This window comes from Arthrobacter livingstonensis (assembly GCF_003219815.1).
GTDB lineage: Bacteria > Actinomycetota > Actinomycetes > Actinomycetales > Micrococcaceae > Specibacter > Specibacter livingstonensis.
In genome coordinates, this window is sequence record NZ_QJVD01000006.1 from 115,344 (window position 1) to 169,768 (window position 54,425).

Consider the following 54,425-nt stretch of genomic DNA (forward strand, 5'->3'; position numbering starts at 1 on the left):
ACATCCGGCCCGAAGGGTGTCCCTTCAGCCGGTACACCTCGGGCAAGGTGCGCAACGTTGTGTGGAAGGTTGCCACACGACCGACAGTGACGGCCGCTTCCTACGGTGAGGGCACCTGGTACCTGTCCACCGACAAGGCCGGGGCCGCAACGGTGAGCTTTGAGCGCGACAGCTCTTACGGCTTCGGCACGCCCAAGTGGGAAAAGGACTCTGAAAGCGACATCAGCATCCAGGTCAGCGGCAAGGTCGCCCTAGACGGCGAAACCCTGACCGTCTCATTCGCGAACTGACAGCACCTGACCCGGGCACGGCACCTCGGGGGGAGGGACGGCATCGGCAATCACCGGCGTCGTCCCTCCCTTGTTGGCTACTGGGCCAGGCTCACGACCAGGTTGATGGTGGTGGCCAGGATGCCGGTGCCAAACACAAATGCGAGGAGGCTGTGCCGGAGCGCGGCGGACCGCATGGCGCGCGTGGTGATGTTGGTGTCCGAGACCTGGTAGGTCATGCCAACGCTGAACGCCATGTACGCGATGTCCGTGTACTGCGGGGGTTCGTCCTGGTTGAAGCTGATTCCGCCGGGCTCGCCGCCATAGTAAATCTCCGCATAGCGCAGCGTGAACAGGGTGTGCACCAGCAGCCATGACATCGCCGTGCACGTCATGGCCAGCAGCGCCAGCAGGAACTTGCCGCTGCCCGCCACGTCCTTGCTGCCCACGATCACCAGCACGACGGCGGCCAGCGAGCCTACCGCGGCCAGCAGGATCAGCAGGTCCGAGGTGTTGCGCCCGGGGTCCTCCTCCTGGGCGTGCGCCGCCGTGCGGGCATTGTCCATGGGGGCAATGGTGAGCCACACCCAGAGGTTGTAGACCAGGGCCGCGACGGTCCAACCCACGGCGGGGGCGTAGACCCACGCGCCAAAGATGCCGGTGGCCGCCGCGGCGAGGGCGCCGCCGGCCACCATGCCGGCGAGGCGCAGCCGGCGGTGCCGCGTCCGTTGCGAAGTGCTGGAGTCCATGGGGTGATCATGCCACGGAGCGGGGCCGCTCCGCCGGAGCCGCGCCCCGCCCCTCAGGGAAGCGGGCCGGTGGCGCGGGCGAGGAGTTTTCCCAGCAGGCCGGGGTTCCCGGCGGCGGCGCCCATCCGTGCCTCCTTGACCCAGTCCGGGTCCAGGGCACCCCAGTTGATGGACCATCCGGCGCTGCGGGCCAGCTGCTCCAGGAACACAGCCTGGCTGCGGATGTTGCCGTCCCGAAATGGATCCAGCACGGCCATCGCACCCCAGTGGCGGGCCACCGCCACGGCAAAGGCGTCGCGGTCCAGCCCCGTCAGGAAGTCCTCAGTCTTCAAAGCGCCAAACACGTCGTCGGCCGCGGACTCAAGGAATTCCGGGCGGCAATGGACGACGCCGGTGCCCCTGGCCGCCCTGTCCGTCTGCCGGAACGTGCCGGCCCATTCATAGAGCTCGCCAAACAGCCGCCGGTGGATGGCCTGCAGGTGCCCGAACGTGAAGGTCGGATCCGCCGGTGCCGCGGCCAGCGAGGCCAGCCCGAGCTCCACCAGCCCGTTCTCGACCCGGCTCAGCCCAAACTGGTCAACGAGGCTGAACTTGTTCCGGAGCACCTCGGAATTGGGGTAGGTATATCGGTCAGGCATGGCAGTTACTGTACCTCCGGGAGGGTGGCGGCGAGGTAGCGGCGGACCGCCGAATCATGGGTGGAGGTGCCCCGCAGGATCCTTCGGGCGAGGCGCTGGGAACGGCCGTCCGGCCGCCCGCCGGCAAATTCCCGGATGGCGGCGGCGAATTCCATGCCCTTGGCGACTTCCTGCTCGTCCAAACCGCTGGGGTTCTGCGCTGCTGGCATCTGCGAATTCCTTCTGGGCCGGTCCTGTCTTCTAAGGCTCACTCTATGCGCGTCGGCAGGCTTCGGGTGGAAGAGAGGGACGGCTCATTGGCCGTGCCTTCAGTGGAGGGTGGTGATGGCCGGTGACAGGAGGTCCCGCAATAGTTCGGAGCCTCGGGAAATAGCGATGATGCGTGCCTCTATGGCGCCGTCCAGGCCCAGCTTGTCCCAGTGGATCTTCCAACCGGCCTGCGTGGTCATCTGGTCAAAGAATGCCGACTGGCTGCGTGTGTTGCCGTCCCGGACCGGGTGAAGGGCTGTCAGCTCGCCTCAATGATGGGCAAGGCGTGCGGTAAGGGTGTCATGGCCCAAATTGAGCAGGAAGTTGTCAGCAACGATGCCGGCAAACACATCCTTGCCAAAAGACTCAATGAACTCGGGGCGGCAATGCGCAACCCCTGTTCCCATGGCCTGCGTGTCCGTGGTTCGGATTTCACCAGTTCACGAATAGAGCCGTCCTACGAGGCGACGGTGGATGGCCCGCAGGTGTGGGAAGTCGAACGACCCGGGGATCGGGTGCTCCCGGAATCGGGCGAGCCCGATTCCGGCCAAGTCCTCTTCAGCTGGATCGAGAAGCCTCTGATCCCGGATTCCCGCGATATTGATGAGGATGTCGGTGCCCGGATAGGTGTACTTGTCCGGCATCAATGTCACTCTCCCGTGGCGAGAATTTCAGCGAGTCGAATCTCCACGGCCTCATCGGCATCGGACGAGGCGGGCATTACGCTTGACCGACCCGAGCCAAGGAGAACAAATTCGGATTGAAAGTGGTCGCATCGCCCCGGTCGCCCCTGTGGCGAGGGTTACGCACAGGGGCGACCGGCCGCCGTCGTGCGTCCTGTAAGATGGACAAGTCTGTGCTGGCACCGGACCGGGCCACAAGCCCTGGTCCGAGAGTGGCGCAGGCACCGCAAATGAACCTCCTGTTACGGAAAGACCGTAACCGCCCAGCCCAAAGGAGGTGGGTTCACATATGCGTCCTTACGAATTGATGGTAATCATCGACCCCGAGGTCGAAGAGCGTACCGTAGAGTCGTCGCTTCAGAAGTTCCTCAATGTCATCACCAACGATGGTGGAACCATCGAAAAGGTTGACATCTGGGGCCGTCGCCGTCTGGCGTACGAGATCCAGAAGAAGGCTGAAGGTATCTACGCCGTAGTGAATTTCACTGCTGCCCCGGCTACCGCCCAGGAACTTGACCGCCAGCTTGGCCTCAACGAGACCATCCTGCGCACCAAGATCACCCGTCCGGAAGAGCAGAAAGTGGTTGCCGAGTAATTTCGGTCCCCCACCTTTCGTTCTTTCACCGTAGGAAAACACCCAAGCAGGAAGCAGGAGCAGATGGCAGGCGAAACCACTATCACGGTCATTGGTAATCTCACCAGCGACCCAGAACTCCGGTTCACACCGAGCGGTTCGGCAGTAGCGAACTTCACCATTGCGTCGACTCCGCGGACCCTTGACCGGCAGAGCAACGAATGGAAGGACGGCGAAACGCTGTTCCTCCGCGCGTCAATCTGGCGTGAAGCGGCCGAGAACGTGGCCGAGTCCCTCACCAAGGGCACCCGCGTCATTGTCTCCGGCCGGCTGAAGTCGCGGACCTACGACACCAAAGAAGGCGAAAAGCGCACCGTCATGGAGCTTGAGGTCGACGAGATCGGCCCCTCGCTGCGCTACGCCAATGCCAAGGTCAACCGCACCCAGCGCTCCGGCGGTCAGGGTGGGAACAACTTTGGTGGCGGCAACGGCGGCCAGGGCGGCAACTTCGGCGGCGGAAACGCTGCCGGCGGCCAGGGTGGTTTTGGCGGCAATTCCGGCGGAGGCAACTTCGGCGGCAATGGCGGCCAGCAACAGCCCCAGGCTGCACCGGCGAACGACCCCTGGGCAACGCCCGGCGGCGGTTCCACCGGTTGGGGCGCGGGTCCGGACAACTCCGAGCCCCCCTTCTAGCACTATCAATAGTGCGGCAACCGCCGCACGCACACCATCCCGCGGATTAATATCCACGGGCTCCACGAATACTAAGGAGCTCCACGATGGCTAAGGCTGAACTCCGTAAGCCCAAACCAAAGTCCAATCCCTTGAAGGCCGCTGACATCACTGTCATCGACTACAAGGACGTAGCATTGCTGCGCAAATTCATCTCTGACCGTGGAAAGATCCGTGCGCGCCGCGTCACGGGTGTCACCGTTCAGGAGCAGCGCAAAATCGCCCAGGCAATCAAGAACGCCCGCGAAGTTGCACTGCTGCCCTACTCCGGCGCTGGCCGCGGTTAAGGGAGATAAATAAACATGGCAAAGCTCATTTTGACCCACGAAGTATCCGGTCTCGGTACCTCAGGTGACATTGTCGAGGTAAAGAACGGTTACGCACGTAACTTTCTTCTGCCCCGCGGTTTCGCCCTTCCCTGGTCCAAGGGTGGCGAGAAGCAGGTTGAGTCCATCAAGGCTGCCCGCGCCGCCCACGAGCACGCTTCCGTTGAAGCTGCCCAGGCCCAGGCTGCAGCACTCTCCGCCAAGCCGGTCACGCTGACCGTCAAGGCTGGCGAGTCCGGACGCCTGTTCGGCACCGTCAAGACTGACGATGTTGCAAAGGCTGTTGCTGCTGCCGGTCTCGGCAACATCGACAAGCGCAAGATTGAACTGCCCACCCACATCAAGTCGGTTGGCACGTTCAAGGCAAATGTCCGTCTTTACGAAGACGTCACAGCCGTAGTCACCCTGAACGTGGTTGCAGGCAAGTAGCCTAAGACAACGCTTCACAGGCAAGGCCCGGTTCCCGCGAGGGAGCCGGGCCTTGCCTGTCCTTGCGCGGCTATAGGTTTCTGTGCGCCTGAAGGGATTCGACGACCTGCGTCGTCATGTGCCGGTAAGTGGTCCCGATGAGCTCCCGCAGCACGCCCAGATCGACGTTGGCCAGCTTGTTGACGTATACGCAGGCTGAGCCGCTCTTGACGGTCCCCAGCCGTTCCAGGAGATGGTCGACGCCGGGCGGCTCGCCGGTTTCCTCGTGCATCATCGCCATGAGGGCCCGGGCGTCCGCGCGGTGGGTTGCGTCTTGTTGTGCCCTGACGGTGCCGCTGTCTTCGGTACCGCCACCGGTTGCCTCCTAATGTTGCCACCAGCCTAGTGGGGTCCGACCATGCACCGGCACGTCCGCCCGGGTGTCCTGCCGGAGCCATTGTCCTGCGGGAGCCTGGCTTCGGCAAGGGGCAGCGGGTGCCGGCGGGGCGGCCCAGCGGTTCGTGGTTACTCGTGAGTACATGCCTTCGCCCGCATAAGTGCAGGTCAGCGTCCCGCGCCGCGTGTCCATGATTCACAGGGTGGGCATATAACTGTGGATATCTCATTGGCTATCCCTGTTTTTCGGTGTTGTCAACATGCAAGTTGTGGATGAGAGTTGCATGATGAATTCTTTTCTTCCACAGGCCGCAGCTAGCGTTTGCGCAGGTCAGAACCATATGGGTGATGCAAATCATCGCTTATCCACACTGTTTTCCCCATCCTGTGCACAAGACATGGCACTTAATGCACAAGTTATCCACAGTGGTGGTGGATGACGGGGTTGGTAGTTGTCCACAGAGCGTCTACCGTTGCAGGGGATCCCCTCCGCCGAGCGACGATAATGTCGTTATGAGCTGGTAGGACGGGAGGAAGAAATCTCGCGGAAACCCAGCGGTTTCGAATTATGTCAGACCAGCAGGTACGAAAGTGGGCACAAGTCATGTCAGCTCCAGCAAGGGACACCGCGGAGTCGTCCAGGGAGCCGGACTTTGCCCGGACGCCTCCGCAGGACCTCGTAGCGGAACAAAGCGTCCTAGGCGGCATGATGCTTTCCAAGGATGCCATTGCCGACGTCGTTGAGGTCCTGCGCGGGAATGATTTCTACCGGCCCTCCCATGAGAGCATTTACGAGGCGATTCTTGATCTCTATGGCCGCGGCGAACCCGCCGACGCCGTCACCGTGGCCGATGAACTGACCAAGCGCACCGAAATCGGCAAGATTGGCGGGGCTGCCTACCTCCACCAGTTGATCCAGTCCGTCCCCACGGCCGCCAACGCCGGCTTCTATGCCGAGATCGTGGCCGAGCGCGCCGTGCTGCGACGCCTAGTCACCGCCGGCACCAAGATCGTCCAGATGGGCTATGCCCAGGACGGCGAAGTTGAGGATGTGGTGAACGCCGCCCAGGCGGAGATCTTTGCCGTGGCCGAGCGCCGCACCACCGAGGACTACGTGATCCTCAAGGACGTCATGGAATCCACGGTGGATGAGATCGAGGCGTCCGGCCACAAGGGCGAAGGCATGACCGGTGTCCCCACAGGCTTCTATGAATTTGATGAACTGACCAACGGCCTGCACCCCGGACAGATGATCGTCATCGCCGCCAGGCCGGCCGTGGGCAAAAGTACGTTCGCACTTGACTGGGCCCGCTCGGCTGCCATCACGCACAATATGGCCACCGTGGTGTTCTCCCTGGAAATGGGCCGCAATGAGCTGGCCATGCGCCTGCTCTCCGCCGAGGCCACCATCAGCCTGCAGGACCTCCGCAAGGGAACCGTCAAGGATGACCAGTGGTCCAAGATCGCCACGACCATGGGCAGGATGAACGACGCCCCGCTGTTCATTGACGATTCGCCTAACATGTCGTTGATGGAGATCCGCGCCAAGTGCCGCCGCTTGAAGCAGCAGCACGACCTCAAGCTGGTCATCCTCGACTACCTCCAGCTCATGTCCTCTGGCAAAAAGGTGGAATCGCGTCAGCAGGAAGTCTCCGAGTTCTCCCGCGCCCTGAAGCTCCTTGCCAAGGAACTGCAGGTACCCGTGGTGGCACTGTCACAGCTGAACCGTGGCTCCGAGCAGCGCACGGACAAGAAGCCCATGGTGTCCGACCTCCGCGAATCGGGCTCGATTGAGCAGGACGCGGACATGGTGATCCTGCTCCACCGCGAGGACATTTATGACAAGGAGTCCGCGAGGGCTGGTGAGGCCGACGTGATCGTGGCCAAGCACCGCAACGGTCCCACCAAGACGATCGTCGTGGGGTTCCAGGGCCACTATTCACGGTTCGCCAACATGGCCAGTGACAGCGGCGGCGGAGGGTACTAGCCCTGGGTCTGAGGATGATCCGTACGGAATTTCACGCTAAGGAACCTGCCGGATGGAACCAACCTAGCTTTGAATTCAATGAGTCCCGCCGGGGGAACGCCAACCGCTGCGCCTACGCCGTGGTTCCGTCCCCTCACAACGGTGGAGCAAGACCACTCCATAAGGTGGACTGGCAGGGAGCGGGCGAAGACAATTCTCGCCTTGGACCTCCCTGAAATGCGGCAGCTAATCCAAGCGGATCCCAAGTATCTGAGCAGGGTGGACACCCCTGTCCTCATTGATGAGTGGCAACATGTCCCGGAGGTATGGCACCGTGCCCGCCGCCTCGCCGACAGTGACTCGACCGGCGAACGATTCATCCTGGCTGGCAGCGCTGCACCTGTGGGCGCCCACCTCCACTCCGGTGCCGGGCGTATCATCAGTTTCCGTATGCGGCTTCTCTCCATCGCGGAACGCCACTTGGCAACGCCCACCGTTCGGTCCGCGATCTGCTCAATGGAAACATCCCTGACATCCACGGTTCCAGTGACGTCGAACTGCGCGACTATGTCCGCGAGATCGTCGCCTCTGGCTTCCCGCAGGTTCGGCAGATGAGTGATCGCGCCCGCGGAGTTTGGCTAGATGATTACATCGAGCGTGTCATCACTCACGACTTCACTGAACAGGGGCACCGCATCCGGCGGCCGGAACTTCTGCGGGGTCGGCTGCGAGGGTATGCCTCGGCCACCGCCTCCGCAACCACGTTTGCCAAGATCGGCGCCAGTCTCGACCCAGGCGAACCAGCAGGACCAACGAAAAAACCTCGATTGCCTACGGTGACGTTCTCAGCAACCTATATCTGCTCGACCAAGTCGACGCCTGGTCGCCCAGTCAGAAGCTCCTGGCACTAGCGGCCCTCGCGCCGAAGCACTTTCTTGCCGACCCGGCGCTTTCCGCGCGACTACTCAACCTCAACGAGGCCAAACTGATGGCTGCCGCTGAGCCTACAACCAACAATGGGGACCGAACTCGCCTCGGCGATTTCTTCGAAGCGCTCGTAGCTCTCAGCCGCCAAACCTATGCAGCGGCAAACGACGCGCAAGTGTCCCACTTCCGTGACCATGACGGGCGGCATGAGATTGACTTCATTATCCACCGAGGACACACAGAAGCCGTGGGTTTTGAAGTGAAGCTAAAGTCCTCGATCACCGACCGCGACGTCCGTCACCTTCTCTGGTTAAACGAGTCACTCCCCGACCAAATCGCGGACCTCGTCATCATCGACACCGGCGCCCACGCCTATCGTCGACAAGACGGCGTGGCGGTTATCCCGCTCACGTTACTCACCGCCTGAGGGGCAGCATACGGGCGTGGAAACATGTGAAGCTGTTGGCGCCGACGCTCGAGGTGCGGCACCCGCAAACCGAACCTCTTGTGGGACGGTCGGTTGAACACGCTGGGCCATTCCACTCAATGGTGCGTGTTGAGAGTTGGCCATCCGGCGCCCGCCGCTTCGTCAATGGAGGAGAGAACGATTATTTGTAGACCTCACGGCGGTGTGCCTCCCGGACCACGCTTACGACAAGAACCTCGTCGAGCACTTCATAAAGTACTCGATAGTCACCAACACGGATTCGCCAGGCATTGCTTTCACCAGCGAGTTTCTTACATCCAGCTGGCCGGGCATCCTGGGCGTGCGCGGCCCCCGACGGCGTCGACGATCTCGATGTCCAACTCGGTATGGTCGCACTGCCACTGCTCGTTCGCGCGGCCGGCGGTTCGCCGGAACACCAGCTCGAAACGGTCCCGGTAGGCCGCGTGGCCTTCAAGCGCGATCGTGCGCAGACCGGGATCGATGGCGGCAACGACCGCCCGGACCGTTGAGTAGCCGGGGGGCGGAAAGACCGCGGTCGAGCGCGACGGCACAGATCCGTCGGTGGATGAACGCGATGGTCGGTGCCGGGCGGCGGAGCGCGAGGCCTTCGATGGCGCCAATGATCTCGGGCGGGAGCGAACGGCTCCCGCGGTCCGAGCGTGGTTGGCGGCCCAGGGTCTTGACCGACCCGCCAGCGCGGAGTCCTGCCGTCAATCGTTGCAGTGTGCGGAGGGCGATGCCGGTCTGACCGGAGATCCTGGCGAGGGGAACACAGTCGTCGAAGTGCTGCCGGAGCAGCGCAACGCGTTCTTCGGCGGACAGCGGATGCTTCATGACCGGGCAGCCGCCTGCTGGTGGCGGTAGAGCGTCGCGCGGCTCCAGCCCACCAGACGGGCCGCGTCCACAGCTGTCCGCCCGTTGGCACGGGCGTCTCGTGCGATAGCCAACTTGTCGGCAATGACCAACGGGTCGGACGATGGCCGCCCGAACCGTGTTCCGTTCTGCCTCGCCGCAGCGATGCCGGCATTAACGCGCTCAACAATCAGTTCGCGTTCGTACTCGGCGAGGGTGGCAAGCATATTCAGCATCAGCCTTCCCGTCGACGTGGCCGGGTCAATCCCGTCAGAGATTGACCTGACATGGATGCCACGTTCCCGCAGCAGCTTCACCGTGTTCAAGACATCGATCAAGGATCGGCCGAGCCTGTCCACCCGCCAGACCACGACGGTGTCGCCTTCGTCTGCGTATTCGAGGAGTCTCTTCATGCCGGGCCGCTCGACCGCGGCCCTCCTTCCGGAAGTGAAATCAGCGAAGACATCACGTTTCTGAACCCCCGCAGCAACCAGCGCATCAAGCTGCAACTTCGCGTCCTGGCTCGAGGTACTCACGCGCGTGTATCCGAGATGTCTCACCCGGCTATTGTGCCTCAGAAACCTCCGGCCAGCACCCGGCTGAGACGATTTACGGTGAGACATCTTTCCGAGACACGCGGCCGCCCGGCACGACGTCGATTACTTCGATCCTCAAAAACATGACATCCGTGTCTCGAAAAACTGTAGATTTCCAAGACGCGCCCCAGATTGGACTGAAGCAATCATGAAAGATGAACCTGTCGCCCCGTCCTCGAGAGCGACCTTCGAGTGTGGTGAGTTGGAGCGGGCCTAGCGAGCGAGGTCAATTGCCAAAATGGGATACCCGTCCGCTTGAAAATGGCTGCTCCTACTTCTCGCGCTTGCTTAACGGAGCACTGCACCGTATATTCGGACTACTGCTCCGATTAGAGCAGTTCAGCTTCCTGTCCTGGGATGAGCGCACATGTGTCGCCCGATCGCCGCTTCGCGGTTGATCACAGAAAGCTAGGTCCAGATCAGCGAAAGCGAGTACACATCGTGACCAGCATCAGCATCAGCATCAGCATCATCGGCCTCGGGACTTACGCCCGCGCCGTCGGCACCCGCGCGGTCGAGGGTGGCAACGCCGTCGAGGTCATCGGCCGCGACGCGGCCAAGGCCAAGGACCTGGCCGCCGCGCTCGGCGGCGGCGCCACGGCCGGGACATTCGGCACAGCCCCGGCCGGCGACATCGTAATCCTCGCCGTCCCATACGCCAGCGCCGTGGACGTCGTCCGCCAATACGGGGACGCGCTGGCCGGCAAGATCATCATCGACATCTCCAACACCTTCACCGCACCCGACGACACTGAGCTGGTCACGTCTGACGGCTCTTCCGGTGCGCAGGAGATCGCCAAGGCCGTCCCGGCTAGCTCGCACGTCGTGAAGGCGTTCAACACCGTCTTCGGCCACATCCTGGCCCTGGGCCGCCCGCTGGACGTGCTCTTCGCCGGCGACGACGCTCGGGCCAAGGCAAGCGTGTCGGCGTTCATCGAGAGCCTCGGGCTGCGCCCGCTCGACGTCGGCGGCCTGGCGATGGCGCACTGGCTGGAAGGGACGGGACTGCTGATGATGGGGCTGGCCGGCCACGGCGCGGGGTTCAACATCGCCCTCGGCGTCGACGTTGTGAGCAACGTAAACGACGTGCCGGAACTGAGCACAGAGAAGATCACCCAGGTTGTCCGGTCGTATATCGAGTTGGCGGGACACGGGAGTGCTGCGGGACACAGGAGTGCTGACGAAGTGGCGGCCCTCTTTGCCGACAACGCAATCTTCGAGAGTCCAACCGGCGGCGACGTCCATCGCGGAATTGAAGCGATTCGCAGTGCCTATCACTCAATATGGGACGGCCGAGAGCAGCGAGTCGACCTAGTCTCGCTGAACGTGGCCGGCGGAGAAGCAGCCGTTCACGTGCAGGTCGTCTCTGCCGGCCAGCGTGTCGACGTTATCGACGTGATGACCTTCGACGAAGACGCCAAGATTTCGTCCTTGCGGACTTACTTCGGCCCGTCCAACGTAGTCACGCTGTAGTGAAACCCCTTTGTCGTCCGCGTGGCCTCCAGCATGGTTCTTGCGGCTTTGTGGCCGCGTCGTCTCGCGCGCTATCGACGCTCGTTCCTACCCCCCTCTGCGTCGACATTCTCGGCTGAGCGCACTCGCGCCCGGCTGCCTCGCGCCTTCCGCTGGCGGAGGTCCCCACACCACCATTTCTTCCGCCCCATCACTCACAAGGATGAAGTACATGCGCGTTTTGTTACTGGCGGGACCGGCCATTCCGGTTCACACATCATCCCCGAACTCATCGCCGCCGGGCACGAGGTGACAGGCCTTGCCCGATCGGATGCTTCCGCGGCGGCGCTGTCAGCGCTCGGCGCGACCGTCCGCCGTGGCGACCTTCAGGACCTTGACGGGCTCAAAGAGGCAGCGGCTGACTCCGACGGAGTCATCCATGTCGCGCACCGGCAAGACCTGCTTCCGTTTGGCGGGATGGACGCCGTGGCTGCGGCAGAAATCCCGGTCATGCTCGCCTACGGTGAGGCACTCGCGGGAACGGGAAAGCCGCTGGTCGTGGCGGGGAGCGTCGGCTCGTCCGGGCAGCTGGGCCGTCGGGCCACCGAGGAGGACCCGGCTCTGTTCGTCGATGATGAGCACAGGGGCACCCTGCGGGTGCGCAATGTCGTCGAAACCACCGTTATCGGCTTGGCCGAGCAGGGGGTGCGGTCTTCGGTCGTGAGGATCGCCAATATCGCGCATGGCACGAGCGACCGTGCCGGTTTCCTGCCCATGCTGATCGCGCTGGCAAATGAGCGTGGCTTCGCCGGCTACCCCGGAGACGGCGCGAACGTCTGGAACGCCGTGCACATCCGCGATATCGCTTTATTGTTCCGACTGGCGCTGGAAAAAGGTGAGGCTGGCCGATACTGGCACGCGGTCGAAGACGAAGGAATTCCCTTCCGCGAGATCGCCGAGGCCATCGGCAGCCGCCTGAGTTTGCCCGCCGTGAGCATTCCCCTGGACGAACTGATGCTGCCGGGGTACTTCGGATTCATGGCGAACATCGTTACGCAGAGTTACCCGACGTCCAACGTCATCACCCGGGAGGCCCTCGGCTGGGAACCCACACACCCCGGCCTGATCGCCGACTTGGACAACGGCCACTACCTCCCCGAGGGGCGCTCATGACAACCGTGGGAATCATCGGCAGCGGACAGATCGGCACCACTCTCGCGCGGCTCGCGATCGGCGCTGGGCATCGGGTGGTGCTCAGCAACTCGCGCGGTCCCGAAACGCTCGCGGCTACGGTCGCCGAACTCGGGCTACGGGCGTCCGCGGCGACGAGCGCGGAGGCCGCTGCGGCCGGCGACATCGTGGTGGTCACGGTGCCGGTCAGCGCGTTCCCGGATCTGCCCGTCGCGCCGCTGGCAGGGAAGATGGTCATCGACACCTGCAACTACGGCCCCGAGCGCGACGGGCACATCCCCGAGCTCGACGGTACGTCGCTCACCTCGAGCGAGCTGCTGCAGCGGTACATCCCGGACGCCCTGCTCGTGAAGGCGTTCAACAACGTCTTCTACAAGCACCTGCTGTCCCTCGCCCGCCCGGCGGGGGCGGCCGACCGCACGTACCTGCCGATCGCCGGCGACTCCGCGCCGGCGAAGGCGGCGGTGACCGAATTCATCGACTCCATCGGGTACAGCGTGATAAACGCTGGATCGCTGGCCGACAGCTGGCGGCAGGCGACGGGCACGCCGGTGTGGGGAACCCCGTACGGGCCGTACTCGGTCGAGTCGGGCCGGCCCGCCGGTGGGGACGCCATCCGCGCGGCGCTGGCCATCGCAACTCGATAGCCGCGGGCCGGTCTCTCTCCGCTTGCGCCGTAGGCGGGTTAGTCTAAGTGGGGCGGTGCACCGATTATGCAAAGCACCGCCCCACTTGCTAACCAGGGAGACATATGCGAGCCGATGCCAGAAAGAACTACGATCGCCTGCTCGTGGTCGCGCGCGAAGTCGTGACCGAGCACGGAGCCGATGCATCACTGCGTGACGTCGCCCGCAAAGCGGACGTCGGGCTCGGCACCCTCTACCGTCACTTTCCTACGCGAGAGGCGCTGATTGAGGCGTTGCTTCGTACAGACGTCGACGAACTGACGGCTCAGGCGGCCGACCTCGAGTTGTCGGGCACGCCGGAGGATGCGCTACTGACATGGTTCCGCGGCAGCGTTGCGATCACACACGAATACCGGGGTCTCTCGGGACTGCTGGTGGCCGCGCTCGAGGACACCGAATCCGCACTCAATGCCTCGTGCGTTGCGTTGCACGATGCGGGCACCCGGCTTCTCTATCGCGCTCAGGGCGCGGGCGTGGCGCGGGCCGACGTCGACGGCACTGACTTGTTCGCGCTGGTCGCAGCGGCTGCGTGGGTCTACGACCAGCCCTCGCTAGCGCCACGCGCGGACCATCTCTTCAGCGTGATATCGAGCGCAGTCCTGCCCAACGAAGCAAGCCATGTCGTCACTCAGGAACGCCCCGGGCCGCCACGCTGACTGCCTTCGGCGGCGAGTTCCGCCACGCCCAATGTTCCGCCTCGAGGCGTCATCAGCGTGTTGCAGGTGGGGAGGCTGTCCCTGTGTGCAGACGCTCCACTTCCTGTGCCCGCTGACGGAGGCGGAAGGACTCACCGGACCAGGCTACGCCGGCCGCTTCGATCACGAGCGGATCAACCAGGGGCGGATGGATGGGAGCGCGTCCTCGCTGACTCTGTTCAGCGAGGTCTCGCTGAACTCTTCAGGCCGTCGATACCCGGGCTGCGATGGGCGGTGCCGGCGGCCTGGCTCCGCCCATCCTGGGTGGAGAGAACGGTGGACCGGCCGACATTGCGCAGCCGCCCGTCGACCGGCAAGCCCGTGACGAACGCCTGCGGCCGTATCGACGGGCCTATAACAGCCGCGCACGGCGCGCTGTCCGCCGGCTGCTCGGCCCCCGGGCCCGGGGGCTCAGCCGGTGAATTCGTTGGCACCGAGGGCGAAGTCCCAGTGGCCAACCCCGTTGCCGGCGAGGCCTACCGTGACCACACCCACTCCTTCCAGCCAGTGCGCCATTTTCAGGCCGCCGACGTCCAGCGGGCGCAGCCCGAGGCTGCCGATGAATGCCGCCACATCCGCCTTGGCGTGCGCATTGTCGCCCGCGATGAAGACGTCGGGCCGGCCCTTCTCCAGGACATTACGGAAGACGGTGTTGAATGCCTTCACCACGCTGGCGCCGGCCGGGGCCACCTTGGCGACTTCCTGCGCGATCGAGGTCTCCTCGCTGTGGGCCAGTCCGTCAAACGTGGCGTTGAAGGGGTTGCTGATGTCTACGATGACCTTGCCCTCGAGGGCATCTCCGTACGCGGCGACGACCGGAACGACTCCGTCATACAACAGGGCCGTGATGACAATGTCCCCGGCGGGGATGGCGCCCCACTTGCCTGTCGTCGCACCGCCGCCCAGAGCATTGGCCAGGCCATCGGCCTTGGACTGATCGCGTCCCATGACCTCGACGGTATTGCCGCCCGCCACCGCGAGCGTGCCGATGGTACGGGCCATGTTCCCCGTACCGATTAGTGTGATGCTGCTCATAAGGGTGTGCTCTTTTCTTTGTTCTTCGAGGTGTCGCCCTGTCTCATTCGTGCGCGTTCGAGATCAGTTCGTTGTGGCGACGGGCTTTTTGGGGTGTGCCCGCGGCATTCCTGGTGCTTGATTCAGATCACTGTGGTGCCGCCGTCGGCGACCAGCTCCTGGCCATTGACGTAGCTCGAGTCGTCCGAGGCGAGGAACAACGCGACCGACGCGATCTCTTCAGGGCGGCCCATCTCTCGCCGCGGGATCACAGACGCGAACATCTCTTTCAACTCCGGGCTCAACACATCGCCCATCATCGGCGTGGCGACCGAGCCGGGGGTCAGAACGTTCACCCGAATCTTCCTGTCCCTCAGCTCGGCAACCCACACCCGTGCGAAGGCGGGAAGCACGGCCTTGCTCGCTGCATACACGCTCCAATCCGGGTAGCCCCGAAGCGACGCGTTGGACCCGGTCATAAAGATCGAGCCTCCATCGCTCAACAACGGCAGCGCCTTCTGGACAGTGAACAGAGTGCCGCGTGCGTTCAGCGTGAAGGCCTCGTCGAACTGCTCCTCGGTGATGTCGCCGAGCTTGCTCTGCGCCCCGCCCCCAGCACTTGCCCACAGCACGTCGATCGTGCCTTTTTCCTGCTTAACCGTCTCGAACAAACGGTCCAGATCAGCGAGATTGGCCGAATCGGCCTGCACACCGGTCACGTTCTGGCCGATCAGCTTGACCGCGTCGTCCACCGCGTCCTGCCGCCGGCCCGAAATGAAGACGTAAGCGCCTTCATCAACGAACAACTTCGCACCGGCCAGTGCCATCCCGCTTGTCGCGCCTGTGATTACCGCAACCTTGCCATCGAGCTTTCCCATGATTACTCCATTCAATCGCCGTGCCGATGTTATGTACACCGATCTGCGTACTTAACTTATAGGGCGGCCGTGCCGGGCGTCAAGCTATGCACACCGATCGGTACCACCTGGGGTATGCTGGGGCGTATGACGGAGTTGGAGAAGGGGCCGCGAGGCCTGCGCCGCGGCAGGGGCGCACGAGAACGCATCCTCGGCGCGTCACAGCAGCTGTTCGGTGACCAAGGCATCAACTGCACCGGCATGGACCAGCTATGCGCGGTGGCCGGAGTGTCCAAGCGGACGCTCTACCAGCACTTCGCCGGCAAGGACGAGCTGATCGCCGAGTACCTGCGCCGATTCGATCCCGACATCCTGCCCGAAGTCTTCGACCGCACCGACCTCCCACCCCGCGAACGACTCCTCGCCGTCTTCGATATCCACTCACCCCTGTGTCCGTTCATCGCGGCGGCCGTCGAGATCCAGGACCCGGACCACCCGGCACGAGTACTCGCCAGTGACTACAAGAAGGCATTTGCGGCGCGGCTCACCGAAACGGCCCGCGAGGCCTGCGCCGACGACCCCGAACAGCTCGGCGAGCAACTGGCGCTACTCCTGGACGGCGCCTCGGCCCGCAGCCGGGTCCTCAACACCGACGCCTTCGCCGCCGCCGCCGCCATCGCCGCCGTCCTCGTCGACAACGCCATCCCCGCAGCATCGGCACCGGCCACCGCTTCGCTTAGGAACTGACCGGCCTGCAAAGCCGCCCAGAACCGCTGCGCCAACTCAGGCCGATACGCCGACGACAACTGCGCCACAACACTCTTCACCCGCTAAGTGTTGCGACCACCGCAAGAACCCAAGGATCGGCTTACGCGCATTGGGGTGACATGTAACGCTGCGAAAAGGCCGCCATTTATCGCTGCGAACCACAGTCGACTCCACCGTGGGTTTTTCGGTGAACTGTTCGATGACGGAGCCCTATGTGACGCACTCATCTACATGTCTAAATTTTTGGTCGGCTATGCCCGTGTGTCCACGGAAGAGCAAGACGTCACCGCCCAACGTGATGCCCTGGCTGCCCTTGGCGTTGAGCCGGAACGCGTCTATGGTGATCACGGCTTCACCGGCAGGAACAAGAATCGCGCCGGATTTCGCGAAGCCCTCGCTGCGTGCCGGGCCGGAGATACGTTCGTCGTGACCAATCTCGACCGCCTGGCCCGTTCTGTTCGGGACGCTCACGAAATTGCAGACGACCTCGCCAGCCGCGAAATCAAACTCATCATCAGTGGCTCCGTCCATGGCCCCACCGACCCAATGGGCAAACTGCTGTTCAGCGTCCTGGTGATGATCTCCGAGTTCGAAGCCGACCTCATCAGCATGCGCAGCCACGGAGGAATGAAGGTCGCCAAGGCCAACGGACGGCTTCGGGGAAAACAGCCAAAGCTCACCGTGAAACAGGAAGCCCACCTTCTGGGACTGCACGATGTGGGGAAATACACCATGGCCTAACTGGCCGAGCCATTCTCCATCAGCCGATCCACCATCTACCGGGCCATTGAATGCGGACAACGCAGGGCAGCCGAGCCAGTACGCTCCTGAGAATTGCATGTGACTTCTGATTGGCTCACTCAATGTGAAGTTAGGCCAAGGCTCGAAGGCTCCGTCCGCGATCCCACGGACTCCGTCGGTGCCGATTCCGCCATTCAATGCCGGAATCGGCACCGACACACCCTAAACGTGAATTTCCGTACCGATCCTCTTCAGACCCCCATCCGCCCCGAGTTCCGGGGCAGGCGGGGCCTGCCGGAACCGTGACTCGATCCGCTGGCCGGCGTAGCAGCCGCCAACGATCAGTGCTGCGCCGAGGGCGCCGAGCCAGCCGAGCGTTTCCCCGGCGAGCAGCACGCCGGCGAGCACCGCCCAGACCGGCTCGGTGCCCATCAGCAGGCTGGCCCGTGAGGCAGAGGTGCGCCGCACCGCCCACAGCTGCACCACGAACGCGAACACGCTGGCGGCCAGTCCCAGGAACAGCACGCCCAGCCAGCCTGACGGGCCAAAGGCAAAGGCGGCTGCCACCATCCCCGTTGGGTCCAGGGCAATCCCGGCCACAGCGCAAACGACGGATTGGATAAGCGTCACGGTGACGGAGCTGTAGGGCTTGTTTCGGGTCAGTGCACCCAGCAGCGTCACGTGGAAGGCCCGCACGGCAGCCGCCGCCAGCATCAGCAGGTCTCCTGGATTGGGCGTCCGGAAGCCGTCACCGGAAACCAACAGTGCCACGCCCACCACACCCACTACGGCCGCCACAAAGAATCCCGGCGGCAGCCACCTCCGCGTGGCCACGGAATCCAGCAGCGGCGTGAACACCACGGTCAGGCTGATGATCAGCCCGGCATTGGCGGCTCGGGTCTGGGCAACGCCATAAGTCTCGAGGAACAGCACCGCGGCCTGCGTCAGCCCCAGCAGTGCCCCGGTTCCCAACTCCGCCCGTCCGGGCCTGCGCCGCACCCGCCAGGCCCACAAGGCGCCCAGTGCCAGCGATGCCACCAAAAACCGCCAGCCCAGCACGGCCGGCACTGACGCGGCGAGCGTGAGGTCCTTGGCCACCAGATAGCTTGCCCCCCACACCACGGCAACCGCCAGCAGTGCCACGTCAATGCCAAACACGCGGCCAAAACGGCTCCATAAATTGTTCACCCTCCCATCCTGAATCGAAAAACACATTAGTACCAGATGCAAATGCAGTGCCTAATACATTAGTTTGGACTTATGGAAATAGGTCAATTGCGGGCACTGCGCGAGGTGCAGGCAAGGGGAAGCATCGCCGCGGCCGCGACGGCACTGCACGTCACGGCGTCGTCCGTTTCCCAGCAGCTTTCGGCATTGCAGCGCAAGGCGGGGACGGCGCTGACCTACAAACAGGGCCGCCGCACCGCGCTGACACCGGCGGGCCTGGCGCTCTGCCATGCCGCAGCGGACGTGGAGGTGGCGCTCGCGCGGGCAGACACGGCCGTGGAGCGGTTCGCCGCCGACGCCGAAGCCCCGGTTAGCGTGGCTGCTTTCCACAGCGCGGGGCTGGCCCTGTTCCGCCGGCTTGAGGAAGCGGTGGCAGGCAGCGGCGGCCCACGGCTGGCCCTCTCCGACGAGGACGTGGCCCAACAGGACTTTGCGGCGTTGGCGGCCGACTATGACCTGGTGATCGCCCACCGGCTGGCCAACAGTCCCCCCTGGCCTGCCACGGTGCACGCCACTGCGCTGGCCCTTGAACCGCTGGACGTGGCTGTCGGCGCCGGCCACCGGCTGGCCCGGCGCAGGAGCCTGGTCCCGGCGGACCTGCGCGGTGAGCAATGGATTTCGGTGCACCGCGGCTTCCCGCTGGAAGGGGCCATCGAGATGATCGGCACGCTGGCGGGGGAGGAGGCCGCCATCGCGCACCGGATCAACGAGTTCATAGTCGCCGCGTCGGTGGTGGAGCGCGGCTCCTGTGTCTCGCTCATGCCGCGGTACACGGTGAACCGACAATATTTCCCGCAGCTGGTGCTTGTCCCGCTTCGCATGCCGAAACTGGGCCGGCACATCGACATCCTGGCGAGGCCGGAAGCCCTGGAGCGCACCGGTGTGCAGCTGGTCATCCGGGCCCTGCAGGGAGTCATGGCGGAACTCATGGACGCCGGGGCACTGGCCGCGCCGATACGCTAGAACCATGCCCAAACCCCTGCCGCCCCAGACCACGTCCGGGCCAGCGCCCGGGCCATCGACCTCGCGGCAGATCCTGCACCTGGCGGTCCCGGCCTTTGGAGCGCTCATCGCCGAACCGCTGTTCCTGCTCGCCGACTCCGCCATCGTGGGCCACCTGGGCGTTGCACAACTGGCCGGCGCCGGCCTGGCCGCAACGGTGCTGCAGACCGCCGTCGGACTCATGGTGTTCCTGGCATATTCCACGACACCCGCCGTTGCGCGGCTGCTCGGTGCCGGACGCCGGGCAGAGGCCCTGGCGGTGGGCCGCGACGGCCTTTGGCTGGCACTGGGACTCGGGCTGGTCCTGGCCGCCGCAGGATGGTTCACGGCAGGCCCCCTCCTGTCGGCCATGGGCGCGGGCGGCGAGGTCCTGGGTTTTGCCCATGAGTACCTCGTTGTGAGCATGGCGGGCATCCCGGCCATGCTGCTGGTCCTGGCAGCCATGGGAGTACTGCGCGGACTGCAGGACACCCGGACGCCGCTGCTGGTGGCCGGGGTCGGCTTCGCCGTGAACATCGCCTTGAACTTCACCTTCGTCTACGGACTTCACCTGTCGGTGGGCGGCGCCGCGCTCGGCACGGTCCTGGCGCAGTGGGGGATGGCCGCGGTGTACCTGGTCATTGTGGTGCGGGCCGCCCGCGGGGAAAGCGTGGGCCTGCGCCCCGACTGGGCCGGCGTGCGCGCTGTTTCCCGTGTGGGCGGCTGGCTCATGGTGCGCACGCTCTCGCTGCGGCTGGCCATCCTCGCCACCGTCCTGGTGGCCACCTCGCAGGGCCCCGTGAACCTCGCCGCGCACCAGCTGGCCATGACGCTGTTCACGCTCCTGGCCTTCGCCCTTGACGCCCTCGCCATCGCCGCCCAGGCCCTCATCGGAAGGGAGCTCGGCGCGAACAACGTCCCCGCCGTGCGCGCACTCACCCGCACCATGACCTGGTGGGGCGTGGGCTTTGGGGTGGTCACGGGGCTGGCCCTGTGGGCGGCGGCCCGGGGCGTGGGCTGGCTGTTCACCAACGACGCCGGTGTCCACCAGGCGCTCGCGGCCGCCTTGGTCGTCATGGCCGTTGGGCAGCCGCTGGCGGGCTACGTCTTTGTGCTGGACGGCGTGTTGATCGGCGCCGGCGACGCCCGCTATCTGGCCCTGGCGGGGCTGGCCAACCTCGTGGTGTACCTGCCGCTGCTCTGGTGGGTCAGTTCGGCGTCCCTGGGCGACAGCCCCGTGGCCCTGACCTGGCTGTGGGCGGCGTTCAGCCTGGGCTACATGGCGGCCCGCGGCCTGACCCTGGGCCTGCGCGCCCGGACGGGCCGGTGGATGCAGGTGGGAGTGCCCGCCGGCCGCGGCTAGACTTGTCGGGTGAGTGATACTGCCGTGCCGCAAGGCGCAAATTCAACCGTGACCAGCACCCCCATGGCCCAATTGTGGCAGCCGGTGCTGTTCCGCTCCATGGTCACCCTGCTCTTTGGCATCATCACCGTATTTTTCGGGGCCCCGGACACGCTGGGCCTGTGCCTGAACTTTGGTTGGTACTTCCTGGTCCTGGCGGGCTCGCATTACTGGTTTGTGCGCCGCCTGGCGCTGCCCCGTGGCGACACCAAGCACCTGGCCCTTTTGGGTGCCGCAGCGCTTCAGGCCGTGGCCGGCGTCGTGATCTTTATTTCCGTCAACACGGTTCTGGCGGCCTGGCTGGGAGGCGCGGCGCTGCTGCTCATGGGTGCCGCGGAGCTGTTCGCGGCGCTCACCTCGGCGCGGTCGCAGCTGCGCAGCGACTGGCTGATCTCCGGCGTGCTGGGCCTGGGCACCGGCCTGCTGCTGCCCTTTTTCATCAACGCGGGGCCGCACGCGCTCCTGGGCGTCAGCGGGGGCGGTGCGCTCATGACCGGGGCGCTCTGGCTATTGTCGGCCCTCACCCTGCGCCATGACGTCCGGACGCCAAAACGAAAGTAAACTAATCACTAAGTGTTCTACTTTGCGTAGAATTCACCGAGGTGAACCGGTGCCAACCAATAAAGAAGGATCCATCGTGGGCAATGCAGAGCCACAGAACCCGAAGTCGGGCAATTCCATCAAGTTCCCCCTGAGCTTTTCCTTTGCTCTCGGCGCCGTGGCCGGCATTGTGGTGCTGGTGGCTTCCGCCGGCGGCACCGAGCACGGGCTGCGCTGGGACCTTGGCGGCATCGCGTTTGGCATCGCCTTCATCGCCTCGCTGCTGATCTCCTCACTGCTGGTCATGGGCCACAAGGAAAACCCCGACTACCTCAGTGAGGGCTCGGGCGTGAACCGCAAGTCATCCGACCGCATGCCCGGCGCCAAGCCGGCTGCCACGCAGACCCCGGAACGGAAGAATGACGGCGGCACCCCCGCCACCTGATCCCCGCCACGGGCGCGGGCTGCGGTAACCGTCCGTTCAATCCCGCAGGGCCGCCAAACTGGACGTGATGCGCCCGAACACGGCCGCGTCCACCACGACTCCATGGCGCTTGAGCGCTAAAACGGCCGCGCCCACCACGCCGTCACGGACCAACACCGGAACTGCACCCGTGCTGCCGGCAGGCGCGTGCAGGGCCAACTCCGCCATGACGGCGGCCGCCACCGTGCCGCCCTTGGTCAGCACGCTGCCGCCGAACACGAGCGGCCCGTCCTCCCTCCCGGTGGTGACCGCCAGCAGCGTCCGGGCAAGTGCGGCAGCCGCACGGTCAATGATGTCCCGGGCAACGGCGTCGTCCACTGCTTCAAAGACCAGCGGCGCAAATCGTGAGAGTTCAATCGGCGCCAGCCCATACGTCTTGGCGATCAGTTGCTGCTGGGCACCCACGCGGCCCTGGGTCCGCAAGGAGCGGTCCGCCGTGATGGCCAGCTCCGCCAGCAACAGCTCCGTCAGTGCCGTGGCCTGCTCGCGTCCGTCCAGGGCGGCAGCGACCGCGCGCACCACCTCCCGGCCCAGCCAAAAGCCGGCACCATTGTCGCCCAGCAGCCATCCTGTCCCGTCTGCCACCGCGGCGAGTTGGCTGCCCGCCACGCGCGCCGCCACGGCACCGGTTCCGGCGATCAGCGCATAACCATCGTCTTGATGACTTCCGGAATAAAAAGTCCCTAAAAGATCAGATTCGATCACCACGTCTTGGAGGAGGCCCAGCGCGGCGAACCGTTCGCGGAACAAGCCCACCGGAAGTTCAAGGGACGCGCCGGCCATGGCGACGGTGACCGAGTGGAGCGGTGCGTCGGAGCCTCCGAGTGCTGTGGCGGAGGCCCTCAGCTGGGCGTCGACGGCACCGTCAAATCCGCGGGAAACCGGGTTTCCACCACCCGAAACGCCATAGCCCAGGCAGTCCCCGGAAGCCATCACCAGGACGGCCCTGGTGGACGTTCCACCAGCGTCAATTGCAAGGTAATTCTGCATCGTTACCATTCTGTGCCTTAGTTGTGACTTGACTTACATCCACGATGATAATAGTTTTCAGTTAGTTGCCACCAAAAAGAAACGGATTTTCATATGTCGACATTCACGCCCTCCAAGGCAGTGGTGAATGCTGCCGGCGTGGTGAACCGCATTCAGGCCAAGCTACCCGATATGCCGGCGGCAATGGCCAAGATTGGCACGTTTCTTTTGGAGCATCCACAGGCACCCCTGGAGCTTTCCATCATGGAGCTGGCCGGGCAGACCAAGACCTCCCCGGCCACCGTGACCCGCTTCTGCCGCCTGCTGGGTTACACCGGCTACGTGCCGTTCCGCGTAAGCATCGCCTCCGACGTCGGACGCAGCGACGCCCGCGAATCCTGGAAGGCGGACATCGGCCGCGCATTCGGTCCCGACGACTCGGCCCGCGACGTCCTGAGCTCGCTGGTGAACGCCCATACGCGTTCGCTGGAGGAAACGGCCGCCGTCATGGACCTGGCCCTGATGAACAAGATTGCCCGGCGCATCGCCATGAGTACGCACGTGGACATTTACGGAATTGGCGGCAGCGCCGTCATGGCCAAGGAGCTGCAGTCGCGCCTGTACCGCATCGGCGTCAACGCCCACCACTGGTCAGAAGTCCATGCCGGGCTCACCAGCGCCGCCATTCAGGACACCAACTCGGTGGCCATCGGCATTTCCAACACGGGCCGCACCGAAGAGACCATCCAGATGCTCCGTGAGGCCGGTGAGGCCGGCGCCTTGACCATCGCGTTGAGCAACAATCCCGGATCCCCCTTGGCTGAAAGTGCCGATGAGGCCATCATCACCTCCGTCCACGAACAGTTCCTGCAGCCGGACGATCTCTCCGCCAAGCATGTGCAGCTGCTGGTCCTTGACATGATCTACCTGCTGGTGGCCCAGGTGAATTTCACCCAAACCACCTCCACGCTGGCCGCCTCCGCCGCCGCCGTGGCCCCGCACCGCCGCCCCACCCGGGCCGCGCGCCTGGAACTGGGCAGCCACCGGGGGCCGCGCAATAACGGAAGGAACAGCAGCCATGTCTGAGTCCATCACGGCATTTAGCCGCCAAGTCTGCTCCCGTCTGGAGAAGATCACCAGTTGGGCGGCGGGCGGCGGCCTGGACGCAGCGGCAACCGCGTTGGCGGAAACCTTGGCCGGCGGCGGTGTCATCCAGGCGTTTGGCACCGGCCATTCCGAGGCCTTTGCCATGGAAATTGCAGGCCGTGCCGGCGGGTTGATTCCCACCAGCAAGATCGCGTTGCGGGACCTGGTCCTGCACGGCACGCGTGAGGTTGCTGCCCTGGGCACCTTGGAAGGGTCCGTCCTGGAGCGGGACAGCAGTGTGGCGGAGGAGCTTTTTGACCTCTCGCCGGTGGATCCCCGGGACATCTTCATCATTGCCTCCAACTCCGGCGTCAACGCCTCGATAGTAGGTTTGGCGCTGGTTGCCAAGGCGCGCGGTCACAAGGTGATCGCCGTCACCAGCCTGGCACACACCAATGCCGTTGAAACAAAACACCCCAGTGGGATGCGTCTCAGCGAAATTGCGGATATTGTTATCGATAACAAGGCACCTTTTGGTGATACAACCCTTGAAGTTTCCGACGGAGGAGGTGTGGGTGCAGTGTCATCGATAACAGGAGCGTACATCGCGCAGCTGTTGACGATTGAGACCGTCCAATGCCTGATCCGTGCGGGGAGAAAACCGCCCATCTATATTTCAGCAAACATCCCGGGCGGAGATGACCACAACAACGCTCTGGTGGGCCAATATGCCGGCCGGCTCAGGCGTGAGGCGTGAAACTCAACGGCAGGACAGTTGACGAAAAGCGTTGACCGCGTGAAGTCAGCAGCATGAGCAGCAGGACCCGTACAAAAAGTACAAAGCAGTACCTTTTTTTAGCGTTCGTACCATCAACGGAAGGCAGTACACAAAATGAGTATTTTGAACAAGCCGCTGCAGCGACGCGGATTCCTCCGCGGCGCCCTGGCCACCGCCGTGATTGTTCCCCTTGGCGGGGCCCTGGCTTCCTGTGCCGGCGGCGGCAGCTCAAGTCCCAGCTCGGCAGCAACGGGCGAGATGTCGGCAACGAACCCTTTCGGGGTGGCCAAGAACGCCACCCTTGACGCTGTCATCTTCAAGGGCGGCTACGGGATTGACTACGTCGACTTCGCCGGCAAGATCTTCTCCAAGAACTACCCCGATTCCAAGGTCCAGATCAACCCGTCCACCGACATCGCCCAGCAACTCCAGCCCCGCTTCGTGGGTGGCAACCCGCCGGACCTGATCGACAACTCCGGCGCCAAGTCCATCGGCTTCAGCACCATCCTGGACCAGCTCGAGGACCTGACTTCCATTACCGAGGCCAACAACCTCGAGGGCACTAAGATCTCCGACACCCTGTACGACGGGGTCCTGGCACCGGGCACCTTCAGCGGCAAGCTGGCAGCCATCAACTACGTGCTGACCGTCTATGCCATCTGGTACTCCAAGTCGCTCTTCGACGCCAACGGCTGGAAGGTCCCCACCACGTGGGACGAGGCCATGGCGCTTGGCGCCCAGGCCAAAGCCAAGGGCAAGTACCTCTTCGTCTGGGGCAAAGAAGCTGCAACCTACTATCAGGAAATGGCCATCGCCTCCGCCATCAAGGACGGCGGGGACCAGGTGCGGCTGGATCTGGAAAACCTGACGGCGAACTCATGGTCCGCTCCGGCGCTGCAGGCCGTGTTCAGCGCATTGGAAAAGATCGTCAAGGCCGGCTATGTCAAGCCCGGTGGCTCCGGCACCCAATTCACCGCCGCGCAGGCCCAGTGGAGCAACAACCAGGACGCCCTGCTGTACCCGTCCGGCTCCTGGATTGAGAACGAGATGAAGGACCAGACCAAGGCGGACTTCAAGATGACCGGCGCACCCGTGCCGGTGGGGACCGCCAGCCCGAAGATGGCACAGACGGGCCTGCACTCCGCTGCCGGCGAGCCCTACATTGTTCCCACCAAGGGTGCGGACGTGGCGGCGGGCAAGGAACTGCTGCGCATCATGCTCTCCAAGGACGCAGCAACAAACTTCGCCAAGACCAAGCTTGCCCCCACCGTGGTCAAGGGCACCGTCCCCGCCGACGGCTTTGGCTCCACGGCGCTGGTGTCCCAGACGGCAATGCTCGATGCGGCAAAGAAGGACATTTTCACCTGGAACTTCATCGACCTTTACGGCATGAACGGCGACATGCTGGTGGTCTGGAACTCCTTCCTTGATGGCAAGCTGGACACTGCCGGCTTGACCAAGGGCCTGCAGCAGATCTCTGACAAGGTTCGCAACGACAGCTCGGTGACTAAGATTGAAGTGAAGTGACACAAGTCAGCCATAGCGTCAAACCGGACAGCGGCGTTCCCGCCGCTGTCCGGCGGCGCCGGAAAAAATTGACGTTTGACAAGATCAGCTTCATGGCCGTCTTCCTGGGCGTGCCGTTGGTGATCTATCTGGTGTTTGTCATCTCGCCGTTTGCCCAGGCGGTGTATTACTCGCTCACCAGCTGGAGCGGCTTCAACAACAAGATGCCGTTCATTGGCTTGGAAAACTACGTCAAGCTGTTCCAGGACAACATCTTCATGATTGCCGTGCGGAACAGCATCATCCTGGCCGTCTTCCTGCCCGTGATCACAGTCATCCTCAGCCTGATCCTGGCCACCCTGGTCACCATTGGCGGCAGCAGCCGCGGCCAGATCAAGGGCCTGCGGGGGGCAGGGTTCTACCGCATCATCTCCTTTTTCCCCTATGTGATCCCCGCCGTCGTCATCGGCATCATCTGGGGACGGATCTACGATCCCAGCGCGGGGCTGCTCAACGGCATCCTGACCGGCGTCGGCCTGGACGGCTTCGACTCCTACCCGTGGCTGGGCGATTCCCGCACCGCCATGGTGGCGTCCATGGTGGTGATTGTGTGGGGCTTCGTGGGTTTCTACATGATCTTGTTCATCGCCGCCATCAAGGGCATCCCGGCGGAAACGTATGAGGCGGCACGCATTGACGGCGCGGGCCGTTTCCGCACCGCCATCAGCATCACCATCCCGCTGATCCGCGACAACATCCAGACCGCTTACATCTACATGGGCATACTGGCACTGGACGCGTTTGTCTACATGTCTGTCCTGAACTCCGGCGGCGGCCCGGAGAACTCCACCCTGGTGATTTCCCAAAAGCTGTTCACCACGGCGTTCAACAAGGGACAGTTCGGCCTGGCCTGTGCCATGGGCGTTGTCCTGGCGGGTCTCACCTTGATTTTCTCGGCGCTTGTTTTCCTCGTGAACCGGCTCACCGGCGGCAGCAAGGACGTGTCTGAATAATGTCACTTAAACTTTCCAAGCGAACGTCCGGCACGGACGGGCTCGTTGCGCACAAGGCCAAGGACACTCCGGGCGATAAGGCGGTGGCTGGCGTTTCCCACGTCATGCTGGCCCTGTGGTCGTTGATGGTGTTGGTCCCCCTGGCGTGGACCGTGATGTCCTCCTTCAAGACGTCCACCGAGATCTTCGCCTCGCCGTTTTCCCTGCCGGAACACTGGAGCTTCACCAACTACGTCAGCGCGTGGAGCACCGCTGGAATAGGCAGCTACTTCCTCAACACGGTGATCGTGGTCGGCTGTGCCCTGGTCATCGTCATGGTCCTCGGTGCCATGTGCGCCTACGTCCTGGCCCGGTACGTGTTCCCGGGCTCGCGGGCCATCTACTACCTGATGCTCGCCGGCCTGACGTTTCCCATCTTTCTGGCCGTGGTCCCGCTGTTCTTTATCCTGAAGAACATTGGTCTGCTGAACACCTTGCCCGGTCTGATCATCGTTTATGTGGCATTCGCCCTTCCGTTCACGGTGTTCTTCCTATTTTCCTTCTTCAAAGCCTTGCCGAACGAAATTGCCGAGGCGGCGCAGATCGACGGGGCCGGGGAATGGCGCACGTTCTTCCAAGTCATGCTGCCCATGGCCAAGCCGGGCATGGCCTCGGTGGCGATCTTCAACTTCCTGGGCCTGTGGAACCAGTACCTGATCCCCGTGGCCATCAACACAACCGAAAAAAATTGGGTCCTGTCTCAGGGCATTGTGGCCTTTGCCAACAACATGGGCTACGCCGTGAACTTTGGCTCGCTGTTCGCGGCCGCCGTGATCGTGGTGCTCCCCGTGTTGGTTGCCTACGTGTTCTTCCAGCGCCAGCTCCAGGGCTCGGTGTCCGCGGGAACCTTGAAGTAGCGGGCATTCCCCCACTCGTGCGGGCAGTTGATGACAATGTCTGGATTGGACATTGTCATCAATTGCCCGCTCGAGTCATTTGTTGGCGGACTGGCGACGCCGGTAGGCGGCCACGTGTGCACGGTTGCCGCAGTTTCCCGTGTCGCAATAGCGGCGGGATCGGTTCTTGGAAAGGTCGATCAGCACCGCCTGGCAGTCATCGGCCGCGCACACCCTCAGCCGGTGCAGTTCCTTGCCGCGGATGACGTCCACCAGCGCCATGGCGGCCTCCACCCCCATGCGTTGCGCGAGCGGGGCGGCCGGGGCCGTGGCGTGCAGGTGCCAGTCCCATTGGTCGTGCCGGACCAGCTGCGGCAGTGCCCGCGCCCGGGCCAACAACTCGTTGACCATGCCCACCGCCGCTGACTCCTCCGCTGTCCACATGCTGCGCAGCTCCCGGCGCATGGCGCGGACGGCCTCGAGCTCGGCGGCGGAGTGCTCGCGTGAACCGGAGAACTGCTCCTGCGCGGTGAATGCGTCCAGCTCGGCCTGCGTTGTGAGCGTGTCCGTGCCGGCCACGGTGCCGTCCGGGAGCACGTCGAAGGGGGCGGTGTTGATCAAATTGGCGGCGGACACCAGCGCCACTTCCGTGTCATTAGTAAAGACCACGTTGACTCCTGACATTTGACGGGGGTACTGTCATGAGTCTAACTCCTTTCACTCATGACATACGGACACTTCCATGACAGCTTCAAAGAGCTCCACCCCTGCGCCACGGCTGGCCGAACCCACCAAGGTTGCCTCCCCGGCACTGTTGTTTGCCTTTGCCTCAGCGGCCACCTTTGCCCTGTCCGGACCCTTCGCAAAATCGCTGTTTGAGGCCGGCTGGTCACCTGGCGCGGCCGTGGCGGTCCGCATCGGGGGCGCCGCCGTCGTGCTCTTGATCCCGGTGCTCATCACCTTGGTGCGGCAGTGGGCGGCCGTCAGGGGTTCGCTGCTGCGCATTGCCATCTACGGCATTGTGCCCATTGCGCTGTGCCAGCTGTTTTACTTCAATGCCGTTTCACACCTGTCGGTGGGAGTGGCGCTGCTGCTGGAGTATCTCTCGCCCGTGCTGCTGGTGGGCTGGGCCTGGCTGTCCACCCGCACCAGCCCGCGGCTGCTGACCATCGCCGGTGCCGTCTTTGCCGTGTCCGGGCTGCTGCTGGTTCTGGACCTGGCCGGCAGCACCAAGGTAAGCGTCGAGGGGATCTTGTGGGGGCTGGCGGCCGCCGTGTGCTTGTCGGTCTTCTTCGTCATGTCCGCCCGCGCCAATGACAACGTCCCGCCCATCCTGATGGCCGGTGGCGGCATGGCGGTGGGCGCGGCCTTGATTTTTGCCTTGGGCCTGGCCGGCATCATGCCGCTGGCCTTCAGCACCGCCAGCCCGGTCTTCGCCGGGCACCTGGTGCCGTGGTTTGTGCCGGTGCTGGGGCTGGTGCTCATCACCACCGTGTTTGCCTACGTCTCCGGCATTGTTGCCACGCGGGGGCTCGGGTCCAAGGTGGCGTCCTTCGTGGCGCTCTTTGAGGTGCTGTTCGCGGTGCTGTGGGCCTGGATCCTGCTGGGCGAGATGCCGCGCCTCATCCAGTTGTTGGGCGGTTTGTGCATTATGGCCGGCGTGGTGATGGTCCGGCTGGACGAGCTGCGGGGCAGCCGGCTGCGTGGCCCGTCCTACGTAGTGGAGCTGGACACCGTGCCCGCCGTGTTGCCCACAGAGGCGCCGCAGCAGGGCTGAGGGGAGCAGCCGGGGGACAGCCCTGGCGCCAAGCCGCCTTGGGCTTGGCCCGGGACAGCCCTACCGGGCAAAGCGGCGCAGCCGCAGCGAGTTCGCCACCACCAGCACTGAGCTGGCGGCCATGGCAGCACCCGCGATCATCGGGTTCAACAGGCCGAGTGCTGCCACCGGGATGCCGATCGCGTTGTAGAAGAATGCCCAGAACAAGTTCACCTTGATGGTGCCGAGCGTTTTCCGTGAAAGCGCAATGGCGGTGGCCACCTGGCCGAGGTCGTTGCCCATGACCGTCAGGTCCGCCGCCGCAATGGCGACATCGGTGCCCGAGCCCATGGCGATGCCGAGGTCGGCCTGGGCCAGGGCGGCTGCGTCGTTGACGCCGTCGCCGGCCATGGCCACCGTGGCCCCGGCGGCCTGCAGCTTCCTGACCGCTTCGACCTTGCCCTCGGGCAGGACATCGGCAAACACGTCCTCCGCCGTAATTCCGACGGCGGCTGCGACCTGTGCGGCCACGGCTGCGTTGTCACCGGTGAGCAGGATGGGCCTCAGGCCCAGTTCCCTGAGCGTGGCGATGGCCTCCGCGGAACCGGCCTTGACCGTATCCTTGAGCGCAATCAGCCCCGCAGCTTCGCCGTCCACCGCAACCCAGATCGCCGTGGTGCCGCGCTGCTGCTGTTCCAGCAGTGCTGTCTTGGCTGCTTGTGAAAGCGCGACGCCGTTTTCCTCCAGCCACCCTGCCCTGCCGGCCAGCACGGTGCGGCCCTCGATGACAGCACGCACTCCGCCGCCCGGTGCCGACATGAAGTCAGACAGTTCGGGCAGGGTGCCTGCCGCGCCGGCCTGTTCGAAGGCGTGGGCCGTGATGGCACGGGCAATGGGGTGTTCGCTGTGGGACTCCACGGCTCCCGCCAGGCGCAGGATGTCCGATTCCGGCAGGCCGGCGAGGGTAATGACATCGACCACGCCCAACCTGCCCTCCGTGACGGTGCCCGTCTTGTCCAGCAGGATGGTGTCCACGGTGCGGGTGTCCTCCAGAACCTGGGGTCCCTTGATTAAGATGCCCAGCTGGGCGGCCCGTCCGGTGCCTGTCAGCAGGCCGACGGGGGTGGCCAGGCCCAGTGCGCAGGGGCAGGCGATGATCAGCACCGCGACGGCGGCCGTGAACGCGGCCTGAATGTCGCCGCTGAAGACCAGCCACAGGGCGAAGGTGAGCACGGCGATGACCAAAACGATCGGCACGAAGACGGCGCTGATCCGGTCCGCGAGCCGGGCGATGGGTGCCTTGCCGGCCTGGGCGGCACTGACCAGCCTGCCCATCTGTGCCAGCGTGGTTTTGCTGCCCACGCGGGTGGCCCGGACAAGCAGGCGGCCGGAGGTGTTGATGGTGGCGCCGGTGACGGCGTCATCGACGGTGACGTCGACGGGCAGGGATTCACCGGTGAGGAGTGAGGTGTCGACGGCGGAGGTGCCGTCGATGACCACGCCGTCGGTGGCGATTTTCTCGCCGGGGCGGACCACAAAGACCTCATCCACGGCCAGCTCGGCGGCAGGGACCTTCACCTCGACGCCGTCGCGGAGCACGGTGGCGTCCTTGGCGCCCAGGCTGAGCAGGGCCTTCAGGGCATCGCCGGCCTTCGTCTTGGCCCGTGCCTCCAGGTAGCGGCCCAACAGCAGGAAGGTGACAACCACTGCTGACACCTCAAAGTACAGCGGCGCATGCCCGTCCATCGCCATGCCGTGCGCCGTCATTTGCGGGTCCATGGCCAGTTCGACGGCGGAGAAGAGGAAAGCCGCGATGACGCCGATGGACACCAGGGTGTCCATCGTGGAGGCCAAGTGGCGGGCGTTGATGGCCGCGGCACGGTGGAACGGCCACGCCGACCATGTCACCACCGGCAGGGCCAGGACGCCGACCACGAAACCCCATTGTGGGAACTGCAGGGCCGGGAACATGGACACCAGGAACACCGGGACAGTGAGGATGGCGGCCAGGATCAGGCGCGGCCGCAACGAGGCGGCGGTCCCGCCGTGGGCCATGTGGTCGTGTCCGGCCCCGGACTGGTCGCCGGAGGCGTGGTCCATGCCCGCGTGATCTGCAGTGGCGGTTCCGGCGCCGTGCTGTGCAGTACCCGGGCGGGCGTCGTGCGCGAGGTGCGCTCCGGCGTCGTGCCCGGAAACGGGCGGGTTCTTCAAGGTGGCCTTGTAGCCGGTCGCGTTGACGGTGTCGATGATTTGCTGGTTGGAAATGCCGGCGGGGACCGTGACCGCGGCTGTTTCCAGCGGGAGGTTCACGGAAGCGCTGACGCCTTCGAGTTTGCCCAACTTGCGCTCAACCCGGCTGACGCAGGACGCGCAGCTCATGCCTTCGATGTCGAGCTCGACCATTCGGGGGCCGGGTGCGGCGGGTTGGGACAAAATGTCTGAGGCGCTCATGGCGCTCCTTACTATTTCACTAATGGGCTAGGCGTTGTTGGCGACGACGAGGTACCCGGCTTCCGCGACGGCCTCGGAAATTTCTGCCGGGTCGAGCGTCAGGGTGGAGGTGATGGCAACCTCGGAAATGCCGCCGGCGTTGAGTTCGACAGCGACGTTTTCCACGCCCTTGAGCCCGGTCAGTTCCTCGGTCACGGAGCTGACGCAGTGTCCGCACGTCATGCCGGAAACGTTGATCGTGGTGGTGTGGCTCATGGTGCTAGCTCCTGAGTAGGCGGGAAATGGCGGCGGTGGCCTCGGCCACCTTTTCGGAGACGAGCTCCGCATTGCCGGTTGCCTGGGATTCGTTGGCGGCATTGACGACGCAGTGCGCTATGTGGTCCTCGAGCAGGCCGATGCTCACGGCATGCAGGGCCTTGTTGACGGCGGCCATTTGGGTGAGGATGTCGATGCAGTACTTGTCTTCCTCGACCATCCGGGCAATGCCGCGGACCTGCCCCTCGGCCCGCTTGAGCCGGCGCAGGTAGGCCTGTTTTTCTTCAGTGTAGCCGTGCGGGCCGGGGTGTTCTTCTTCCATGGTGGTCATGCTTCGAATCTATACCCCCATAGGGTATATGTCAAGTACCCCATGGGGGTATTCGAGCTGACGTCACAACCTGCCTGAAGCAAGTTACCGGCAGGAAAGTATTGCCGGGCGGGCCGCCGGTGGGAAGACTTGACCCCATGGCTAATATCGGAGAACAATCAGGAACCACTTATCTGCTGGCCGTGGGCACCAAGAAGGGCCTGTGGCTGGGCACCAGCGCCGACCGGGCCAACTACGTGTTCACGGGCCCGCACTTTCTGATGAACGAGATCCCCAGCATCGGCATCGACACGCGCAATCGCAAAACCCGCATCCTGGTGGGCGTCCGGAGCGAGCACTGGGGTCCCACTGTGTCGCACTCGGACGACCTCGGGGAAACGTGGACGGAACCTGAAAACGGCGCCATCACCTTTCCGCAGGACACTGGTGCCGCATTGGAGCGGGTGTGGCAGATCCAGCCCGACAGCGAAGGCAGCCCCGGCGTGGTGTGGGCGGGCTGCGAGCCCATCTCGGTCTGGAAATCCACCGACGGCGGCGAGCACTTCGAGCTGAACCGCGGGCTGTGGGACCACCCGCACCGGCCCGAGTGGGGTGCCGGATTTGGTGGTGCGGCGGCGCACACCGTGCTGCCCAGTCCCACGGACCCCAACACCATCCACATTGCCATGAGCACCGGCGGCGTCTACCGCAGCACCGACGCCGGAGCCACTTGGGAAGCCCGGAACAAGGGCATCAGCGCCGGCTTCATGCCGGACGCCGAGCCGGAGTTCGGCCAGTGCGTGCACAAGATCGCCCGGGACCCCAACAACCCGGAGACGCTCTACGCGCAAAACCACCACGGCGTCTACCGCAGCGATGACAACGCCGACACCTGGAATTCGATCGCGGACGGCCTGCCCACCGACTTCGGCTTCACCATGCTGACGCATCCGCGCCGCTCCGGGACGGCCTGGGTTGTCCCGATCATGGCCGACAGCGAGCGGATCCCGCCCGGCGGCCAGCTGGCCGTCCACCGAACGGACGACGCCGGTGCCTCCTGGACGCGGTTGTCCGACGGTTTGCTGGAGCCGGACTTCAATGTGGTCCTGCGGGATGCCGCCGCAGTGGATACGGAAGAGCCCGCTGGCGTCTACTTTGGTACGCGCGGGGGCACCGTGTACGCCAGCGCCGACGAGGGCATTAGCTTCACCGCCGTCCTTACGCAGCTGCCGGACGTCCTGTGCGTCCGGGCCGCCGTAGTGGAGCTTTAGACGGCATGGGTCTGGAGGGTCCGGGCGGCAGGGAGCCGGATGTGGCGGAAGTCAATGTGCTGATACCGAGCCTCCTGCGGCCCACGGCCGGCGGGCAGGAGGGACTGCGTCTGGGCGTGGACCCGGGCGGCTCCACGGTGGCCGAGCTGCTGGACGCCATTGGCGCGCAATACCCGCTGTTCAACCGGAGGGTCCGGGATGAGACCGGGGCGCTGCGCCGGTTTGTGAACATTTACCTGGACGGTGACGATGTCCGGCGGCTGGACGGGCTGAAAACCCGCGTTGCCGCCGGCCAGGAAGTGATGGTCATCCAGTCCGTGGCCGGCGGCTGAGGCGGCTGAGTCGGCTGAGGCGGCAAAACGAGCGAATCCGCCTAAACGGCGTCGAGGTCCGTTTCGAGCATTTTGGCCAGCGAGTCGAGGGCGGCGTCCGCACCGTCGCCCTCGGCCCGCAGGACCACGGTGCTGCCGTGTTCGGCGCCCAAGGTCATCAGGGACAGGATGCTGCTGGCATCCATGGCGTCCTCGGCAGGGGCGCCGTCCATGGCGATGGTGACTTCGACGCCCACTTCGCCGGCCGCGGCGGCAAACAGTGAAGCGGGGCGGGCGTGCAATCCGGAGCTGCTGGCAACGGTTGCTTTACGTTCGGACATGGTTCCTCCTGTTGGGGCTGTTGCTGAACATCAAGTGGGACTAAAGGCCAAGCTCGGCGAGGACGGGCAATTTCTCCCGTGCCCGGTCACGCGCTTGCGCGGGAGAAGTCGCCGACAGTGCAAGCCTAGCGATTTCCTGGGCCTCTTCCAGCGTCACGGTGGCCAAAACGGCGCCGACCGCCGCCAGCGACCGGGCCGTCATGGACAGCGTTGAGACGCCCAGGCCCACCAGCACGACGGCGAGGGCCGGGTCCGCGGCCGCCTCACCGCACACGCCGACGGGCTTTCCGCTGCCTTCGGCGACAGCGCCAGCCACCGTCAGGCGTACCAGTTGGAGCACTGCCGGCTGCCACGGGTTGTTCAAGGCGGCCAGGGGCCCCAGCTGCCGGTCCGCTGCCATGGTGTACTGCGTGAGGTCGTTGGTGCCCAAGCTGGCAAAATCAACTTCCCGCAGGATGGATTCGGCCGTCACGGCCGCCGAGGGCACCTCCACCATGACGCCCGGCGTGTTGAGGCCGGCGTTGGAGCACATGGCGGCAAAGTCGCCGGCTTCCTCGGGCGTGGAAATCATGGGGGCCATGACCCAGACGTCCGCCGTGGACCCCTTGGCCGCTTCCGCAACGGCCGCTAGCTGGCGTTCCAGCACGCCGGGGGAGGTGGTGTCCGTGCGGTAGCCGCGCACGCCCAATGCGGGGTTTGGTTCCGTCGCGTCCGTCAGGAACGGCAGGGGCTTGTCCGCGCCGGCGTCGAGGGTGCGGACCACAACCTTCTTTCCGGGGAAGGCGTCAAAGACTCCGCGGTAGGCCTCGACCTGTTCGGCAATGGAGGGTTCGGTTTCCCGTTCCAGGAAGCAAAACTCGGTGCGCAGCAGCCCCACGCCCTGGGCACCCGCCGCAGCGGCCTTGACCGCATCTTTGGCCCCGCCAACATTGGCGAGGAGCGGGACGAGGTGGCCGTCCGCCGTCGTGCCGTTTCCGTCAAAGACGGAGAGCGTGGACGCGTTGGCCGCCCAGGCCGCCGCCGCTGCGCGCTCGGTGTCGCCGGGGCCGGTTGAGATGGTCCCGGCGGCCCCGTCGACATAGACTTCCGTGCCGTCCGCCAGCTGGTCAACGCCGGCGGCGGCGACCACGGCCGGCAGGCCCAGTGACCTGGCGATGATGGCCGTGTGGGACTGCGGTCCGCCGCCGGCAGTGAGCAGGGCAATGACCGTGGCGGGGTCGAGGGTGGCGGTGTCCGCGGGGGCCAGGTCCTCGGCGACGAGAATGAAGGGGACCTCCGACGCCGGGATGCCGGGGGCCGGAACGCCGCGCAGGGCGGCGACGACCCGCGCACGGACGTCAAGGACGTCGGTGGCCCGCTCGGCCATGTAGCCGCCCAGGTTCACCAGCATGGCCGCCACGGCCTCGGCCGCTTCCCAAACTGCCCGCTCCGCCGAGGTGCCGGCGTTGATCAGCTTGACGGATGCCTTGATGAGCATGGGATCCGTCGCCATGAGCGAGGTGGCTTCAAGGACGGCCTTTGCGTCGCCCGCGGCCGCAGCGGCACGGGCACGAAGTTCCACCTGGACGGCCTTGGCTGCGGCCGTCAGTGCGGCCGCTGCGTCTTCGGCGCTGGTCCCCGGAGCCAATTTCTCCCCTGCGGGCGGTTCGGCCAGGGGGCGGGGCATTTGTCGTACGGGTCCGACGATTCGTCCGGGGCTGACGCCAACTCCTGGGAAATTCTGCATTGAAAGTCCTCAATTCCTTCTTATCTGGCGGCGCCCGCCGGCGGACGCCCCGCGGCTGCCGGGTGGCCAAAAATTGTCCTGTGATTCACTTCATATAGCATTGCTATAGGTGCTAGGGTAGCAGTCATGAACTTCGACGGCCAGCTTCCACCCAAAGCCAGGCTGCTCAAATCCGCCGCTGAATTGCTGGCCAATTCAGCGGGCGCGCCAGTCTCGACCCGGCAAATCACCGAGCTGGCGGGCGTGACGGCACCCACCCTTTACCACCACTTTGGCGACAAGGAAGGACTGTTCAACGCGGTCATCGATGCCGGCTTTGAGGAGTACGTCGCCGGCGAACACAACTTTGCCCCCACCGGACAGCCGCTGGCGGATGTGCGCCAAATCTGGGACAACCACCTGAAGTTCGGCTTGGACAATCCGCAGTTGTATTCGGTGATGTTTGGCAACATCCGCCCGGAAAGCCGCCCGGTGCGGGTGGCCGAGGCGGAGGGCTTCATGGAGGAAATGCTGGACAAGGCCGCAGCCGCGGGCCAGCTTTGCGTTTCGCCCAAGGAGGCCGCCCGCAGCATCCTGGCCGCCAATGTCGGCGTCACCTTGATGCTGATTGCTGAACCGGCAGCGGACCGTAATTTTGATTTGTCCGACATGACCCGCGAGGCCGTGATCTCGGCCGTCTCCTCGGAGATGGAACTGCGCACGGCGGCGGCACCGTTAGGTGCGTCGTCGGTGGTGGTGGCGGCCATCGCACTCAACGCCGCACTTGAATCATCCCACCCGGAACAACTCTCAACCACAGAGTTGAAGCTGTTCCTGGAGTGGCTGCACCGCATCTCCAAAACTTCATAGCAACACCACCATCCATCACCCACCTTTCTGCACAGACGCAGGACCCATGGTTAGGAATCTTTCATGGCAACACCATCAGTGGCCGCCCCCAAGGGCGGTGTGCGGGTTGGGGTGCAGAAATTCGGCACCTTCCTCTCGGGCATGATCATGCCCAACATTGGAGCTTTCATCGCCTGGGGCATCATCACCGCCCTGTTCATTCCGGCGGGGTTCTTCCCCAACGGGACGCTCGGCGCCTTGGTGGGACCGATGATCACCTATCTCCTTCCCCTGTTGATCGGCTACACGGGCGGAAAGATGATCCATGGCGTCCGTGGCGGCGTGGTGGGCGCAGCCGCAACCATGGGTGTGATTGTCGGCACCGACATCCCCATGTTCATCGGCGCCATGATCATGGGTCCGTTGACGGCCTGGGTGATGAAGAAGCTCGACAAGGTCTGGGAAGGGCGGATCAAGCCAGGCTTTGAAATGCTGATTGACAATTTTTCCGCCGGGATACTGGCCTCCATCATGGCGGTCCTGGGCATGCTGGTGGTGGGTCCGGTCGTCCTGGCGTTCAGCAATGGCGCCGGTCACGTGGTTGAATTCCTCGTCAACCACGGCCTGCTGCCGCTGACCAGCATCTTCATTGAACCGGCCAAGGTCCTGTTTCTGAACAACGCCGTCAACCACGGCATCCTGACCCCCCTGGGCACCGAACAGGCACTGGCGCAGGGTAAGTCCATCCTGTTCCTGCTCGAAGCAAACCCCGGTCCCGGATTCGGCCTGCTGCTTGCCTACGCCATCTTTGGCAGGGGCCTGGCCAAAGCCTCGGCTCCCGGCGCGGCGCTGATCCAGTTCGTTGGCGGCATCCACGAAATCTACTTCCCCTACGTGCTGATGAAGCCAATCATGATCCTTGCCACCATCGGCGGCGGCATGACCGGCATTTTCATGCTCGTGCTGACGGGGGCCGGCCTGCGTTCGCCCGCCGCCCCTGGCAGCATCATCGCCGTCTATGCGGCAACCGCCAGCGACAGCTACCTGGGTGTGACGTTGTCGGTGGTGGGCGCCACTGTCGTGTCGTTCCTGATCGCCTCCTTCATCCTAAAGACCAGCAAGGCCGGCGAAGACGACAGCCTGGGCGACGCCACCGCCAAGATGGAGGAACTCAAGGGCAAGAAGAGCTCGGTCTCATTCGCCCTGGCGGGTGCCGCCGCCAAGGGCCCGATCTCCTCAGTTGTTTTCGCGTGCGACGCCGGCATGGGCTCGAGCGCCATGGGCGCCTCGGTGCTGCGCAACATGATCAAGAAGGCCGGCTTTCCGCAGGTCAAGGTCACCAACTCGGCCATCGCCAACCTGACTGACACATACGACGTCGTCGTGACCCACCAGGATCTGGCGGCGAGGGCGGCCCCGTACACCGCCAGTGCCACGCACTTCGCTGTGGACAACTTCATGAACAGCCCCCGCTACGAGGAAATCGTTGAGCTCGTTGCGGCCAGCAATTCCCCTGACGCGGCGGCCGCCACCGCCGCCGCGGATGTTCCCGGGGACACCGATGAAGCGGCCGGCGGCAACATCCTGGCCCGTGAAAGCGTCATCCTGAACGGCTCGGCCTCCTCCCGGGATGCGGCCATCGACGAAGCCGGAACGCTGTTGCTGGCGCGCGGGGCGGTCAACGCCGCCTACGTCGCGTCGATGCACGAGCGCGAAGAGTCCGTGTCCACCTACATGGGCAACTTCCTGGCCATCCCGCACGGCACCAATGAGGCCAAGGGGAACATTGCCAGCTCGGCCGTGTCCATCATCCGCTATCCGGAGGGCATCGACTGGAACGGCAAGCCCGTGAAGTTCGTGGTCGGCGTGGCCGGGGTCAACAACGAACACCTGGCCATCCTGTCCTCGATCGCCCGCGTCTTCACCGACAAGGACCAGGTGGCACGGTTGGAAAGCGCCACCAGCGTTGATGAGGTTTTGGACATCTTCGGAAAGGTCAACGCCTAGTGAAAACAGTACATTTCGGTGCCGGCAACATCGGACGCGGCTTTGTGGGGCTGCTGCTCCACAACGCCGGCTATGAGATCGTTTTTGCCGACGTTGCCGGGGCTCTCATCGATGAGCTGGCAGCGGCGGACAGCTACGACGTCCACGAGGTCGGCGACAATCCGGCGGTGCACACCGTGGACAACTTCCGCGCGCTGAACTCCGCCTCCGCGCCGGACTCAGTCGTCGCGGAAATCGCGACGGCGGACATGGTCACCACGGCGGTGGGCCCGAACATCCTGAAGTTCGTGGCCCCGCTGATCGCCCGCGGCATCGCGGCCCGCGACGCGGCTCTGGCCCCGCTGCAGGTCATGGCGTGTGAGAACGCCATCAATGCCACGGACATCCTGGAGGAGGCCGTTCGCGCTGACGGCGCTGCGGGTCCGGCCGCCTTGGACGCGGCCGCCGTTGATGCACGTGCCGTGTTTGCCAACACGGCCGTGGACCGGATTGTGCCCAACCAGGCTCCCGGCCAGGGCCTGGACGTCACGGTGGAGACGTTCTTTGAATGGGTCATCGACAAAACCCCGTTCCATGGCGGTGAACCCGCCATCGGCGGCGTCACCTTTGTGGAAGAGCTGGCCCCCTACATTGAACGCAAGCTGTTCACGGTGAACACCGGGCACGCCGCCACCGCCTACTTCGGCTACGCGGCGGGGATCGAGAAAATCTCGGACGCGATGGAGGATCCCGGCGTTGCCGTCAAGGTGCGTGCCGTGCTGGCCGAAACCAAGCAGCTGCTCGTCGCCAAGCATGATTTCAGCGACGCCGAACAGGAAGCGTATGTGGAGAAGATCCTGCGGCGCTTCTCCAACCCGTACCTGCCGGACACCGTGGTGCGCGTGGGCCGTGCACCGCTGCGGAAACTGGGCCGGCACGAGCGGTTCATCGGCCCGGCCGCCGAGCTGGCGGAAAACGGTGTGACCCCGGTTGCCCTGCTCGAGGCCGTTGGCGCCGCACTGCGGTTCCACGACGCCGGCGACGCCGAGGCAGCCGAGCTGGCCTCCATCATTGCAGACAACCCTGCCGCTGCCGCCACGGAGCGCATCACCGGGCTAGCTCCTGCGCACCCGCTGTTTCCCGCCGTCCGTGATTTGATCGCGGCGGCAAAGACTGGGTAATTTTTCGGCGCGATGCGAAGGGCCGGACGGTTGACCGTCCGGCCCTTCACATTCCCTCGGTCCGCGGCGACGCCAGAACGGTCAACCGGCAGCCAATCCGTGAAGCCGGGGCCAACTCGCGAGACATCCCCACAAGAAGATAGGCCGTGCTCGCGAGGTGACACCGGTCTCGCGTACGACCGCGCAGAAATGCTCCGGCGCCATGGCTGATGGACCGGCGCCATGGCGCTCCGCAACGGCGGCTACGGATGCACCACTGCCTTTAGTGCGCCAGGATTGGCGCCCGCGCTCAGGGCTGATTCAACATCGAAAAGGCCGTGGGCCGAGGTGACCAGCCCGTCCAGGTCCACTTGTCCCGACGCGGCCAGTGCAATGGCGGTGGGCCACGTATTCGCATAGCGGAATGTGCCGGTGATCAGCAGCTCCCGCCCCTGCACCAGCGGAACCGGCAGGGCAATGGTGTCCGATCCCATGCCCACCAACACGCAGCGCCCGCGGGGCGCCAGCCGGGCCAGGCCCCCCAAAATGGCCGGTTCGGCGCCCGTGGCGTCAATGAAAACGTCAAAGGAGGGTTCCACGTGAGGCTGTTCCCCTGCCATGAAGGTATGCGTCGCGCCGTATATACGGGCCACCGCCAGGCGTTCGGCACGCACGTCCGTCAGTGTCACCACGGCGCCGGCGAGCTGGGCCACCTTGGAAATGAGCAGCCCGATGGGTCCGGCACCAGCCACCAACACTGCATCACCAAGCTGGATCCTGCCCGCCTGCCGCGCGGCCAGCGCCACGCTGAGCGGTTCCAGCAGGGCGGCGGCGTCGTCGGAGACGGAATCCGGGACCGGGTGGCAAAACGCTGCCGGGTGCACTGCGTATTCGGAAAACACCCCGTCGATGGGAGGCGTGGCAAAGAAGCGCACGCCCGGGTCCAGGTTGTAGCAGCCCGCCAGCGACTGGGCTGACAGCGGGTCCGGGATTCCGGGCTCCAGCGAGACACGCTGGCCCACCGCACGGTTCGCAACCCCGGCCCCCAGGGAGACGATGACACCGGCCGGTTCGTGGCCCAGCACCAGGGGGGACTCCACCACGCAGGGCCCAATCCGGCCTTCGGTGAAGTAGTGGGTGTCCGATCCGCACACCCCGACGGAGGTGATGCGCACCAGCACCTCGCCGGGTCCCGGGGTGGGGACCGGGCGCTGCTCGGTGCGCAGTTCCCCCTGGCGGACCAGGACTGCGGCGGTCATGGTTTCCGGCACGGGTTCGACGCCGGCCGGGGCCCCGGGTGCCGGGGCATTGGTTGGGAGGGTGGCCATCTCTATTTCACCGCGCCCATCGATAGTCCGCGGACCAGCTGCTTCTGTGCGACCCAGCCGGCGATGACCACCGGGAGCGAGGCCAGCACGGAGGCGGCGGACAGCTTGGCCAGGAACAAGCCCTCGCTGGTCATTTGCGAGACCAGGAACACCGGCACCGTGGCGGCGTTGGCGGCCGTCAGGTTCAGTGCAAAGAAGAACTCGTTCCAGGCAAAGATCACGCAGATCAGCGCCGTGGCCGCCAGGCCCGGAGTGACCATGGGCATCAAGATGGTGCGCAGGGTCTTGATGAGCCCGGCCCCGTCCATCGCGGCGGCCTCGAGCACCTCGGACGGCACCTCTTGAAAGAAGGAGCGCATCATCCACACCGCAATGGGCAGGTTCATGGCGGTGTACAGCACCACCAGGGTCCAAATGTTGTCAAGGGCCTTGATTTGGCCGGCGATGACATAGATCGGCATGATCACGGCCACCACGGGCAGCATCTTGGTGGAGATGAAGAAGAACAGCACGTCCTGGGTCTTCTTCACGGGCCGGATGCTCACGGCGTAGGCTGCCGGCACGGCCAGCAGGACCACAAACACCGTGGAAACACCGGTGGCAATGAGTGAGTTCAGGAAGTACGCCCCCGCGCCGTTGCCCAACACGGCGGCAAACTGGTCAAGGGTGGGCACAAAGAAGAACACGGGCGGGTTGGAGGCCGCAACGGACTCCTGCTTGAAGGCCGTCATCACCAGCCAGATGACGGGGGCAAAGAAGACAAACGCGAGCAGCCACGTAAGGGTGGTGGCGGCGGAACCGGAGAACCGGCGTCGTGCTTCACGGGACTTGCGCTCGGCAGACTTGGGAACGGCGGGGCGAGTGAGGGTGGTGGTCACGGCTTAGTCCTTTGTGTCAAAGCTGCGGAAGATCAGGCGAAGGGCGAAGGTGGCGATGATGATGGTGGCGATGACCACCACCACCCCCATTGCAGCCGCCTGGCCAATGTCGAAGCCCAGGAAGGCCCGCTGGTAGATGTAAAACGGCAGGTTGGCGCTGGCGGTGCCCGGCCCGCCGGCGGTCATGAGGTAGATCTGGTCGAAGGTGTTGACCACGTAGATGGTGCCCAGCAGCACACCCAGCTCGATGTAGCGGCGCAGCGCCGGCAGCGTGACCCAGAGGAAAGTCTTGGTCCAGCCGGCGCCGTCGATCTGCGCGGCCTCCAGCACGTCCTTGGGCTGGGACTGCAGCCCGGCCAATACGAGCAGCATGGTGAACGGGGTCCACTGCCACACCAGCGCCATGAGGATCGAGACGATGGGATGTTGCGCCGTCCAGTCCACCGGCGGGATGCCCACCAGGGATATCACCCAGTTCACCAGGCCGAAGCTGGGGTTCAGCATGGAGACGCTCCACAGCGTGGCCCCGGCCACGGGCATGATGAGGAACGGGGTGATGAGCATGGTGCGCACCACGCCCTGGCCGCGGAACTTGCGGTCCAGCAGGAGGGCGAAGATGATGCCCAGGACCATGGCCAGAAACACGCAGCCCAGCGTAATGACAATGCTGTTCACCGCGGAGCTGCGGAAGGTCGAATCCAGGAAGATGTCCGCGTAGTTCTGCAGGCCGGTGAATTTGTTGCCGTCCGGGCGCAGCAGGTTCCAATTGCGCAGCGAGTACCAAATGGTGACAAGGAATGGCAGCTGGGTGACGATGATGGTGAACACGAGGGCCGGCAGCAGCGGCCCGCGGCGCCGCCAGCCTTCGGCCTTGGAGATGCCTTTGGGAGTGTCCTTGAGCTGGTGGTGCTTGAGATTGTGGCGATCAACCAGGGTGGTGGCCATCACTTCCCTCCTTCTTGGTAGGACTGGGCCACTGGCTCTGCGTAAAGCTGTGCCTGTTTCAGTGCCTCATCAACAGTCTTTTGACCGGCTATTGCGGCCGAGATTTGCTGGCTGACCCGGGTGCCGAGGTCCTGGAACTCGGGAATGCCCACAAATTGCAGCCCGGGGTAGGGGACGGGATTGACCATGCTGGTGGACTGCTTCGCGCTGTACATGGCGTCCAGCGTGGGCTTGGCGTAGGCCTTGGCCACCTTGGCGTACTCGGGGATTTCGTACGTTGACTGGCGGCTGCCGGGCGGCACGCGTTCCCAACCAATCTTGTTGCCCACCAGTTTGATGTAGTCCTTGTTGGTCATCCAGGAGATGAAGTCCCAGGCGGCGTCCTTGTGCTTGCTCGTGGTGGGGATGGCCAGCGACCAGCTGTACAGCCAGCCCGCTGACTTGGTGTCCTGGACGGGTGCCGGGGCATAGCCGGACTTGCCCGCCACCAGCGACGACGCGGGGTCTTCGATGCTGGAGACCATGGCCGTGGCGTCATACCATATGGCCGCCCTGCCTTGGCTGTAACGGGTGATGCAGTCGCCGTAGCCGCTGGTTGCGGCCCCGGGCTGGCCGGCGTCGTGGAGCAGGTTCACGTAGTTGGTGACGGCCGCCTTGACTTGGGGGGAGTCCAGTTTTGCGTTCCACTTTTGGTCAAACCACTGACCGCCGTAGGTGTTGATGACGGTGTCCAGCGGCGCCATGACCTCGCCCCAGCCGGCCAGGCCGCGCAGGCAGATGCCGGCAAAGTCCTTGGACGGGTCGTTGAGCTTGCGGGCAATCTCGCCGATCTGCGCCCAGGTGGGGTGCGCCGGCATGGTGATTCCGGCCTGCTTGAACAGGTCTTGGCGGTACACCAGGAAGGATGACTCGCCATAGAAGGGGACGGAGTACATATCGCCCTTGTAGCTGAGCGCGTCCTTGATGGTGGGGATGAAGTCCGCGGTGTCGTAGCCCGGTGTGGCGTCGGCCAGCGGCTGGAGGTTGTCGATCCAGCCGTTCTTCGCCCACATCGCGGTTTCGTAGTTGGAGATCATGACGACGTCGAACTCGCCGCCGCCGGTGGCCACCGATGCGGTGATCTTGGCGCGGGCCTCGTTCTCCGGCAGCGTCACAAACTTCACGTTGACGTTGGGGTGCCTGGCCTTGAAGTCGTCCTGGAGGGAGACGGCGTCCTTCATCTGGGGGTTGGCCACAATGGCCACCACGATGGTTTCCTTTGAGGTGCCGCCGGCCGGCGTGCAGCCCGTCAAAGCCAATGCGGCGGCAGTCGCGACGGCGAGCCATTTGGCAGTGAACGACCCGGGCCGGCGGCGCCGGCGCGCCGTGTGAAGAAGAAGTGGGGGGAACTTCATTGGTCTCTCTCAGTCTGTTTGCTCATTTGAGACTACGATTACGCTCATTTGTTAAGTGACTTTAGCCATATATACTCATCTGAGCAAGGACTAACGCTCAAAAGGTTTTTCAAGGAAGGTGCCGCGTGTCCCGGTTAACGCATGAAGAGCTGCTGGCAAGCATTGGCCAGGCCTACTATTTGGACAACCGTTCCAAGGTGGAAATCGCCACCGAGCACGGCATCTCCCGCTTCCAGGTGGCCCGCTTTCTGGATGAGGCGCGTGCTGAAGGCATAGTCCACATTGAGATCCGCCACCCCGGCCGCGAGGCGGCAATCGACGCCGGCGCGTTGGCACATGCCCTGGGTATCCGCCGGGTGGTGGTTGTAAAAAACGTCGGCGACGAGTTGGAGCAACGGGATTTGCAGGCCCACGCCGTGGCCGGCGAACTCATGCGGGACGTCCGCACCGGCATGACCATTGGCATCTCGTGGTCGCGCACCCTGGATCTGGCCGCCCGGCATGTGAGCGAACTTCCCAAGTGCAACATTGTCCAGCTGGCCGGAGCCCTCCCGGTTCCTGGTGGCGGCAACCCCCTGGAACTGGTCCAGCGGCTGGGCCGGATGGGCAAGGGTGCCACCTGGCCCATGTGGGCCCCGCTGGTCGTGGACAGTGCGGCAACGGCCAACGGTTTGCGCCGGCAGCCGGAAATTGCCGACGCCATGGGCAAGGCTGATTCCCTGGACCTGGCCGTCGTGGCACTCGGCGCCTGGGGTCCCAACCTCTCCACCGTTTGGGACAGGGTGGACAATGCCGTCCGCCAGGAAGCGCTGGCGAACGGTGCGGTGGCGGAATGCTCCGGCAGGCTGATTGCCGCGGACGGCGCACCGGTGGCCTCCGACCTGGACGCCCGGGTGCTCTCTGTCACCGTTCCGCAGCTGCGCGGCACGCCCACAGTGATTGCTGTTGCCCACGGAAACGGCAGGGCCGCGGCCGTCAGGGCCTGCATTGCCGCCGGAATTGTCCAGACACTGGTTGTTGACGAGGCCCTGGCGCTCGCCCTGCAGGCTGCAACACCCGCCCGGAAGGGAAAGTCCGCATGAACATTGTGGTGGGCGTGGACTCCTCCACGCAGTCCTGCAAGGTGTTGGCCGTGAACGTGGAGACGGGTGAACAGGTTGCCACGGGGTCCGCCACACATCCGGACGGCACCGCCGTCGACCCCGGAATCTGGACCTCGGCACTGTCCCTGGCATGGGATGCTGCCGGCATTGCCGGCCTGGGAGGGCAGGTCATTGGCGCAGCCGTTGCGGCCCAGCAGCACGGCATGGTGGCCGTGGATGCAGGCAGCGTCCCGGTCCATGATGCACTGCTGTGGAACGATGTCCGCAGCGCAGCCCAGGCCGCCGGCATGGTGGCTGAACTCGGTGTCGAGGCGTGGGCGGACGCCGTCAATCTGGTGCCCGTGGCCTCCTTTACCCTCACCAAGCTGGCGTGGCTGGCGCACAAGCGCCCGGACGATGCGGCCCGGGTGGCGACAGTTGGGCTGCCGCACGACTGGCTGAACCTCCAGCTGACCGGCCGGTGGAGCACGGACCGCAGCGACGCCTCCGGAACCGCCTATTTTGACCCCCGGACCGACCGGTACCGGACGGAACTGCTGGAGCGGTTTTTTGGTTCCGTGCCGGCGCTGCCGCCAGTGCTGGCGCCGGAGGCAAGCGCCGGAAGACTCTTGCCGCGCTGGGGTGCAAGTGCCGCCGTCGTGGGCGCGGGCATGGGGGACAACGCCGGTGCTGCCCTGGGGCTGGAACTGGCGCCCGGGGAGATTGTGGTTTCCGTGGGCACCTCCGGAACCGTTTTTGGCGTTTCAGCCACGCCCATCCGCGACGCCTCGGGGGAGGTGGCGGGATTTGCCGACGCCACCGGCGGCCACCTGCCGCTGCTGGCCATGATCAACTCGGCGCGCGTCCTGGCGGCCGGGGCTGCGATGCTCAAGGTGGATCTGGCCGAATTTGACCGGCTGGCGCTCGCCGCGGCACCGGATGCCGGCGGGCTGACCCTGCTGCCCTACCTCGACGGGGAACGCACGCCGAACCTGCCCGACGCCACCGGGACGCTGGTGGGCATGACCCGCGCCAACATGGTGCCGGAAAACTTGGCGCGGGCATGCGTGCTGGCGGTGCTGAACCCGCTCGCTGACGCCCTGGCTAAACTGGCCGGCCTTGGCGTTCCGGTGGAGCGGGTGCTGCTCATTGGCGGCGGCTCCAAGTCGCGGGCCCTGCGGGAGGCTGCGGCTGCCGTTTTTGGCGTGCCCGTGGAGGTTCCCCAGGCCCGAGAGTACGTGGCGCTGGGAGCAGCCCGGCAGGCGGCCTGGGCCGCCACGGGAAAACTGCCCGTGTGGGGCCGGCGGATCGAGGAGTCGTTCGAGCCGGCCGGGGACTGGGGAGCCGTGGTGCGCGAACGGTACATTGCCGCTCGCCGGGCGGTTTACGCGCTGTAGTCCCCACTTGCCGGCCCATCCGAGCACACCCAGCCGAGCACCCCTGCCGGTGCCGCGAACTGCCGGTGCCGCGCCCACGGTGCCATAATGATGGCATGACCCGCACACGAGTGAGCACAACAGTGGATGCCGATCTCTTGGCCGAGGCACGTCGGGTGACGTTGGGCCTTGACGACGCAGCTCTCATTGATGCGGCACTCAAGGCGTTGCTCGTTCGCCACCGCGCCGTGGAACTGGATGCAAGCTACGCCGCCTACGACGAGCACCCGCTCGCCGAGCCGGACGAATGGGGCGATCTGGCGTCGTTTCGGCAAGCCGCCTCAGCCTCATGAGCGCATTGCCGGCCCGGGGAGAACTTTGGTGGTGCGAGCTTGCCGAAATCGGCCGTCGCCCCGTCGTCGTCCTGTCACGTGACGCGGCGATCCCCCGACTTGGACGCGCCCTCGTCGCACCATGCACGACGACGATTCGAGGGCTTCCCAGTGAAGTCGTCCTTGAGCCAGGTGACGACCCGGTCCCTCGTCGCTGCGCAGTCAACCTCGATTCCGTCGAGAGCCTCTCAATTGCCGTGCTGGTCACAAGGCTCGGCCGGCTGGCCGATTCCCGCATGCGCGAGATCTGCGGTGCTCTCGAGGTGGCGGTCGACTGCCAGGGCCTGCGCTGAAGCGGCACGCCGCCATGAAACCAAGTGCGAGTGCGCCGTGTCAGTCCAGCGCCACGAGCGCCTCAACTGCCGCCCGGGCGCCCTTGTCGTGCAGGGTGTCCAGCGTGCGCAGGTATGCCTGAGTGAACCGGGCATTGTCCACCAGGTCGCCGAAGACGTCGCGGTTGCGCAGGAACGCCAGCTTGTCCCCATGCTGCTTGGCGGCGGCGGCCATGAGCGGTTCCTTCAGCCGGTCCACAACCTCAATGGGCTGCCCCGACTCGTCCGTCCCTTCGGCGTAGCGCGCCCAGGAGGCGACGATGCCGGCGGAACGGGCGATCTCGCCGTCGTTCGCCAGGTTGATCCGGATGACCGGGACCAGCCATTTGGGGATGCGGTCCGAGCTCTCCGCGCACAGGCGCGCAAGGGTGTCGCGGACGTGTTCGTTGGAGTAGCGCTCAATCAGCGTTTGCTTGTATAGCGGCAGGTCCACCCCGGGCAGTGGCGACAGCGTGGGCCCGCCCTCGTGGTCCATGTAGTCCAGCAGGAACGTCGCAAACAGCGGGTCCTGGGCTGCCTCATGGGCGTACCGGTACCCGGCCAGGTAGCCGAAGTAGCACAGGCCCTGGTGTGTGGCGTTGAGCAGGCGCAGCTTCATCAGCTCGTAGGGTTCCACGTCTTCCACGAGCTGAACGCCGGCGTCCTCGTACGGCGGGCGGCCCAGCGGGAAGGTGTCCTCCAGGACCCATTGCTCAAACGGTTCGCACACCACCGGCCACTGGTCCACCACGCCGAATTCCTTGGCGATTGCGCTGCGGTCTTCATCCGTGGTGACGGGCGTGATCCTGTCCACCATCGAGTTGGGGAACGCCACGTTGTCCCGCATCCACGCACCCAGCTCCGGGTCCTTCAATGCAGCGAACGCGGTGAACATCTTCTTCGCCACGTCGCCGTTGCCCTGGATGTTGTCGCAGGACATGACCGTGAACGGTTCAATGCCGCGGGCACGACGCCGGGCGAGGGCTTCGGCGACGAGGCCGAACGTTGTGCGCGGGGCTGCGTTGGGCGACAGGTCGTGGACCACATCCGGGTTGCCGGCGTCGAACTCGCCCGTGACGTGGTGGAAGTTGTAGCCGCCCTCGGTCACGGTGAGCGAGACGATGCGCGTGTCGGGGGAGGCCATCTTCTCGATGACCGCGCCGGGGTCTGCCGGGGCGAACAGGAACTCCGTGACGGAGCCGATCACGCGGGCTTCGCGCGTGCCGTCCGGGTGCTTCAGGAGCAGGGTGTAGAGGCAGTCCTGCTCGGCCATGACGTCCGCCATCTTTTTGTCATGCGGGAGCACGCCTATGCCGCAAATGCCCCAGTCAAGTGCTTTTCCGGCGTTCATGAGCCGATCCAGGTACATGGCCTGGTGGGCGCGGTGGAAGCCGCCCACGCCGAAGTGCACAATGCCGGTGGTGACCTGGCTGCGGTCGTAGCCCGGGACGCCAACGTTCCCCGGCAGCGTGGAAAGGTTGGTGGTATTGAGTTGCGGCACAATGAACTCCCTTGCAGACGTGATCCGGATCCCATTGTATCAAATGAGCTTTTGGCATGCGCTCATTTGAGAAAATATGCTTGCGGGCCACTTGTGGGAGGCCACGGTGGATGGTCGGCGTCAGTCACTGCCGCGGCAGGACCTCCTGCGGTAGGTTGATCTGGAAGATCGTGCGGATCACCATCAGCAGAAAGACGTGCCCATGGCCAAGGAACTTGCCACCCAGCTCATTGAACAACTGCAGTCCGCCGGCGTGCGGCGCATCTACGGGATTGTGGGCGACAGCCTGAACCCGTTGGTGGATGCGGTGCGGAAAACCGGTGGAGCCAAAAACGGCGGCATCGACTGGATCCACGTCCGCCACGAGGAGGCTGCGGCATTTGCCGCCGGTGCCGAGGCGCAGCTGACCGGGGAACTGGCCGTGTGCGCGGGGTCCTGCGGGCCCGGCAACCTGCACCTGATGAACGGGCTGTACGACGCCAACCGCACCGGCGCGCCCGTGCTGGCCATCGCCTCGCACCTGCCCAGCGTGCAAATTGGCAGCGGCTTCTTCCAGGAAACCCACCCGGACCGGCTCTTTGGCGAGTGCTCGGTGTACTCCGAGCTGGTCAGCACCTCCGACCAGGCGCCGCGGGTGATGCACAATGCCATCGCGCATGCCGTGGGCCTGCGCGGGGTGGCCGTCGTGACGCTGCCCGGAGACATTGCCAGCCTCCCGGCCACGGCGCCGTCGCCCCTGCAGCGCCCCCTGCGCCCGGGCCGCCTGGTCCCGGCACCGGAAAGCGTGCAGGAGCTGGCGGATGCGATCAACGGGGCGGCCAAGGTGGCCATCTTTGCCGGCGCCGGCGTCCAGGGCGCCCACGACGAGGTGGTGGCGCTGGCCGAAAAGGTGAACGCCCCAATCGGCCACAGCCTGCGCGGCAAGGACTTCATCCAATACAACAACCCCTATGACATCGGCATGACCGGCCTGCTCGGCTACGGCGCGGCGGCCGAAGGCATCGAGGACGCGGATCTGCTCCTCCTGCTCGGCACCGACTTCCCCTACGACCAGTTCCTGCCGGCCACACGCACCGCCCAGGTGGACCGGGCGCCGGAGCACCTGGGCCGGCGCACCGACGTTGACCTGGCCGTCCACGGCGACGTCCTGTCCACCCTGGCGGCGCTGCTGCCCCTTGTTGAGGCCAAGAAAAACTCCAAGTTCCTGGACGCCATCTTGAAGAAGCACGACAAGCTGATGAACAAGGCGGTGGGCGCCTACACCCGCAAGGCAGAGAAGATCGTGCCCATCCACCCGGAATATGCCGCCTCCCTGCTCGATCAGATTGCCGCCGAGGACGCCATCTTCACGGCGGACACCGGCATGTGCAATGTGTGGACGGCCCGCTACATCAACCCGCTGGGCACGCGCCGGCTGATCGGCTCGTACCTGCACGGCTCCATGGCAAACGCGCTGCCGCAGGCCATCGGCGCGCAGTCCGCGTACCCGGACCGGCAGGTCATCTCGGTCTCCGGTGACGGCGGGCTGTCCATGCTGTTGGGCGAGCTCATCACGGCCGCGGCCCACAAACTCCCCATCAACGTGGTGGTGTTCAACAACTCGACCCTGGGCATGGTGAAGCTGGAAATGCTGGTGGATGGGTTGCAGGACTTTGGCGTGGACGTCCCGGACGCCAACTACGCCGCCGTTGCCGCGGCGCTGGGGTTCCACTCCGTCCGCGTCACCGACCCGGCGGAAATTGCCGACGCCTACCGGGCCGCCTTTGCCCACAACGGCCCGTCACTGGTGGAACTGATCACGGATCCACAGGCCCTGTCCATCCCGCCGAAGATCAAGGGTGCCCAGGTGGTTGGCTTTGCCACGGCCATGTCCAAGATCGTGCTCAACAAGGGTGCCGGCGAGGCCGTCAGCATGGCACGCAGCAATTTGCGCAACATCCCCCGCGGCTGAGCTGCCCGGCGAAACCCACCTCGACGCAAGGAATCACATGCTCACCGCCGCCCTCGTCTTCGCCGCCCTGGCCGCCCTGGTCCACGTGTACATCTTCGTGCTGGAATCCCTGCGCTGGACGGCCCCGGCCACCCGGAGGACGTTCGGCACCACGGGGCAGGAAGCCCAGGCCACGAAGGAGCTGGCCTTCAACCAAGGCTTTTACAACCTGTTCCTGGCCGTCGTGGCGCTCGCCGGCATCATCGCCGCCGTGTCCGGCCACCACGCGGTGGGTGCCGCGCTGGTGCTGGCCGGATGTGGTTCCATGCTCGCGGCCGGGCTGGTGCTGCTCATCTCCTCGCCCACCAAGGCCAGGGCGGCACTGGTGCAGCTCACGCTGCCGCTCATCGCCGTCGTACTTGTCCTGGTGGGGCTGGCGGTGTGAACCATTGAATCGCAACGCCAACGGGCATAGCGTGGAAGCACATCCGAAGGGGGTGGCCAAAGTGGAAATTCATCTGTGGTGGCTTGAGTTGGACCTGCCGGCGAAGGAGTGGCTGCGCGAGAACCTGGAGGCGGAATCGGTGCCTGGGCACGTCCTCTCCGCCGTGACGGCGGCCGGCGGCGAGGTGGTTGCCGGCACGCTGACCAGGAGGGAGTGGGCGTTCATCGAAACGCAGTCGGAGTTTGTCGACTGAGCGCACCTCCTGCGCGTGGTTCGCGGCCGCTGCCGCCGGAAATGTGATATTAACTTCGGAGGCGGGACAGGCACGCCGTTGTAAGGGACAATGGAAAGGATGACTTCCCCCATAAACACCCCCAGCCCTGTTGCCGCGCCCACTGTGACGGCCACTACGACGCACCCGGTCGGCCGCAACGCCCAGGTCAAGCCCGCCACGGAGGGCTGGAAGCAGGCAAAGGGCCCCGAGGGGCGACCGCTGCTGCAGTTCAAGTCACCCCGCGTGTCCCAGCCGCCGGCGCACCTGGCGGACATGTCACTGGCCGAGCGCGAGGCGAAGTTCAAGGAGATGGGCCTGCCGGCGTTCCGTGCCAAGCAGCTCTCCGTGCATTATTTCCAGCATTACACCACCGATCCCGAGCTGATGAGCGACCTCCCCAAGGACCGTCGTGCCGAGATTACGGACACCATGTTCCCCAAGCTGCTGACCGAGGTCAAGCGCCTCACCACGGACAACGGCGACACCGTGAAGTTCCTGTGGCGCCTCTTTGACGGCTCGCTCGTGGAGTCCGTCCTCATGCGCTACCCAGGCCGCGTGACGCTGTGCGTGTCCAGCCAGTGCGGCTGCGGCATGAACTGCCCGTTTTGCGCCACCGGCCAGGCCGGGCTGACGCGCAACATGTCCGCCGCGGAGATCCTGGACCAGATTGTGCAGGCCAACCGGGTCATCGCCGAGGGCGGGCTGGGCCACCTCCGCCGCGACGGCGGACACGACGCCGAACGGGTCACCAACATTGTCTTCATGGGCATGGGCGAGCCACTCGCGAACTACAAGCGCGTCATGAACGCCGTGCACCGCATGGTTGCCGATGGTCCCGAGGGCCTGGGCATGTCCGCCCGCGGCATCACCATCTCCACCGTGGGCCTGGTCCCGGCCATCAACAAGCTGGCCGAGGAAAACATCCCGGTGACCTTCGCACTGTCCCTCCATGCCCCGGATGATGAGCTGCGAGACGACCTCATCCCCGTCAACGACAAGTGGAAGGTGGACGCCGCCCTGGACGCCGCATACAACTACTACAAGGTCACCGGCCGCCGCGTCTCCATCGAGTACGCGCTGATCAAGGACATGAACGACCACCCGTGGCGCGCGGAGCTGCTCGCCAAGAAGCTGAACCAGCGCGGCCGCGGCTGGGTCCACGTGAACCCGATCCCGCTAAACCCGACCCCCGGCTCAATCTGGACCTCCTCCGAACCCGCGGTGATGCAGGAATTCATTGACACCTTGATTGCCCACGGCGTCCCCACGACGCTGCGCGACACCCGCGGCAAGGAAATCGACGGCGCCTGCGGCCAGCTCGCCGCCGCCGAATAGCGGATCCCCGGAGTTCCCAGGACGACGGCGGAGCTGGGGTTCCGCCGTCGTCCCCGGTTTAGGCGCGGGGTTGCGTCCTCCACACCACCACCCATTGCGGGGCCTGTTCCTATTGCCGGGCAAAGTCCGCCACCACATACGCGGTGGTGGAGCCAGGCTCGATTTCGGTGCGGCCGGCATCCTGGATGACCGGCCCGGAGGCCTTCCGGGCACCCTTGCGGAAATCCCTGCCGGACGCGTGCACGATCCCCACCGGGAATCCGGCGGCGGCCCACGCATCCACGGCGTGCGGGCCGGCGTCGAGCAGCCAGGCAAACAGGGCATGGGCAGCCTGCGCCGCCGCCTTGCCTGTGGACATGCGCAGCGAATCGTTGAGCACGACGGTCAACGGCTGGCCGGGAAGAGCTCCGCCGTCGGGCAGCTGAGTGCCGGAGACCTGCAGCTTGGTCAGCAGTTTCGGCAGCCCGTCCGCCGGCAGGGGCGGCAGGCCCGCCGCGCTCGCGGTTCCCACTGTCGCCAGCACGTGGTCAGGGAACGCAGCCAGGACCTTGGCGAACATCTTCGCGTCCGCCCGGCGGACCGACTTGGCAAAGGCGCCCGAGGCCCACAGCTGCCAGGAGGGATTTTCGGGGTCGCGCATGAACGCCTGCACGGAGGCCAGCGCGGCGGCGGCGATTCCCTGATCGGCGCCGGCAGGCTGCACCCGGTCCACCAGCAATATGATCGGTTGAACCAGCTCGCGCGGGGGCTCTTCTTCGGGG

Annotated in this window: 61 protein-coding genes and 2 pseudogenes (2 of these 63 cut by a window edge); 39 read left to right on the forward strand and 24 right to left on the reverse strand. The window is 65.0% G+C overall.

Annotation, left to right across the window (positions count from 1 at the left end):
• Positions 1–290 carry the 3' portion of a hypothetical protein gene (locus CVV68_RS07455; RefSeq protein WP_146238848.1) on the forward strand. The gene continues 2,431 nt to the left of window position 1, outside the view, so only the last 290 of its 2,721 coding nucleotides appear in the window; its start codon lies beyond the left edge, outside the window; the stop codon is at positions 288–290.
• Between the two features lie 77 nt (positions 291–367).
• Here the strand turns inward: CVV68_RS07455 and CVV68_RS07460 are convergent, their stop codons facing one another.
• From CVV68_RS07460 to CVV68_RS23425, 4 genes are all read right to left on the reverse strand, one after another.
• Entirely contained in the window at positions 368–1,018 is a 651-nt protein-coding gene (locus CVV68_RS07460; RefSeq protein WP_110500376.1) for a DUF1345 domain-containing protein, read from the reverse strand.
• 53 nt (positions 1,019–1,071) lie between these two features.
• Positions 1,072–1,656, reverse strand: a complete 585-nt coding sequence (locus tag CVV68_RS07465; RefSeq protein ID WP_110500377.1) for a Fic/DOC family protein — start codon at positions 1,654–1,656, stop codon at positions 1,072–1,074.
• A gap of 5 nt (positions 1,657–1,661) precedes the next feature.
• Positions 1,662–1,865: a hypothetical protein gene (locus CVV68_RS07470; RefSeq protein ID WP_110500378.1), complete on the reverse strand. Its 204-nt coding sequence runs from the start codon at positions 1,863–1,865 to the stop codon at positions 1,662–1,664.
• A gap of 99 nt (positions 1,866–1,964) precedes the next feature.
• A complete protein-coding gene (locus CVV68_RS23425) occupies positions 1,965–2,105 on the reverse strand; it encodes a hypothetical protein (protein WP_170133116.1) in 141 nt (46 codons plus the stop codon).
• A gap of 102 nt (positions 2,106–2,207) precedes the next feature.
• Here CVV68_RS23425 and CVV68_RS23135 point away from each other — a divergent pair, with 102 nt between their 5' ends.
• The 5 genes from CVV68_RS23135 (at position 2,208) to rplI (ending at position 4,649) form a co-directional block, all read left to right on the forward strand.
• On the forward strand, positions 2,208–2,669 hold the full coding sequence (locus CVV68_RS23135; protein ID WP_146238849.1) for a hypothetical protein: 462 nt from the start codon (positions 2,208–2,210) through the stop codon (positions 2,667–2,669).
• Positions 2,670–2,877: 208 nt separating this feature from the next.
• Positions 2,878–3,183, forward strand: a complete 306-nt coding sequence (gene rpsF, locus CVV68_RS07480) for a 30S ribosomal protein S6 (protein ID WP_110500380.1) — start codon at positions 2,878–2,880, stop codon at positions 3,181–3,183.
• Positions 3,184–3,246: 63 nt separating this feature from the next.
• Positions 3,247–3,855, forward strand: a complete 609-nt coding sequence (locus tag CVV68_RS07485) for a single-stranded DNA-binding protein (protein ID WP_110500381.1) — start codon at positions 3,247–3,249, stop codon at positions 3,853–3,855.
• A gap of 86 nt (positions 3,856–3,941) precedes the next feature.
• Entirely contained in the window at positions 3,942–4,181 is a 240-nt protein-coding gene (gene rpsR / locus CVV68_RS07490; protein WP_003800144.1) for a 30S ribosomal protein S18, read from the forward strand.
• Positions 4,182–4,196: 15 nt separating this feature from the next.
• Complete coding sequence (gene rplI / locus CVV68_RS07495; RefSeq protein ID WP_110500382.1) at positions 4,197–4,649, forward strand: 50S ribosomal protein L9; 453 nt, start codon at positions 4,197–4,199, stop codon at positions 4,647–4,649.
• A 70-nt stretch (positions 4,650–4,719) separates the two neighbouring features.
• Here rplI and CVV68_RS07500 read toward each other — a convergent pair whose 3' ends face one another.
• Positions 4,720–4,920, reverse strand: a complete 201-nt coding sequence (locus CVV68_RS07500) for a hypothetical protein (protein ID WP_110500383.1) — start codon at positions 4,918–4,920, stop codon at positions 4,720–4,722.
• A gap of 708 nt (positions 4,921–5,628) precedes the next feature.
• Between CVV68_RS07500 and dnaB the strand changes: the two genes are divergently transcribed.
• The 4 genes from dnaB (at position 5,629) to CVV68_RS07515 (ending at position 8,344) form a co-directional block, all read left to right on the forward strand.
• Positions 5,629–7,011, forward strand: a complete 1,383-nt coding sequence (gene dnaB, locus CVV68_RS07505; protein WP_110500463.1) for a replicative DNA helicase — start codon at positions 5,629–5,631, stop codon at positions 7,009–7,011.
• A gap of 78 nt (positions 7,012–7,089) precedes the next feature.
• Positions 7,090–7,605: an AAA family ATPase gene (locus CVV68_RS24895; protein ID WP_110500384.1), complete on the forward strand. Its 516-nt coding sequence runs from the start codon at positions 7,090–7,092 to the stop codon at positions 7,603–7,605.
• Positions 7,548–7,901, forward strand: coding sequence for a DUF8612 domain-containing protein (locus tag CVV68_RS25130; RefSeq protein WP_497707308.1), 354 nt, complete (start codon positions 7,548–7,550; stop codon positions 7,899–7,901). The genes CVV68_RS24895 and CVV68_RS25130 overlap by 58 nt, the downstream gene beginning before the upstream one ends.
• Before the next feature lie 77 nt (positions 7,902–7,978).
• A complete protein-coding gene (locus CVV68_RS07515) occupies positions 7,979–8,344 on the forward strand; it encodes a DUF4143 domain-containing protein (protein WP_497707307.1) in 366 nt (121 codons plus the stop codon).
• Between the two features lie 181 nt (positions 8,345–8,525).
• Here the strand turns inward: CVV68_RS07515 and CVV68_RS07520 are convergent, their stop codons facing one another.
• The 3 genes from CVV68_RS07520 to CVV68_RS07530 all read right to left on the reverse strand — a co-directional run bounded on the left by CVV68_RS07520 (position 8,526) and on the right by CVV68_RS07530 (position 9,777).
• A complete protein-coding gene (locus CVV68_RS07520; protein WP_110500464.1) occupies positions 8,526–8,732 on the reverse strand; it encodes a type II toxin-antitoxin system RelE family toxin in 207 nt (68 codons plus the stop codon).
• Positions 8,656–8,916, reverse strand: coding sequence for a hypothetical protein (locus CVV68_RS23430; RefSeq protein WP_170133110.1), 261 nt, complete (start codon positions 8,914–8,916; stop codon positions 8,656–8,658). The genes CVV68_RS07520 and CVV68_RS23430 overlap by 77 nt, the downstream gene beginning before the upstream one ends.
• Positions 8,917–9,195: 279 nt before the next feature.
• Entirely contained in the window at positions 9,196–9,777 is a 582-nt protein-coding gene (locus tag CVV68_RS07530) for a recombinase family protein (protein WP_110500386.1), read from the reverse strand.
• Positions 9,778–10,254: 477 nt separating this feature from the next.
• Between CVV68_RS07530 and CVV68_RS23435 the strand changes: the two genes are divergently transcribed.
• From CVV68_RS23435 to CVV68_RS07550, 4 genes are all read left to right on the forward strand, one after another.
• On the forward strand, positions 10,255–11,286 hold the full coding sequence (locus CVV68_RS23435; protein WP_211320751.1) for an NAD(P)-binding domain-containing protein: 1,032 nt from the start codon (positions 10,255–10,257) through the stop codon (positions 11,284–11,286).
• 33 nt (positions 11,287–11,319) lie between these two features.
• A complete protein-coding gene (locus CVV68_RS07540; protein WP_110500465.1) occupies positions 11,320–12,438 on the forward strand; it encodes an SDR family oxidoreductase in 1,119 nt (372 codons plus the stop codon).
• Positions 12,435–13,103: an NADPH-dependent F420 reductase gene (locus tag CVV68_RS07545; protein ID WP_211320752.1), complete on the forward strand. Its 669-nt coding sequence runs from the start codon at positions 12,435–12,437 to the stop codon at positions 13,101–13,103. Before CVV68_RS07540 ends, CVV68_RS07545 begins: the two co-directional genes overlap by 4 nt.
• Before the next feature lie 104 nt (positions 13,104–13,207).
• Positions 13,208–13,798, forward strand: coding sequence for a TetR/AcrR family transcriptional regulator (locus CVV68_RS07550; protein WP_110500387.1), 591 nt, complete (start codon positions 13,208–13,210; stop codon positions 13,796–13,798).
• 450 nt (positions 13,799–14,248) lie between these two features.
• On the opposite strand, the pseudogene CVV68_RS07555 reads toward CVV68_RS07550, so the two are convergent.
• Together CVV68_RS07555 and CVV68_RS07560 are read right to left on the reverse strand one after the other, a co-directional pair.
• Positions 14,249–14,878 (reverse strand): annotated as a pseudogene (locus tag CVV68_RS07555) (NADPH-dependent F420 reductase); the annotation flags it as partial.
• Positions 14,879–14,994: 116 nt separating this feature from the next.
• Entirely contained in the window at positions 14,995–15,729 is a 735-nt protein-coding gene (locus CVV68_RS07560) for an SDR family NAD(P)-dependent oxidoreductase (RefSeq protein ID WP_110500389.1), read from the reverse strand.
• 126 nt (positions 15,730–15,855) lie between these two features.
• Between CVV68_RS07560 and CVV68_RS07565 the strand changes: the two genes are divergently transcribed.
• A complete protein-coding gene (locus CVV68_RS07565) occupies positions 15,856–16,455 on the forward strand; it encodes a TetR/AcrR family transcriptional regulator (protein WP_110500390.1) in 600 nt (199 codons plus the stop codon).
• A 252-nt stretch (positions 16,456–16,707) separates the two neighbouring features.
• A pseudogene (locus CVV68_RS07570) lies at positions 16,708–17,307 on the forward strand (recombinase family protein).
• A gap of 132 nt (positions 17,308–17,439) precedes the next feature.
• On the opposite strand, the gene CVV68_RS07575 reads toward CVV68_RS07570, so the two are convergent.
• Positions 17,440–18,405 carry a DMT family transporter gene (locus CVV68_RS07575; RefSeq protein ID WP_245933405.1) on the reverse strand — a complete coding sequence of 322 codons (966 nt, stop codon included), beginning with the start codon at positions 18,403–18,405 and terminating at the stop codon, positions 17,440–17,442.
• 72 nt (positions 18,406–18,477) lie between these two features.
• Between CVV68_RS07575 and CVV68_RS07580 the strand changes: the two genes are divergently transcribed.
• The 4 genes from CVV68_RS07580 (at position 18,478) to CVV68_RS23835 (ending at position 21,812) form a co-directional block, all read left to right on the forward strand.
• Complete coding sequence (locus tag CVV68_RS07580; RefSeq protein ID WP_110500392.1) at positions 18,478–19,407, forward strand: LysR family transcriptional regulator; 930 nt, start codon at positions 18,478–18,480, stop codon at positions 19,405–19,407.
• Between the two features lie 4 nt (positions 19,408–19,411).
• The gene (locus tag CVV68_RS07585) at positions 19,412–20,788 is read left to right on the forward strand and encodes an MATE family efflux transporter (RefSeq protein ID WP_110500393.1); all 1,377 of its coding nucleotides are present in this window, start codon (positions 19,412–19,414) and stop codon (positions 20,786–20,788) included.
• A 9-nt stretch (positions 20,789–20,797) separates the two neighbouring features.
• Positions 20,798–21,388: a hypothetical protein gene (locus tag CVV68_RS07590; RefSeq protein WP_146238852.1), complete on the forward strand. Its 591-nt coding sequence runs from the start codon at positions 20,798–20,800 to the stop codon at positions 21,386–21,388.
• A 76-nt stretch (positions 21,389–21,464) separates the two neighbouring features.
• Complete coding sequence (locus CVV68_RS23835) at positions 21,465–21,812, forward strand: hypothetical protein (protein ID WP_211320753.1); 348 nt, start codon at positions 21,465–21,467, stop codon at positions 21,810–21,812.
• Positions 21,813–21,848: 36 nt separating this feature from the next.
• Here CVV68_RS23835 and CVV68_RS07600 read toward each other — a convergent pair whose 3' ends face one another.
• On the reverse strand, positions 21,849–22,841 hold the full coding sequence (locus CVV68_RS07600) for an N-acetylglucosamine kinase (protein ID WP_170133119.1): 993 nt from the start codon (positions 22,839–22,841) through the stop codon (positions 21,849–21,851).
• Positions 22,842–22,934: 93 nt separating this feature from the next.
• On the opposite strand from CVV68_RS07600, the gene CVV68_RS07605 reads away from it, so the two are divergent.
• The 5 genes from CVV68_RS07605 to CVV68_RS07625 all read left to right on the forward strand — a co-directional run bounded on the left by CVV68_RS07605 (position 22,935) and on the right by CVV68_RS07625 (position 28,099).
• On the forward strand, positions 22,935–23,906 hold the full coding sequence (locus CVV68_RS07605) for a MurR/RpiR family transcriptional regulator (protein WP_110500396.1): 972 nt from the start codon (positions 22,935–22,937) through the stop codon (positions 23,904–23,906).
• Positions 23,899–24,663, forward strand: coding sequence for a sugar isomerase domain-containing protein (locus CVV68_RS07610; RefSeq protein WP_110500397.1), 765 nt, complete (start codon positions 23,899–23,901; stop codon positions 24,661–24,663). Before CVV68_RS07605 ends, CVV68_RS07610 begins: the two co-directional genes overlap by 8 nt.
• 135 nt (positions 24,664–24,798) lie before the next feature.
• A complete protein-coding gene (ngcE, locus tag CVV68_RS07615; RefSeq protein ID WP_110500398.1) occupies positions 24,799–26,211 on the forward strand; it encodes an N-acetylglucosamine/diacetylchitobiose ABC transporter substrate-binding protein in 1,413 nt (470 codons plus the stop codon).
• A gap of 92 nt (positions 26,212–26,303) precedes the next feature.
• Positions 26,304–27,203, forward strand: a complete 900-nt coding sequence (locus CVV68_RS07620; RefSeq protein WP_110500467.1) for a carbohydrate ABC transporter permease — start codon at positions 26,304–26,306, stop codon at positions 27,201–27,203.
• A gap of 104 nt (positions 27,204–27,307) precedes the next feature.
• Positions 27,308–28,099, forward strand: coding sequence for a carbohydrate ABC transporter permease (locus CVV68_RS07625; RefSeq protein ID WP_245933413.1), 792 nt, complete (start codon positions 27,308–27,310; stop codon positions 28,097–28,099).
• 75 nt (positions 28,100–28,174) lie between these two features.
• On the opposite strand, the gene CVV68_RS07630 is transcribed toward CVV68_RS07625, so the two are convergent.
• The gene (locus CVV68_RS07630) at positions 28,175–28,747 is read right to left on the reverse strand and encodes a CGNR zinc finger domain-containing protein (protein WP_110500468.1); all 573 of its coding nucleotides are present in this window, start codon (positions 28,745–28,747) and stop codon (positions 28,175–28,177) included.
• Positions 28,748–28,820: 73 nt separating this feature from the next.
• Between CVV68_RS07630 and CVV68_RS07635 the strand changes: the two genes are divergently transcribed.
• Positions 28,821–29,855, forward strand: coding sequence for an EamA family transporter (locus CVV68_RS07635; protein WP_110500400.1), 1,035 nt, complete (start codon positions 28,821–28,823; stop codon positions 29,853–29,855).
• A 60-nt stretch (positions 29,856–29,915) separates the two neighbouring features.
• Here CVV68_RS07635 and CVV68_RS07640 read toward each other — a convergent pair whose 3' ends face one another.
• Genes CVV68_RS07640 through CVV68_RS07650 form a run of 3 tightly spaced genes read right to left on the reverse strand, consistent with a single transcriptional unit; the run spans position 29,916 to position 32,871 of the window.
• The gene (locus CVV68_RS07640) at positions 29,916–32,285 is read right to left on the reverse strand and encodes a heavy metal translocating P-type ATPase (protein ID WP_110500401.1); all 2,370 of its coding nucleotides are present in this window, start codon (positions 32,283–32,285) and stop codon (positions 29,916–29,918) included.
• A 27-nt stretch (positions 32,286–32,312) separates the two neighbouring features.
• Positions 32,313–32,540 (reverse strand): heavy-metal-associated domain-containing protein, encoded by a 228-nt coding sequence (locus CVV68_RS07645; RefSeq protein WP_110500402.1) that lies wholly within the window; start codon positions 32,538–32,540, stop codon positions 32,313–32,315.
• 4 nt (positions 32,541–32,544) lie between these two features.
• Positions 32,545–32,871, reverse strand: coding sequence for a metal-sensitive transcriptional regulator (locus CVV68_RS07650; protein WP_110500403.1), 327 nt, complete (start codon positions 32,869–32,871; stop codon positions 32,545–32,547).
• Positions 32,872–33,008: 137 nt separating this feature from the next.
• On the opposite strand from CVV68_RS07650, the gene CVV68_RS07655 reads away from it, so the two are divergent.
• Both CVV68_RS07655 and CVV68_RS07660 read left to right on the forward strand, forming a co-directional pair.
• Positions 33,009–34,121: a WD40/YVTN/BNR-like repeat-containing protein gene (locus CVV68_RS07655; RefSeq protein WP_110500404.1), complete on the forward strand. Its 1,113-nt coding sequence runs from the start codon at positions 33,009–33,011 to the stop codon at positions 34,119–34,121.
• 5 nt (positions 34,122–34,126) lie between these two features.
• Positions 34,127–34,453, forward strand: coding sequence for a MoaD/ThiS family protein (locus CVV68_RS07660; protein ID WP_245933407.1), 327 nt, complete (start codon positions 34,127–34,129; stop codon positions 34,451–34,453).
• 41 nt (positions 34,454–34,494) lie between these two features.
• Here CVV68_RS07660 and CVV68_RS07665 read toward each other — a convergent pair whose 3' ends face one another.
• Together CVV68_RS07665 and ptsP are read right to left on the reverse strand one after the other, a co-directional pair.
• Positions 34,495–34,773, reverse strand: coding sequence for an HPr family phosphocarrier protein (locus CVV68_RS07665; RefSeq protein WP_110500405.1), 279 nt, complete (start codon positions 34,771–34,773; stop codon positions 34,495–34,497).
• 40 nt (positions 34,774–34,813) lie between these two features.
• Positions 34,814–36,499 carry a phosphoenolpyruvate--protein phosphotransferase gene (ptsP, locus tag CVV68_RS07670; protein ID WP_110500406.1) on the reverse strand — a complete coding sequence of 562 codons (1,686 nt, stop codon included), beginning with the start codon at positions 36,497–36,499 and terminating at the stop codon, positions 34,814–34,816.
• A gap of 126 nt (positions 36,500–36,625) precedes the next feature.
• Here ptsP and CVV68_RS07675 point away from each other — a divergent pair, with 126 nt between their 5' ends.
• From CVV68_RS07675 to CVV68_RS07685, 3 genes are all read left to right on the forward strand, one after another.
• Positions 36,626–37,348 (forward strand): TetR/AcrR family transcriptional regulator, encoded by a 723-nt coding sequence (locus tag CVV68_RS07675; protein WP_110500407.1) that lies wholly within the window; start codon positions 36,626–36,628, stop codon positions 37,346–37,348.
• Between the two features lie 63 nt (positions 37,349–37,411).
• The gene (locus CVV68_RS07680; RefSeq protein WP_110500408.1) at positions 37,412–39,334 is read left to right on the forward strand and encodes a PTS mannitol transporter subunit IICBA; all 1,923 of its coding nucleotides are present in this window, start codon (positions 37,412–37,414) and stop codon (positions 39,332–39,334) included.
• The gene (locus tag CVV68_RS07685) at positions 39,334–40,494 is read left to right on the forward strand and encodes a mannitol-1-phosphate 5-dehydrogenase (protein WP_110500409.1); all 1,161 of its coding nucleotides are present in this window, start codon (positions 39,334–39,336) and stop codon (positions 40,492–40,494) included. The genes CVV68_RS07680 and CVV68_RS07685 overlap by 1 nt, the downstream gene beginning before the upstream one ends.
• Positions 40,495–40,736: 242 nt before the next feature.
• Here the strand turns inward: CVV68_RS07685 and CVV68_RS07690 are convergent, their stop codons facing one another.
• Genes CVV68_RS07690 through CVV68_RS07705 form a run of 4 tightly spaced genes read right to left on the reverse strand, consistent with a single transcriptional unit; the run spans position 40,737 to position 45,018 of the window.
• On the reverse strand, positions 40,737–41,801 hold the full coding sequence (locus CVV68_RS07690; RefSeq protein WP_245933408.1) for an NAD(P)-dependent alcohol dehydrogenase: 1,065 nt from the start codon (positions 41,799–41,801) through the stop codon (positions 40,737–40,739).
• Between the two features lie 2 nt (positions 41,802–41,803).
• Positions 41,804–42,679: a carbohydrate ABC transporter permease gene (locus CVV68_RS07695; protein ID WP_110500410.1), complete on the reverse strand. Its 876-nt coding sequence runs from the start codon at positions 42,677–42,679 to the stop codon at positions 41,804–41,806.
• Positions 42,680–42,682: 3 nt separating this feature from the next.
• On the reverse strand, positions 42,683–43,624 hold the full coding sequence (locus CVV68_RS07700; RefSeq protein ID WP_110500411.1) for a carbohydrate ABC transporter permease: 942 nt from the start codon (positions 43,622–43,624) through the stop codon (positions 42,683–42,685).
• Positions 43,624–45,018: an ABC transporter substrate-binding protein gene (locus tag CVV68_RS07705; RefSeq protein ID WP_110500412.1), complete on the reverse strand. Its 1,395-nt coding sequence runs from the start codon at positions 45,016–45,018 to the stop codon at positions 43,624–43,626. Before CVV68_RS07705 ends, CVV68_RS07700 begins: the two co-directional genes overlap by 1 nt.
• A 125-nt stretch (positions 45,019–45,143) precedes the next feature.
• Here CVV68_RS07705 and CVV68_RS07710 point away from each other — a divergent pair, with 125 nt between their 5' ends.
• The 4 genes from CVV68_RS07710 (at position 45,144) to CVV68_RS07725 (ending at position 48,161) form a co-directional block, all read left to right on the forward strand.
• Positions 45,144–46,100: a sugar-binding transcriptional regulator gene (locus tag CVV68_RS07710; protein WP_110500413.1), complete on the forward strand. Its 957-nt coding sequence runs from the start codon at positions 45,144–45,146 to the stop codon at positions 46,098–46,100.
• A complete protein-coding gene (locus tag CVV68_RS07715; protein ID WP_110500414.1) occupies positions 46,097–47,497 on the forward strand; it encodes an FGGY family carbohydrate kinase in 1,401 nt (466 codons plus the stop codon). Before CVV68_RS07710 ends, CVV68_RS07715 begins: the two co-directional genes overlap by 4 nt.
• Before the next feature lie 95 nt (positions 47,498–47,592).
• Complete coding sequence (locus CVV68_RS07720; RefSeq protein WP_110500415.1) at positions 47,593–47,829, forward strand: DUF2191 domain-containing protein; 237 nt, start codon at positions 47,593–47,595, stop codon at positions 47,827–47,829.
• On the forward strand, positions 47,826–48,161 hold the full coding sequence (locus tag CVV68_RS07725; protein ID WP_110500416.1) for a type II toxin-antitoxin system PemK/MazF family toxin: 336 nt from the start codon (positions 47,826–47,828) through the stop codon (positions 48,159–48,161). The genes CVV68_RS07720 and CVV68_RS07725 overlap by 4 nt, the downstream gene beginning before the upstream one ends.
• A 40-nt stretch (positions 48,162–48,201) precedes the next feature.
• Here CVV68_RS07725 and CVV68_RS07730 read toward each other — a convergent pair whose 3' ends face one another.
• Positions 48,202–49,680 carry a mannitol dehydrogenase family protein gene (locus tag CVV68_RS07730; RefSeq protein WP_110500417.1) on the reverse strand — a complete coding sequence of 493 codons (1,479 nt, stop codon included), beginning with the start codon at positions 49,678–49,680 and terminating at the stop codon, positions 48,202–48,204.
• Positions 49,681–49,882: 202 nt separating this feature from the next.
• On the opposite strand from CVV68_RS07730, the gene CVV68_RS07735 reads away from it, so the two are divergent.
• From CVV68_RS07735 to rlmN, 4 genes are all read left to right on the forward strand, one after another.
• On the forward strand, positions 49,883–51,631 hold the full coding sequence (locus tag CVV68_RS07735) for a pyruvate dehydrogenase (RefSeq protein ID WP_110500471.1): 1,749 nt from the start codon (positions 49,883–49,885) through the stop codon (positions 51,629–51,631).
• 37 nt (positions 51,632–51,668) lie between these two features.
• Entirely contained in the window at positions 51,669–52,055 is a 387-nt protein-coding gene (locus tag CVV68_RS07740) for a DUF1304 domain-containing protein (protein WP_110500418.1), read from the forward strand.
• Positions 52,056–52,116: 61 nt separating this feature from the next.
• Entirely contained in the window at positions 52,117–52,308 is a 192-nt protein-coding gene (locus CVV68_RS07745; RefSeq protein WP_110500472.1) for a hypothetical protein, read from the forward strand.
• 99 nt (positions 52,309–52,407) lie between these two features.
• On the forward strand, positions 52,408–53,664 hold the full coding sequence (gene rlmN / locus CVV68_RS07750) for a dual-specificity RNA methyltransferase RlmN (protein WP_110500419.1): 1,257 nt from the start codon (positions 52,408–52,410) through the stop codon (positions 53,662–53,664).
• A 109-nt stretch (positions 53,665–53,773) separates the two neighbouring features.
• Here the strand turns inward: rlmN and CVV68_RS07755 are convergent, their stop codons facing one another.
• Positions 53,774–54,425, reverse strand: partial view of a peptidyl-tRNA hydrolase gene (locus CVV68_RS07755; protein WP_110500420.1) — the 3' portion only. 26 nt of this gene lie beyond the right edge of the window; 652 of the gene's 678 nt are visible here — the last part of the coding sequence; the start codon falls outside the window, past its right edge; it ends in the stop codon at positions 53,774–53,776.

Coding starts and splice junctions, on each gene's coding strand:
- CVV68_RS07640 (WP_110500401.1), bottom strand. CDS start 32,285: ATGAGCGCCTCAGACATTTTGTCCCAACCCGCCGCACCCGGCCCCCGA.
- CVV68_RS07655 (WP_110500404.1), top strand. CDS start 33,009: ATGGCTAATATCGGAGAACAATCAGGAACCACTTATCTGCTGGCCGTG.
- CVV68_RS07715 (WP_110500414.1), top strand. CDS start 46,097: ATGAACATTGTGGTGGGCGTGGACTCCTCCACGCAGTCCTGCAAGGTG.
- CVV68_RS07585 (WP_110500393.1), top strand. CDS start 19,412: ATGCCCAAACCCCTGCCGCCCCAGACCACGTCCGGGCCAGCGCCCGGG.
- rpsR (WP_003800144.1), top strand. CDS start 3,942: ATGGCTAAGGCTGAACTCCGTAAGCCCAAACCAAAGTCCAATCCCTTG.
- CVV68_RS07620 (WP_110500467.1), top strand. CDS start 26,304: ATGGCCGTCTTCCTGGGCGTGCCGTTGGTGATCTATCTGGTGTTTGTC.
- CVV68_RS07625 (WP_245933413.1), top strand. CDS start 27,308: ATGCTGGCCCTGTGGTCGTTGATGGTGTTGGTCCCCCTGGCGTGGACC.
- CVV68_RS07470 (WP_110500378.1), bottom strand. CDS start 1,865: ATGCCAGCAGCGCAGAACCCCAGCGGTTTGGACGAGCAGGAAGTCGCC.
- CVV68_RS23135 (WP_146238849.1), top strand. CDS start 2,208: ATGGCCCAAATTGAGCAGGAAGTTGTCAGCAACGATGCCGGCAAACAC.
- CVV68_RS24895 (WP_110500384.1), top strand. CDS start 7,090: ATGAGTCCCGCCGGGGGAACGCCAACCGCTGCGCCTACGCCGTGGTTC.
- CVV68_RS07660 (WP_245933407.1), top strand. CDS start 34,127: ATGGGTCTGGAGGGTCCGGGCGGCAGGGAGCCGGATGTGGCGGAAGTC.
- CVV68_RS07540 (WP_110500465.1), top strand. CDS start 11,320: ATGGTTCTTGCGGCTTTGTGGCCGCGTCGTCTCGCGCGCTATCGACGC.
- dnaB (WP_110500463.1), top strand. CDS start 5,629: ATGTCAGCTCCAGCAAGGGACACCGCGGAGTCGTCCAGGGAGCCGGAC.
- CVV68_RS07545 (WP_211320752.1), top strand. CDS start 12,435: ATGACAACCGTGGGAATCATCGGCAGCGGACAGATCGGCACCACTCTC.
- CVV68_RS23425 (WP_170133116.1), bottom strand. CDS start 2,105: ATGACCACGCAGGCCGGTTGGAAGATCCACTGGGACAAGCTGGGCCTG.
- ngcE (WP_110500398.1), top strand. CDS start 24,799: ATGAGTATTTTGAACAAGCCGCTGCAGCGACGCGGATTCCTCCGCGGC.
- CVV68_RS07680 (WP_110500408.1), top strand. CDS start 37,412: ATGGCAACACCATCAGTGGCCGCCCCCAAGGGCGGTGTGCGGGTTGGG.
- CVV68_RS07565 (WP_110500390.1), top strand. CDS start 15,856: ATGACGGAGTTGGAGAAGGGGCCGCGAGGCCTGCGCCGCGGCAGGGGC.
- CVV68_RS07500 (WP_110500383.1), bottom strand. CDS start 4,920: ATGCACGAGGAAACCGGCGAGCCGCCCGGCGTCGACCATCTCCTGGAA.
- CVV68_RS07645 (WP_110500402.1), bottom strand. CDS start 32,540: ATGAGCCACACCACCACGATCAACGTTTCCGGCATGACGTGCGGACAC.
- CVV68_RS07700 (WP_110500411.1), bottom strand. CDS start 43,624: ATGGCCACCACCCTGGTTGATCGCCACAATCTCAAGCACCACCAGCTC.
- CVV68_RS07460 (WP_110500376.1), bottom strand. CDS start 1,018: ATGGACTCCAGCACTTCGCAACGGACGCGGCACCGCCGGCTGCGCCTC.
- CVV68_RS07485 (WP_110500381.1), top strand. CDS start 3,247: ATGGCAGGCGAAACCACTATCACGGTCATTGGTAATCTCACCAGCGAC.
- rplI (WP_110500382.1), top strand. CDS start 4,197: ATGGCAAAGCTCATTTTGACCCACGAAGTATCCGGTCTCGGTACCTCA.
- CVV68_RS07690 (WP_245933408.1), bottom strand. CDS start 41,801: ATGGCCACCCTCCCAACCAATGCCCCGGCACCCGGGGCCCCGGCCGGC.
- CVV68_RS07580 (WP_110500392.1), top strand. CDS start 18,478: ATGGAAATAGGTCAATTGCGGGCACTGCGCGAGGTGCAGGCAAGGGGA.
- CVV68_RS07635 (WP_110500400.1), top strand. CDS start 28,821: ATGACAGCTTCAAAGAGCTCCACCCCTGCGCCACGGCTGGCCGAACCC.
- rlmN (WP_110500419.1), top strand. CDS start 52,408: ATGACTTCCCCCATAAACACCCCCAGCCCTGTTGCCGCGCCCACTGTG.
- CVV68_RS07465 (WP_110500377.1), bottom strand. CDS start 1,656: ATGCCTGACCGATATACCTACCCCAATTCCGAGGTGCTCCGGAACAAG.
- CVV68_RS07675 (WP_110500407.1), top strand. CDS start 36,626: ATGAACTTCGACGGCCAGCTTCCACCCAAAGCCAGGCTGCTCAAATCC.
- CVV68_RS07665 (WP_110500405.1), bottom strand. CDS start 34,773: ATGTCCGAACGTAAAGCAACCGTTGCCAGCAGCTCCGGATTGCACGCC.
- CVV68_RS07550 (WP_110500387.1), top strand. CDS start 13,208: ATGCGAGCCGATGCCAGAAAGAACTACGATCGCCTGCTCGTGGTCGCG.
- CVV68_RS07725 (WP_110500416.1), top strand. CDS start 47,826: ATGAGCGCATTGCCGGCCCGGGGAGAACTTTGGTGGTGCGAGCTTGCC.
- CVV68_RS07605 (WP_110500396.1), top strand. CDS start 22,935: ATGTCGACATTCACGCCCTCCAAGGCAGTGGTGAATGCTGCCGGCGTG.
- CVV68_RS07560 (WP_110500389.1), bottom strand. CDS start 15,729: ATGGGAAAGCTCGATGGCAAGGTTGCGGTAATCACAGGCGCGACAAGC.
- ptsP (WP_110500406.1), bottom strand. CDS start 36,499: ATGCAGAATTTCCCAGGAGTTGGCGTCAGCCCCGGACGAATCGTCGGA.
- rpsF (WP_110500380.1), top strand. CDS start 2,878: ATGCGTCCTTACGAATTGATGGTAATCATCGACCCCGAGGTCGAAGAG.
- CVV68_RS07650 (WP_110500403.1), bottom strand. CDS start 32,871: ATGACCACCATGGAAGAAGAACACCCCGGCCCGCACGGCTACACTGAA.
- CVV68_RS07705 (WP_110500412.1), bottom strand. CDS start 45,018: ATGAAGTTCCCCCCACTTCTTCTTCACACGGCGCGCCGGCGCCGCCGG.
- CVV68_RS07600 (WP_170133119.1), bottom strand. CDS start 22,841: ATGCAGAATTACCTTGCAATTGACGCTGGTGGAACGTCCACCAGGGCC.
- CVV68_RS07720 (WP_110500415.1), top strand. CDS start 47,593: ATGACCCGCACACGAGTGAGCACAACAGTGGATGCCGATCTCTTGGCC.
- CVV68_RS07740 (WP_110500418.1), top strand. CDS start 51,669: ATGCTCACCGCCGCCCTCGTCTTCGCCGCCCTGGCCGCCCTGGTCCAC.
- CVV68_RS07515 (WP_497707307.1), top strand. CDS start 7,979: ATGGCTGCCGCTGAGCCTACAACCAACAATGGGGACCGAACTCGCCTC.
- CVV68_RS07610 (WP_110500397.1), top strand. CDS start 23,899: ATGTCTGAGTCCATCACGGCATTTAGCCGCCAAGTCTGCTCCCGTCTG.
- CVV68_RS07735 (WP_110500471.1), top strand. CDS start 49,883: ATGGCCAAGGAACTTGCCACCCAGCTCATTGAACAACTGCAGTCCGCC.